Here is a 40,969-nt window from a genome sequence, read left to right on the forward strand (position 1 = left end):
CAACCTGTATTAGAGCGTGTTTGAAAAAGACTTTCTGCAAGATGTGCGTCACAATTTGTGGGAGATTTTGTTCGGATGAGGGCGTCGTAGCGGGCTACGACAACCAAATTCGGGCAAAATATACCGCAAATTGGGGCGTGCAGATTGCAGGAATGATTTTTCAAACACGCTCTAGCACCTTTTCTGCAAAAATAAAAATCAGATAAATAAACTTTTTATCTCTTCCAAGCTTACTTATCTGATCTTTATTTACTGTGTTTCTTTCAATGAATGCCTGCGGTACTGCAATGGTGTCGTCGATGTATATTTCCGGAACTCCCTGAGAAAATTTCCCAGATTATTATAACCGCATTCCAGGCAGATTTCCGTAACTGTCAGATCTGATTCCTTCAGATAATGGATTGCCTTCTTGATCCTGTATTCATTCACATATTCCATAGGTGAACGCCCTATGACCTTCTTAAAGAATCTGCAGAAATACTGTTCATTCATCCCGATCAATCCTGCCAGATCACGAATATAAATCTTCTCTTTATAGTTCTCCTGAATATAAGTCAGAGTAGTCTTGATTGTTTCAATCCAACGGTCATGATTCTTCTCTGTCACTTCAAACAGGTTATTGGCAGACAACACCGCCAGGATCCGAAGCAGTGCAGATTTGATAAACAACTGGCGTGTAATATCATCCGTAACCGCCTCACCGTCATAATAATCCCCCCGGTAAGCCGATCCTGAAAATGCATTCTGGATTTCTTCATACGCAGTTCTCACCTGTTCAAATGCCGGCTCATCCTTCCTCAGACATCTCGGAAACTGGATACTTCCGTTCTGAACCGGCTGGATCAGATTTGTCTGGATCTGATCCAGAGAATAAGAAGAATTCAGCATATCCATGTGAAAAACCACTGCATTCTCCACACATCCTCCGTTTTTCTCAACATTGATGCTGTGCAGTTCTCCAGGATTAATAAAATAGAAACATTCCTCTGAAATATGGAAACGTTCCATATTTACCTCCAGGCAGAACTCTCCACCTGAGAAATAAAGAAGTTCCACCTCTTCATGCCAGTGATGCTTTACTATATTTCCTTTTATCCTGGTTCCCGTCTGATAAAAAGCACAGGGAAAATTCTGTGTACCGTGGACGCGGATTTCCTTTAAAGTTGATGGCTGTTGATTCTGCATGAAAATATGCCTCCTGTTATTTGATATCAGTTAATGAATCTTTTTTCTCTCTGTTTATTCTTTTCCCAAAAATTCCCTGTTCTCAGCAAATTGCATCAGAACAGGGAACTTACCTGCTTTGTTTAAGACAGACTTATTATTTATCAATTTTCTGAATATCCATATTCTTCGGAAGGATGCAGCTCAATAATACAGATACTACAAAAACAACTGCAACTACATTGCTTGCAAATACAGACTGAACCAGATCCGGGAAAATGTCCCAGATACCGCTCTCACTTGCTGTAGTAAATCCGATTCCAATGGAAAGAGACAGGGAAATGATCACAATATTACGATGTGAAAATCCACAGTCTGCGATCATCTGAACACCAGATGTAAGGATCGTACCAAACATCATGATCGTACATCCACCGAGAACTGCATCCGGCAGGGATGCAAAAAAGTTACCAACCGGCGGAAGCAGACCTGCAAGGATCATACATGCCGCACCGGTCATGATCGTAAATCTGTTTACAACTTTCGTCATAGCCACCAGACCAACATTCTGTGAGAATGATGTTACAGGCGGGCATCCGAACAATGCAGAAAATGTAGATGCATATCCGTCACAGGCAAGGGAACCTGAAATCTCTTCGCCCGTAATCTTTCTGTCCAGACCGCCGGAAACAAGTGCGGAAGTATCTCCGATCGTTTCTGCTGCTGATACAAGGAAAATAATGCAGGTTGAAAGAATTGCTCCAGGATGGAATTCCGGTTTAAAAGGCATAAAATACGGCAGAGAAACCAGACCACCTGACATAATCGCACTTAAATCTACTTTTCCCATAAAGATCGCTACTATGTATCCCACGATCAGACCTGCCAGAACAGAAAGCTGTTTCAGATATCCTTTCACTGCAATGTTCCAGATCAGGCATACTGCCAAAGTGATCGTACCAAGGAGCAGGTTCTGTGCAGAACCGAAATCCTCATTGTATCCACCGCCAAATGATCTCGCACCTACTGTAAATAAGGAAAAACCAATCGCTGTTACTACAGATGCAGCAACTACAGGTGTAATGATCTTACGCCAGTACTTTGCAAGAAGTCCCAGCGTACCTTCCATCAGACCACCAATAATGACTGATCCGACTACTGCCGGATATCCGTAATTGGCAGATACCGTGCATAATACTGTAACGAATGTAAAGCTGACACCCATAACTACCGGAAGTTTCGATCCTATCTTCCAGACCGGGTACAGCTGTACCAGAGTCGCAATACCGGCTACAAACATGGCATTCTGCAAAAGAATGGCAATCTGTGCCTGACTCAGCGATGGCTGAGCTGCTGCCGCGATCAACGTGATCGGCGCCAGGTTTGACACGAACATCGCCAGAATGTGCTGCAGTCCAAACGGAATTGCCTTAGCGATCGGTACTCTTCCCTCCAATTGATAAATGTTGTTAATACTGCAATCTTTGTTCCCCAAAAGAACCTCCTTTCCGAACAGTTTACTACCCCAATACTTCAACTGCTCTAAGCCGCCTTTGTCTCTCTAAATATTTTTCAGAATTGAGAGAATATAAAGACAACTTTTTGTGTTGTCCTTCCATTATAAAGCTTCGGCTATAATTCCGCAAGCAATTTATCAGACATTCTATTTTATGGTTCTTTTTTTGAGGAACTGAATTTTTTTGCAATTTTCTGAGTATTTTTTTACCGCGGCCATCTGTCCTCTTTTGCCATTAATGGCGCAAATGGTGCATGCGGAAGTGTCTGATACCAGTATGCAACACTCGCCACATCATCCTGTCTTTCAAACATTCCTCTGTACCCTACTCCAATCTGCTGAATGGTTACTCTCAGATCTTCTTCAAAGCAGATCGGATCCTGAATATGCCAGCGGTAAAATCCACGCATCGGAGGACAGTCATCATTATGATATGGATTATGGATCAGTTCATCATGTGCAGAATAGTATGGATATCCAAGATATGGCGTATTGTAAGTCTGCTCCACAGTTTTTCCATTTACCTGTTTCGCAAAACTCCAGGAACCGCCGAAATAATCTTCTGAACCTGTTCCACAGATTGTCGGATATTCATCGTCTCCATCAATATAGAATTTCACTTCACCCTCACCCCACCAGTAACGCTCCAGTGTTGTCAGCGCAATATAAGTTCCTACATAATGGCCTTTGCCTTTTACACCGTCAAGTATCGTGTAATCTTTCTGTTTCTCTGTGAGACGCTCCCGTCTCCACTGTGCATGGAAATATGTGATATCTTCCGGAAGTTCATCATACAGACAATAATCTACCTGATAGAAAAATGCCGGGATCTTATTTGCATGCTGGTTCTCCAGCGTGATCTTTGCTTTCTTCTTAAACGGCATTGGAAAATAGCAGTTAAATCCTCTGCTTGGCACCACTGCCATCGGTACAGAATTTACAATGCATTCTCTGCCGAATCCGCAACAGAAGAAATCTCCAAGCGGACTTTCTACCGATGGTGTCTCCTCATCATCCCAGTACATGCGTATGACCAGATCTCTTAATACGAAACAGTCTGCATCTGTTGTTTTATTATCCACTGTGATCCAAATATGATTGATCTCTCCCGAACCTTCCATCTCTGCCAGAGTTATGACTGCCCCCGGCTCTATATCTCTCAGACACGGACTGCCTTTTCTTGACGGACCAAGTTCGCTTGCGGCCATTCCGCCTTTCCCCTTCTCCCCGTGGGGATTCTCTGCATTGATCGCACGGCTTCTTCCATGCTTCGCAAGTGCAATTCCTCCAAGTCCGCCTGTAAATGACTGATACATATTTTCTGCCTCCTTTTCTCCTATGAACCTCTGCCGTTCAACTGTAATCAACATATTTATTATACCATGCAATTTTCCTGTTTTTAACCCCTTTTCATACTTGAGTTTCCACATTTTCCTCTGTATAATAGAACAGATGGTTACCGGTCACACTATGCCCGGCAACTGCAGATATCTTATATGAGTGCGCAGTCAATTATTCTGTTATTATCCACTGCTGTTCTTGCGGAATAACAGTACCTGGAGAAATAACTGCATTATGCTTAATATAAGGAGATCTAATATGGGGGCATCTGAAAAAACAGCAATTCTTGTTGTCAGCTTTGGTACAAGTTACGAAGAAACGCGAAAGAAAACAATCGAACAGATAGAAAAAGATCTGAACAACGCTTATCCTGAATATCCACTGTACCGCGCGTGGACCAGCCCGCGCATCCGCGCCAAACTGCTGAAGCGCGACGGTATTCACATTATGGATATTGATGAAGCTATGCTTCAGATCAGAGAAGACGGCTTCCGAAATGTGGTCGTACAGCCGACTTACGTGATCACAGGCTTTGAAAGCGACGCCATGAAACAGAAAGTTATGGCATTTGAAAAGGACTTTGAATCCATCATCATCTGTGATTCCCTGATGGTCACCAGCCAGGATAAAAAAGAAGTCTGTCAGGCTATGGCCCGGGAATATCATCCCGGATCTGACGAAGTTCTCTTATTTATGGGACATGGAACAGAGCATGTTGCCAATGAACTCTATCCTGAAATGGATCAGCTGTTCAAACATTTCGGCTATTCCAATATACATATGGGTACTGTCGAGGGAGATTTTTCTATCGAAAGTTTTCTCGATGAATTAGAGGAACTTCACCCAGACCATGTTCATCTGGCACCTTTCATGATCGTTGCGGGCGATCATGCCACCAATGATATGTCCGGAGAAGATGATGATTCCTGGAAAAGTATTCTGGAAAAAGAAGGCTATTCTGTCACTTGTACTTTGAAGGGGCTCGGAGAAATCCAGGCAGTCAGAGATATCTTTATCCGCCATACCAAAGCAGGACTGAACAAACTGTCAGAAATTCAGGCTTAAGGCTAACAAAAAACTGTGGGCATTCTGTTTCTTACACAGAACACCTACAGTTTTTTATTTACGTTTTTTCTTCTTTTTGTTTGGATTATTCAACGCTGACCAGCAGAATGCCTGAACCAGCAGGATACCGATAAATGCACCGCTGCTGTCAATGCACACATCCTTTACTGCCGGAGTACGACCGCCTACAAATGACTGGTGATATTCATCCAGTCCGGCAAATCCCACACAGACGATCCCCGCAAGGATCATCAGCCAGATTCCTCTCACACCATACACATATAATGGAAAGGAAATCGCAATAGCTAGCAGAAAGTATTCCGTCATATGCGCTGCTTTTCGCACATAATAATGAATCCCGTCCGCTTTATAAGCTAATTCATCACTGCTTAAATTCTCAGATAAAAGTTCACTTTTTAATTCTACAATATCATAGCTTACCTGATAACTCAGATTTCCTGAAACCTCACCCGGCTGTGCTGAAAAAGAATAGATAACGTACATCATCAACAACGCCGGCAAAAAGGAAAGAGGCTTCAGCAATGTGATCAATATTTTCATTCTTCCTCGCTTTCCTCTTCATTTTCTAATCTCTTTGCCAGATTTGCTCTCTCTGAAATACTCATGGATTTCTTTGTACCTGATCCATCACCTTTATCCAGCTCACCGCCTGCCGCAGCAGCCATTGCAGCATCCTTTGCAGCTTTTGCTTTCTTCAGCTTATCCTCTGAGATCATAGTCTTTATGCTGGCAACTAACAGGCCCACGCCAATGACCGCAAACGCAATTCCGGCAAACATAAATCCAATGCCAGTACCTTCTGCTCCTGTTATAAATCCTTTACACAGACTATAGCCGGTATACAATAAGTAGATTCCTGCCAAAGTCCAGAGCATGAATCGTGCATTGGAGGACGGCTTCTGTTCCTCCTGGCTTTCTGTATGAACCTGTTCCTGCAGTTCTTCATTTTTATTTTCTTCCATGGAGTTCCTCCTTTGTAATCCATTTCATATTAAGCAGATAGAATCCTCTGCTTATAACCTTGTGACTGCTTCGCAGTTTATTTGGTTAAATTTTGAATATTATCTTATCATTTTTTCACCTAAACGTAAAGCCTTACATTAAGAAAGACTGCCGGATTTCTCCAACAGCCTCTCATTTCTCACTAGCTCTCCCTGTTCTGATTCTGACTTTTTTGCAGCGCATCCTGTACATTCCACGCATCCGGTTACTGCCAGTATCAACAGTAATATTCTTAATTTTTTCAATATCCGATTTCTCCCCTTCACGTATTTCTGGTAACGCATATTATTCTAACCGGATACTTCTATCTTATACTGCAAATGATCAGAAACCTTTTTTCCTCATATAAACTGCGATATCATGATATACCTGCTCTTTACCAATTTCGTTCAGGATCTCATGACGCATGCCCGGATATAATTTTCCCTTTACATCAAGATATCCTGCATGACGCATTGCCTTTACTGTTTTTGCAAAATGACGCACATTGATCAGACATGGATCCTCTGCTCCACTCACAAACAACACCGGCATCTTCGGATTCGTACACGAAAATTTCTCTGTGTCATAAGCACGTTTCATCAGCTCAAATAATGCCAGATATGCATCATCTGTAAACGTGAAACCACACAATTCAGATTCCTTATACTCCTGTGCTACCTTCGGATCTGAGCAGATCCAGGCAGTACAGGTTTTATCTTTTCTGAATTTGGCAGCTCCTGCGCCAAAGGACATCGCTTCGATCAGCTTACTCCTGTGTCTTGGTCCAAAGACAGCCTTTTCCATCTTTGCAATGCCTACGCCCAGCGGCATTGCCGTGTTGTAGCTCGGAGAACCACACACGATCAGCATATCCACACAACTGTCATGCTCTGCAACAAACGCTCTCACTGCCAGAGAACCCATACTGTGTCCCATAAGGATCACCGGAAGGTCCGGATATTGAGTATGTATTTTTCGATTTACGGTACGGATATCCTGGAGCATTGCTTTTGCTCCGCCACCATATGTAAAGCCCAGATCTTCCTGATATTTCACGCTCTTTCCATGTCCTCTGTGATCATGAATCACTGTCACATATCCAAGATTCGCCAGATACTGCATAAATGGAAGATATCTCTCTTTATGTTCGCTCATGCCATGCACCAGCTGTACAACTGCGCGGTATGGTTTCTTATCCGGGATCACTGCCATAATCGAAATCTCAAGCCCGTCCGCTTCTGATTTAAAAGAACTCTCGTATTTCATAAATTCACGCCTTCTTTCCTGTATTATATTTGCACGTTACTGTTCTCAATAACGTTACCACCCCTGTTATCCTGATTATAATTGAAGGAATTTGCCATTGTCAACGCATTCTGGTATAATGTTATTATTCACGAAACTATCGTGTTACTGTTCACTCCGTGCCCGGTAACACAAGTATTTAACACGTTTCAGAGCAATTATGCTCCAAGACAGGAGGAAACATGGCAAAAAAGAATAAAAAAGGGCATGCAGGACTGATCATTTTTATCCTGATCCTGGTTCTCGCTATCGGTGGAGGCGCAGGATTTTATTTCTATCAGCGTCAGCAGCCACGCAAAGCAGTCGAGCAGTTTCTTGACAGTATGCAGAACATGGACTTCACTACAATGGAATCCATGATTCAGAGCAGTGATCTCTCTGCGCTGGACAACGCAGATATCCGTAACACTGCATACACTGATTTCTTCTCAGAGATCAACAAAAAAATGACTTACAAGATCACAAAAAACAGATTCGACATTCAGAACGGCACTGCTTCCGTCACTGCACATATCACCTACATTGATGGAACTAATATTTATAAGGCAACTATCACGGAATTTCTTCGTCAGATTGTTTCCAATGCTTATGCCGGAAATCAGCTTTCCGAAGATGAAACTCAGGAAACACTTGCATCTATTCTGAATGAGCAGGCTAAGAAAGTAGAAAAAGATGAGTTCTCTGAAGCGGATATCACCTATCCGCTGATCAAAATCAATTCCGGATGGAAGATTGTTTCTCTGGATGATGAGACAGTCAAAATTATGTCTGCAAATTTCAAGAGTGTTGAGGATGAGATCAATAACTCTCTCAACAATACAGACAGCGAAGATTCCTCAGCTTCCAGTGCACCGGAAGCATCTGCTGATGATACTCTTAACCTTACAACAGACAAATTTACAATCAAATATACCAAACATGTGATCACGAAAGATTTCGCCGGAAATCCTTGTATTATGGTTTATTATGATTATACGAACAACGAATCTACTGCTTCCAGCGCAATGGTAGATGTAAGCTTAAAGGCTTATCAGCATGGAGAAGCCTGCGAAGCTGCTATTCCAGAGAATAATGATGATGCAATTGATCATTTTACAGCTGAGATCCAGCCGGGACAGACAGTTAATGTATGTCAGGCATTTACACTGACAGATGAGAGCGATGTAACTGTTCAGGCACAGGAGGCATTTTCCTTTGATGAAGATGCAGTTGCAAAACAGATTCTTAAAGTAAAATAAGCCTATTTTTAAATATATTTTTTCTAAATACAGTTGCTTTAAGAAATTACAAAATAAATTTTTGATTTGTACACCTTAAATCATTAATGAAAAGCAAAATATGCACAGCATTCAAAATTTAATTTGGATCTGCTGTGCATATTTTTTATTTTCTGTGGAACAATAAGGAATGTAATAGCTTTATGATTCCTGTGTAAGCTGCATACAGCAACAGGTTTATGAAAGGATGGTGACTTATGGGAAGCAAATGTTTAAGATATACGGCGCTTACTATCGCCATTATCGGAGCTGTTAACTGGGGACTGATTGGTTTCTTCAATCTGAACCTGGTCGCTCTCCTTTTCGGAAGCATGAGCTGGATCTCCAGGATCGTATATGGTCTGGTAGGAATCTGCGGACTCTATCTCCTGACCTTTTACGGTGATTCCGACACTGTCTCAGAACAATCCTGAGCTGACATCTGATATCAGATATCATAATTCTATAATCCTTCCTAAGAGACTGCTGTATATTTTTTATTGAATATGCGGCAGTTTTTTATTTCCACTTTCCAAAAACTTTTTTGAATAATGATGCCAAAACAAATTCTTTCTGGTGACCACTATTCTATGTATACAAACCAAAAATTTTTGCAATAAACTATATCCGGAAACAGAAAAAAGACTTCGGAAAATCCGAAGTCTCAAGAGCGATAGACGGGGCTCGAACCCGCGGTCTCGACCTTGGCAAGGTCGCGCGTTACCAACTACGCCACTATCGCACAAGCGGGTGATGGGAATCGAACCCACGTATCCAGCTTGGAAGGCTGGTGTTCTACCATTGAACTACACCCGCACAGTCTATTGTCTGTACGTCTCTGTCTCACCGACGAAGACTAGTATATATGATGAATCTTCATTTGTCAACACTAAATTTGAATTTTTTATATTTTTTTAACAATATATACAATTTCACTGTTAACAGGCAATTCTTTTTTTCGTTTTATAGCAATATGCAAGCAAAAACAACGTTGAAAAAGAACTCGCTTCTTGCAACTAAAGCAAGCTCTCTTCCACTGCTAGAGCATGTTTGAAAAAGGCTTTCTGCAAAATATACCGCAAAGTGGGGCGTGCAGATTGCCGGAATGATTTTTCAAACACGCTCTAGTTATAATGACGACTATTTCTATATAATCTGTATTTGACAATATGCCCAGTCATCTGACTATCTTTGCAAAACCTGACAACTTATCTTTATTCTGCCAGAGCTTCACATTTTATGTTCATACTCTCTCTTCTGTTGTCCAGCTCCTCTGTCATAGTTGTTCTGAGAGAATCCAGTTTATAGAAATACGTAAGAACCGCAATAATCACACAAAGCACGATCGGAATCCAGATAAAACAGATCTCAATATAAAAAAGTGCTTTTTCTGTCTGAACTGCATTGGCTACATAGCCACCATTCTTCAGAAACACACCAATAATAAAACTGGTCAGTCCCATGCCGCCTTTTACAAAGAATCCCTGGAATGCAGCGATCAGGCCTGCAACACTGAAGAACATCAGGTTTTTCTTGCTGAATTTTTTTCCAGTGCAGGAAGGGCGAGAAGCATTGGAAGTCCGGAGAGAATACCTACCAGTGACAGCCATTCTGTTCTGCCAAGGTTATATTGCATCTACCTGTTCCTTGTCTGTGCAGTCAGTCTTAATAGCAATTATCTTTCTGCCTGTTTTCTCTGCAAGTTCCTTTGCAGTTTTCTGCGCTTCTTCGAAGTCAAGGTCAACAATCGCTACATCTGCGCCGGCCTCTGCAAAAGCAGTTGCTGTGCATTTTCCGATTCCTTTCGCTGCACCTGTTACAAAAACCTTTTTTTGCCATCCAGTCTCATTTTCTCGATGATTCCCATAATGATTCTCCTTTTCTTTTTTTATTTTTACTGTTTGCTGTTTCTCTGATTTCTGCAGATATTATTTTGTTGTATATCTGCCTGGCTATTTTTGTTATTGTTTTTGATTAATTTATTTCGTAAAATCATTTATCAAATTACAGTTACGTAATAATCAATAAATGCCATTTCGTCAATCTGTAATTATTTCTAATCTTTCCCTGGCAAAACTATGCATTTTCAACAATGGACGTTTTTTTTCTCCTTGTTATAATAACATTGTAGTTTCATTTTGCAAAATATTTTTACAAAACAGGTGACATCATATGAAAAAAAGCATTACACCAAACCAAATCAGGGAAAATAACAGAAACCTGATCTATCAGTATATTTATAGAAAAGAAAAGGTCTCACAGCAGGATATCGCTTATGATCTTCATTTAAGCCGTCCAACTGTGACAACCAATCTTTCTTCTCTTGAGGAAGACGGACTGATCAACAAGAATGGCCAGATCGATACCGAATATGTCGGCAGAAAAGCAAGTGCATATACGATCGTGCCTGATTTCCGGGTAGGAATCGGCGTAGAAATCCTAAAAAAAGAAGTAAAGATGATCATTGTTGATCTATATGGAAAAAAAATAGAACGTTCCGTATTTGAGATTTCTTATAAAGACGAGGATTCCTATTTCGAACAGGTAACCTCACAGATTCTGTCTTTTAAAGATTCTGTCGGTATCCGGGATGAGCAGATCCTGGGGATTGGTTTTGCCATGCAGGGATTGGTTTCCCCAGACTCACAGACAATGTTATATGGTAAGATTCTGGAATGCACTGGGCTTTCCATTAATGTCTTTACCAGATATCTTCCTTATCCCTGCTCTTTTATCCACGATGCGGACAGCGCTGCAATTTCTGAACTCTGGATTTCCCCGGAGCTGAAAGATGCCTGCTACCTTTCTCTCAGCAAGCATCTAGGAGCCTCTCTGATCATAAATCGTGAGATCATCACTGGTAAACATGGACATAATTCTACCATTGAGCATGTACCAATGGAGCCAAAGGGCCGGCTTTGCTACTGTGGTAAACACGGATGTATGGAAACTCTCTGTTCTCTGGATGCACTTCTGAATGATGTTGAAACACTGGACAGCTTCTTTGCAAAAGTCCGAAACAGGGAAGAAAGTGAGAGCAAACGCTGGCAGGAGTATCTGTCACACCTTGCCAGATCCATCAACCTTCTGCATTTGATCTATGATCAGGATTTTATCCTTGGCGGATATCTCGCACCCTATCTTCAGGAGAAGGATCTCTCCTATATCCATGAAGAGATCCGCAGAATGACTCCGTTTTCGGAGAATCAGGACTTCCTGCACATCAGTAAAATGCCGAAACACAATATTACGATCGGTGCAGCATTGCCCTATATTCAGAAATTTCTGAATATGTAGATTATTGATACCTGTGAAAGTACTGAACAGTTACGAACATTTATATAAAATTTCAGAGGAGGACATAGATTTGAAAAAACTGAAGACTATCTGGACTGAAGCGGCAGCTCAGGGAGAAACATTAAAAGAATACCCACGTCCGGGTATGAAACGAAAACACTGGATCAATCTGAATGGCATGTGGAATTATCTGATCACAGAAAAGCGGATTCTGCCATATCAGTTTTATGAAAATGAATACTTTCCGTTCGATGGTCAGATTCTGGTTCCATTTTCACCGGAAGCACCACTTTCTCAGGTCAACAGACAGCTTTTGCCTGATGAAGTTCTGTGGTATTCCCGCGTTGTCCAGCTTCCGGAAGGCTGTCTAGATGTGAACAGTCAGCGGCTTCTTCTTCATTTCGGCGCTGTTGACCAGATCTGCAGCGTATACATAGGAGGTAAATTCGTGGCTTATCATAAAGGCGGATATCTACCGTTTACTGTAGACATCACAGACTTTGTCACAGAAGACCTCACGGTTTCTATCCTCATCAGTGTACACGATTTCAGCGATACTTCTTACCATGCCAGAGGAAAACAGCAGCTGAATCGCGGTGGGATGTTTTATACTGCACAGAGCGGGATCTGGCAGACAGTATGGATGGAAATGGTACCAAATGAATACATAAAAGATATTCGCACCACTCCAGATTACGATCATGGACAGGTCCGTATGAGAGTTCGCACTGTTTCTGTACAATCTCAGTCTGAATCCAACAATATAACCGCCATACATAGCAATCATCCTTGTGATATTATCTGTAAAATCTATCCTCCGGTTTTTCTGGATGCTGAAGGGCTTACCGATGATCTGCTGCATGCTGAAATTACTTCTGCTGTTTTACTGCCTGGAAAAGAATCTGCTATTCTTATTCCGGAAAATGCACAGAAATCCTGGACTCCGGAGGAACCATGGCTCTACCCATATTCCCTGGAATATGGTGAAGACCGTGTTCTTGGCTATTTTGCCCTTCGCAAATGCGATGTCCAGTTAGCTGATGATGGCTATCCCCGCTTATTCCTGAATAATCATCCTTATTTTCAGAGCGGCATTCTGGATCAGGGATACTGGCCGGACGGACTTTATACTGCCCCTTCTGATGAAGCACTGATCTATGATATCCGTGCCATGAAAAATCTGGGCTTCAATATGCTCCGCAAGCACGGCAAAGTTGAAACAGACCGCTGGTATTTCCACTGTGACCGTATGGGTATGCTCGTGTGGCAGGATATACCAAACGGAGGCTCAGACTACCAGCACTGGTTTGTCACCTACCTTGCAACTCTGCTGAACTGGACACGCATTCCGGTGAAAGATGTTCATCCTCGCCTTCTTTCCCGTACAGACAAAGACGGACGTCAGGAATATATCTATGAACTTCGTGATATGATAAAGGCTTTATATAATCATCCTTCGATTGTTACATGGGTGCCTTTTAATGAAGGATGGGGACAATTTTCTACAAAAGAAGTTACAGAATTTATCCACCGACTTGATCCTTCCCGCCTGGTAGATTCCGCAAGCGGCTGGTTTGACCAGGATTGCGGAGATATCAACAGTCTGCACTACTATTTCCTCGGACTTCCTGTTCCAAAGTCAGACCGTGTGCTTGCACTTTCCGAATTCGGAGGTTACTCCCTTCGCATCCCGAAGCACAGTGCATGCAAAAATATTTACGGATATAAAAAATTTACCAGCAGCAAAGCCCTCGCTGATGGCTTCTCTAAATTGATGAAAGATACCATTGTACCTTCTGTAAAAAATGGATATTCTGCGACAATTTATACGCAGCTTTCGGATATTGAAGAAGAAACTAACGGCCTGCTTACTTATGACCGCAAAAAAATAAAGATGGATCCATCGGTTATAAAGAAATGGAATAAGACATTAAAAACATCCTTATAAAACTATAATTCTTAATAAAACTCTCTGTCCGGCAGATATTAGTTTCCCGCTACAATCAGTCAGACATTCTGAAAATAAAACCGAATATGTCTGCAAAAATAAAACAATCCTGCGTAAGCTACAAGGCATAAGCCCCTTGCACTAACCAGGATTGTTTTATTTTCTTATTTATATAGTAAAGCTATGTTTACTTAGTGAATTATTACAATCTGCTCTGAAATTACTCCGGATCAGTTCTCCCAATCCCATACATTTGTAGCTTCCACTGCACTTCTCGGTTTCTTGATCACAAGTTCAGGGCTCTTTGCACTGACCTTGGTGTTTGCCGGAATGGACTCTGTAATAAAGGTATTACCACCAATAATCGTGTTCTCACCGATCACAGTCTCGCCCCCAAGTACAGAAGAATTAGAATAGATTGTCACATTATCTCTGATCGTCGGATGTCTCTTCACATTGGCAAGCAGCTGTCCCTGACGGGTAGAAAGCGCACCAAGTGTCACGCCCTGATACAGTTTTACATTCTTTCCAATCTCTGTAGTCTCACCGATTACAACGCCGGTTCCATGGTCAATAAAGAAGTACTCTCCAATCGTTGCCCCCGGGTTGATATCAATTCCTGTATAACCATGTGCATACTCTGACATAATCCTTGGAATAAACGGCACATTCTCCAGATAAAGAACATGTGCAAGTCTGTATACATAAATTGCATAGAATCCAGGATAGGAGAAAATAATCTCCTCTTTGCTCTTGGCGGCAGGGTCACCGTCAAATCCGGCCTGCAGATCAGTCAACAGCATACGCTGGATTTCCGGTACATTTGCAAAAAATCTCTCTGTAATCTGTTCTGCATGTTCTTTCGCCTTCTGTTCTTCTTCACCCTGATATAAAAATGCAATCTCTATCTGCTCCTGTAAGCAGTCATACAAATCATTCAGGCGGTATGCCACATAATGCTCAGGGAACACACTTGCACTGGAATCCACACTGAAATATCCTGGAAAGATAATGGATCTCATATCTTTAATGAAATTAATGATTTCTTTCTTATTCGGAAGACGTTCTCTGTCTCTTCCCAGAAAAAGTTCTTCTTTACGGTAAGTATCTGTCAGCTTCTCCACAGCTTCCAGAATCGTTTTCTTCTTATCTGTCATGATCGTCACCTGTCCGCTTTCCTCACAGCTGCCTACCTGCCTCTGACAAATTCACCTTTATCCGCAGGGTAAACAACCGCATTTTGTTATTATCTTATTACAGTGAGAGCAATTCGTCAATAAAAAAAGAATTGACCTTTCTGCGGATTCCTTATATAATAAAAAACAGTTCCGGTCATACTGCGGAACTGTTTTTCATCTTAATATGGAGATGTACCCAAGTGGCTGAAGGGTCCGCACTCGAAATGCGGTAGGCCGGGCAACCGGTGCGAGGGTTCAAATCCCTCCATCTCCGCTTTTATTTCCATTCTTCTACTGCAATTCCAAGGATATGATCTTCTGCATGTCATCCTTTATAGTCACGCACATAAGCCTTTAAGATTTTTAAATGTTGCATATCAAATTGACCTTTTTCACATTCCCTTATATAATAAAAAAGTCCTGTTCTACAGGTGTATTTACGGATCTGTTTCCATCTGTTTTTATAAATATGGTCATCCTGCCACCGGATACTTCATTTACAAGAATAATCTATATTATGCAGATCCTAAAGGCAGATGCTATCTACCAGAACCGGCAGCTGCTACTATTTTTCCTGTACTTTCGCTGCCATGGCAAGAGAAATCGGATATAAAAACATAAAACTGTGGATGGGGTACGATCATTGCTGGGTAACCATCGACGGACTTCATTACGATCCACAAGCTCACTGGACCCGATGGATTCTCAATGTCTATGGACTTAGCGCACATCCATTAGGATCAAGTGTAGATATCTGTGATTTTATGAAATAAAAGATAAAATTTCTCGTAATTTTTTCGCAATTATACATATAAAAGCTTGACAATCGTTGCTTTTATATGTATAATTGCAACAGTAAAAGAAATTCCGATAAGGATTTTATAGGGGATTGGTCAAATGGTATGATAGGGGTCTCCAAAACCTTTGGTGGGAGTTCGATTCTCTCATCCCCTGCTCTAAGGAACGTTCGATTTTCTCATTTGGTGAATTTCGAGCGTTTTATTTTAACAAAATGTTGTGAATAACCATTAAAATTATCAAAGAAATATTATAATGTTCAGTCAATGTGAATATTGTAGTATTTCTTTTTTATAATCCGCGTCTGTTCATATATGTTTTATTATGCCTGCTTCATACAATTATTGTTCACTCCATTATTAATAACTAGCTTCGCAATACACAGATTCCATGTCTTGGAACTAAAGTTGTGCTACATGGCTCAGGTTTTTAACCCAAACAGAAACCATCATCTCCCATTTTCCAGGCATTTCCCATTTTTTCACTTATAAAATAGATGCTTTAACATACATATAGGTAATAAGAATCATGTTAACATTTCTATTATATTGAGGTGAATGCTATGATTTCTTATGACCCATTCTGGAAAACCATTGCTGATCGTGGAATCAGTACTTACGCACTGATCAACCGACACGGGATCCTTCCAGACACAATCCAGCGGCTCAGAAGTGGCAAACCGATTACAACTACCACTCTGAATACGCTTTGTCAGGTAATTGACTGCAATATTTCTGATGTTATGGAATTCATTCCAGATCAGAACAGTCAGATTGATCAAATGAAATAGTGAACAGTAGTAATTGCTTGTATCGCATCCTTTCATGGATGCGTACATAGTAATTCCATAGTCTCTCTTCTCCTTTCTGTATTTTTTCAATTCACTATATAGACATTACAACTCCTGAAAAAGTTCTATATTTTTTTTAATTTTTATTTTATTTTTCGCTTTTCTCCTTCTTCTGCATTTTTTCCGCATTGCTGTATGCCATTGCATAAAAGATTTCCTGTGAATTCAGTCTGACATCATTCAGATTTCGATCTGCGTAATTTCCTGTTTCTGTCAGTCTTTTTCCCTTTTCATCGTCATTCATCATGGTGGCAAACATCCAGTCCAGACGTTCTTTCAACTTTTCATCCAGGACCGGAGCTGCTACTTCTACACGGCGGACTGTATTTCTGGTCATAAAATCAGCAGATGCAATGTATATTTTTTCGCGCTCTTTTGTACCAAAACGATAGATTCTGGAGTGTTCCAGATATCGTCCTACAATACTTACAACTTTAATATTTTCTGTATATCCCTTTATCTCCGGGATCAGACAGCAGATTCCTCTGACGACCATCTCTGTTTTGACGCCTGCCTGGGATGCTTCCACCAGTTTATTGATGATCACTTTATCTGTCAGGGAATTGATCTTGATTCCAATGTACCCTTCTTTTCCCTGTTTTACCTGGTCGATTTCTTCCTGTATCATATCCAGGACTCTGTTCTGCAGACATTTCGGTGCTACAAGAAGAAGGTTTGATTTTTCAACAACCTCCCCTTTTAAAAGTGCCGCGAATACTTCTGCTGCTTCTTTTCCGATTTCCTGGTTTCCGGTAAGTAATGACAGGTCTGTATAGAGTGCAGAGGTTTTTTCATTATAGTTTCCTGTACCAATCTGAGTGATATAAGAAACTCCATTCTCTGTCTTTCTGGAAATCAGACACAGTTTGGAATGTACTTTATATCCGTTCAGTCCGTAAATTACTCTGCATCCTGCTTCTTCCAGTTTTCTGGAATATTCGATATTACTTTCTTCATCAAATCTGGCTCTCAGCTCTACAAGTACCACTACTTCTTTTCCATTTTCTGCTGCCTCTACAAGTGCATCCACGATCTGACTCTTATCTGCCAGACGATATAAAGTCATCTTGATCGACACAACTGACTCGTCTTTTGCGGATTCTTCCAGAAGATTGATAAAAGATTTGATATTTTCAAATGGATAGGATAAAAGCACATCTTTCTTCAGAATCTGAGGTATCAGTGGGCTCTTGTCATCCAGTTGAGGTGTCATTCTCGGCGTACGTCTCTGGTAGAAAAGCTTCTCCTGGGCTGTATTCTTCAGATAACTCTGAATTCCAAATACAAAGGACATGTCCAACGGAACTCTGGACAAAAATACATGTTCTTTATCCACATGAAGTTCTTTGCAGAGAGAACTTATCATCTTTTTGTTTAATTCTCTGGACAGCTCCATTCTTACAGGATTCATTCGTCTTCTCTGTTTGATCAGATTTTCCATGGCATCTCTGTAATCCAGATCCTCATCATAAATAGTTTCTGTATCAATGTCTGCATTTCGGGTAATGCGGATCAGGGATTTCTCTTTGATTTCATAATTTTTGAACATTTTCGGCAGAAAATGGAGGATCAGTTCTTCAGAAAGCATAAAAGTACCCTTTCTGGTTGGAATATCGATCAATCTTTTAAATACTGTATTACTGCACGGAATAATAGCTGTTTTTGTTTTTCCTCCCTTTGTCATCAGTGATGCTACTGCATAAATACTCTTATTCTTCAGGAATGGAAATGGCTGCTGTTTACTTACAATGTTTGCAGACAGATACGGCGCGATCTCCTGGTCAAAATATGTCTCCAGAAGCTTTCCTTCCTTCTCTGACAGTCTATTGAAATTGATCAGACGTATTCCATAAGGCTCCAGTTCTCCCATAAGCTGTTCATAGATTGCAGCCTTCTTCTGATCCAGTTCTCTGGTCGCAGCAAGGATTGCTTTCACCTGTTCTTCACTGGTCATGTTTGTTTTATTCTCGCGAATCACCTCAGATGATTCCATCTGATCCATCAGTGTTCCCACTCTGACTCTGTAAAATTCATCCAGGTTTGACTGGTAAATAGATGCAAATGTCAGTCTCTCTGCCAGCGGAACTCTTGGATTTCCGGCTTCATTCAACACTCTTTCATTAAACTTCAACCAGGATAATTCTCTGTTCATCATATATACCGGTGGCTTTTGTTTCTCAGATTTTTTCTGTTGTTTTTTCATCAGATAATTCCTCACTCTTTTTTATAGTCATAGTGTTTATAACAATCCTCTTATATGCATTATTTTCAAGAATTGCTATAGAATTATAAGCTGTGAACATCAATTTTAAAGAATATCTTTGTTATATTTGTGTAAAATCGTAACGATCTCTGCCCCAAAAATGAAATATAAACTGCTGAGTACTTGAAATTGTGGGGAGGATACTGCATAATAAAATCAGCTTTAAGTATCTATTAAACATACTTTTACGCAAAGGAGAAATGAAAAATGAAAAAATCAAAAAACAAACTCATCAGATTACTAATCGCTGTATGTGCTCTCGCACTCTGCCTCACAGCAGTACCATCCACTACATACAACGTACAGGCTGCGACAAAGGCGCAGGAGAAAAAGGCTTTAAGCCTTATTAAAGGTACCTGGTATACACAGGGAGGCATGCCTTATCCCCGCAGAGTTGTATTTTCTGGAAAAAATGTAAAAATGTATCAATCCAGATCTAACACATACACAAGACGCAAAATTGATAAGATTACCAAAACCAGTTATGGATACTACTTCAGAATCCCACTGGGAGGCGGTCATTACTATGGATATAGATTGTATTCAAACAATAAAAATACATTAAATTGTATGGGAAATGGAAACCCTTACAGCAGTTCCGGCTACAGTGGAACCAGCAGCCTGACCAGACATAAATATTGATACATCCATGAAAACAAAAAGAGTCCCGGGCAATTTACCCGGGGCTCTTTTCGTTTTCATTTTCCAGATTTCCTACTTCTGTCTTTTATATTTCACCACTGTCAATGTCAGACACACAAACACTACAACAAACAGCACTTCTATTCCCATGGCCATATGTATCTGCTCTTTCGCTTTATCCGTAAGTGTGGTATATTCGCTCAGTAATTCATTAACCTGTTCGTACCAGTATACCGGCAGGAACTGAGATACTTTGAGTACTTTTTTGTCCATGACATTCATTGGTACAAATACACCACATAGGAAACACATGCCGAGCGAGATTACATTGGCAAGTCCGCTGAGCATGTTGCTGTTCTTGACAAACATTCCTACCAGATAAGAAAGAGATAATGCCACTGCCATCATGATCAGGCTATTCAGGATATAATACCCCAGTGTCTGAGACTTCCAGAAAGCTTTGCCGTACATAATCCCGGCACCTGCAATCCCGACTCCCCAGAGTACAAGTCCCATTACACCCATCGCAAGCAGCCCTTCTATACTCTGTCGTCTGACAGATACTGCAGAAGCTTCCATTCTTCTCTGAATATCTCCCTGTCGGAATGCCATCAGGATATATCCCATCACGTAGCAGAATACTCCCAGAAACAGATATGGCAGATAACGGAAATAACAGAGATATCCCGGCTTTGTAACATTCTCGGAAGTTCCTGCCAGAGTCTGTACTTCTGAATGCTTTTCTGCAGCAATTGCATCCACTGCTTCCTCCTGTGAAAGACCTGCTGCCAGATATGTTCTCGCCATGCTGAGATAACTGTTGATCTGCTGATCTACATAATAAGAAGTATAAGAACCCGGAACCTTTGTTACTTTAAGTCTTTCACTATCCAGAATACAGGACTGTACAAAATTCTCCGGAATCTGCACGATATACTCCACATTTCTGTAAAACAGATTCTCTTGCAGAACTTCCCTGTCATTCTCCAGCATTGTGATGTGATGAATCTTTCCCAGATAATCCTCAAGTCCCTGGGCCAGAGTTCCCCCATCCTCATCTACGGTTCCAATCTCAACACTCTTACTCTGATAACTGTCACTGCCCTCTTTTCCTGCTGCCGCCTGTAACGCCAGTGCCACAGAGAAAAAGATTATCAGATACATGATCACCAGGCCGATATTCTTCTTTAATATTTTCATGTATCCTTTAAATACTGTCATAACGTTCCCTCCGAATCAGTAAAAATGAAGCTGTCACCAACACCAGACTCATCACTGCCAGCGTTATCAGACTTCTGTGATACCGGGCAGTATCATCATATACATTAATGCAGTAAAACGCATCGGAAATGAGTGCCGCCGGATTGATCCTGTTGATCAAAGGTGCGTGTTTCTCCACCATATCTTTCATGGTGTTGTTCATCAGTCCTGCCAGAAAACTGCAGATCATAGAGATTCCCAGGATAATCCCGATCTTCGCTCCTTCTTTCATCTTTCCAAAACTTCCCACAAAGATTCCCATGGAAACTCCGATCAGCGATCCCAGGAAACAGATCAGCAGCATTCGTCCCATCTGTCCCTGAAAATCCAGTTTCAGTCCATATCTCAGATACAGAAGCAGAATTATTACATCCACATAGCCCAGCAGAAATGAGGAAATCTGCTCAGAAAGGATCAGCTTTAATTTGTGTGTCGGTGTTACACATCTGCGAGCAGCCAATGCTGTCAGATTTGCCTGTAGACTGATTGCTGCACCAAATCCTATAAAGCATCCATACAGACATCCCATAGCGATCAATGCATAGAAGAATTGTACATTTCCGTCAATCGTTCTGCCGCCTAAGGAGAGTTCCTGTACCCCGTCCTGCTGTTTCATCATAGCTTTCAATCCTTCGATAATTCCTTCCGGATGCGTTTTCATTATGTTTTGAACCGTACTTCTGGTATTCTCATAACTCTGAAGTACGGACTGCAGAATACTCTCTTCGATTCCACTCGCTGCTACTGTCAGTGTTGGCTCTGATCCTACATAATAGATGCCCGATACTTTTTTATCTTCCAGTTTTTCTTTCGCCTGTTCTTCTGTCATCTCCTCTGGTGCCAGAAGCTGGTCTTCGCCATTTTTAATCTGATCCAGGAATGCCAGAAATACCTGATCTGCGTGTTCTTCTTTTACTACTGCTACTGGCACAGTCTCAAAATCTGCATCATTGATATTCCCAAAAGCAAAGAAGAATAACGTTCCAAGGATCAGTGGAAATGCCAGTGGCCAGAAAGTTGTGCCAAAATTTCTCAGCTTTACTTTCACATTATAGATTACTAAATGAAGCATCTGTTCCTTCCCCCTTAATCCCTCAGCTGTTTTCCTGTAATTTCCAGAAATACATCATTCAGAGTCGGCAGTTCCGAGAATACTCTTCCAAATGCAAGGTCCTGGCTCTGCAGATAATTCAGGATACGGATCAGATTATGCTTTGCTCCTGTACATCGAACCGTAAGGATCTGGCTCTCATAATGTACATCAAACACATGATCCAGAGCCTGAATTTCTCTGAGATTCTTTTCATCCAAAAGCACCGATTCTATTGTGATCGTTTCCCCTGTTTTGATCATCTGTTTCAGTTCTTCTTTTGTTCCGGAGGCAATAGTTCTGCCATGATCCATAATCGCAATTCTGGTGCAGATCTGCTCTACCTCTTCCATATAATGTGAAGTATAAATGATCGTAGAGCCCTGCCGATTCAGTTCCTGAATTCCTTCCAGGATTTTATTTCTGCTCTGCGGATCTACCGCTACAGTCGGTTCATCCAGAATGATCAGGCGAGGCTTATGAGCAATTCCGCATGCAATATTCAGACGCCGCAAAAGACCTCCAGACAGCTTCTTTGGACACATTTTTCGATAATCTTCCAGACCTACGAACTGAATCGCCTCCTCAACAAGCTGTTTTCTCTTTTTCTTTTCACTTATGTACAGACCGCAGAAATAATCAATATTCTCCTGCACGGTCAGTTCCTCAAAAACTGCAACATTCTGAAGCACAATCCCAATCTGTTTCTTTACCTGATAATTATCCGGGCTCATCGGCTCTCCGAAGATTTCAATGGTTCCCTTATCATATTTCAATAACGATAACATGCAATTGATCGCGGTAGTCTTACCCGATCCGTTCGGACCTAGCAGACCAAAAACTTCTCCCTCTTTGATATCCAGATTCAGATGATTCAGTGCTACCAAATCTCCATATCTCTTTACCAGATTCTCTATATGAACAATATTCTGTGACATATTTTACCTCCCCGATATTCTGAGCATTTCAGCGGTATAACTCCTCTGATGCTTCCATTATAAGCATATTTCCTGTTCTCTCCAAGTGCAGATTGTCATCCTCTCACCATGACAAATGTCACATCTTTTGCCATATGTATTTATTTTCCATTGTGGTTATAGTATGATTATCATAACTATGAAGGTACTGAACATTTACTGATTATCCAAGATACATTTTATATTCATTGTGTAAAACAGGAGTAGAGATCATGCGCTATTTTCAGGATATCGGAATATTAACTTTATACAGTTTTCTGGCTCTCTTTTTCATTGAACCTGGCAGCGATTTTATCTTTGCACTGCTGTGTACAATGATCCTGATGTGCTGCTGTTATGTATTTGAAAATCGTATTCTAATCAGTATTCTGTTTCTTATTTACGGACTGATAACTTTGCAACTGACAGAACTTCTTTTATTTTATCCGATTTTCATTTACGTGATTTTGCATCAATATCTGTGGCCGTTTCTGCTATGGGCCACCGGAATTTATTCTTACATATTTGCAGCCTTTTGTTCTGATCCACAGACATTTCCAGCTTTCACTATATATGCCGGAGTTTTCGGTGCTTTACTGGCAATTCTTCTGGAACGGAATACAGCAAACTATGAGAAACTGGAGCTGGATTTTCTCCACAGCAGAGATGACAGTGAAGAACGAACGCTCCTGCTCGCAGAAAAGAATCACGCACTTCAGGAAAAACAGAACTATGAAATCTACAATGCAACCCTGAAGGAACGCAACCGTATTGCAAGAGAAATCCATGATAATGTAGGACATGTACTTTCCCGTTCGATTTTGCTTACTGGTGCTGTCAAAGCAATCAATAAAGATGCCGGAACTGCCCCTCTGCTGGACAATCTGGAAACTTCGCTAAATTCTGCAATGAACAGTATCCGTTCCAGTGTACATGATCTGCATGATGAAGCTATCAATCTGAAACATGCCATTCAAAGCCTGGTTCAGGATTTTTCCTTCTGCCCGGTAGTTCTTACTTATGATATCTCCGGTCAGGTACCAAAGAATGTGAAATACTGCTTTATCAGTATTGTGAAAGAAGCGCTGGCAAATATTATGAAGCACAGCAATGCAGACTCTGTTCAAATTCTCATCAGGGAGCATCCGGCGCTGTATCAACTTTGTATTGAAGATAACGGGACAGATATCCACTATGATCTATCCGATTCGGGGATTGGACTTCTGAACATGAAAGAACGTGTCAGTTCTTTAAACGGGACAATACAGATTCGCACAGAAAATGGTTTTCGTATCTTTATTACGATACCTAAGACAGATTCTGTCAAATAATCTTTCCTTATCTTTCATATATTCTATTTTTCTTAACGATACAGGCTCTTTTAAGCAAGCGAAAATTTACAATGAAACGTTTACTCATAAATAAAAATACAATACGAGGTTTTTATGAATATTATAATCGTAGACGACGACAGTCTTGTTGCTGGCGCCTTAAAGACAATTCTGGAAATCAATGAAGATGTAAAAGTTCTTGCCACAGGTTCCGACGGTAAGGAAGCCTGTGAGCTTTACCGCAAATATCAACCTGATATCCTGCTTATGGATATTCGCATGAAAAATATGTCAGGACTAGAGGCCTCCACTATTATCCTGCAGGAATTTCCCCATGCAAAAATCCTGCTGCTTACTACATTCTCGGATGACGAATACATTATAAAAGCACTCCGCCTGGGAGCCAAAGGCTATCTGCTTAAGCAGGATTATATAAATATTCTGCCAGCTCTGCGTGCAGTTTTTTACGGACAGACAGTGTTCGGTACTGAGATTGTGTCCCGTATTCCGAAGCTGCTGCAGGCTTCGGCTGTGTTTGATTACAGTGCTTATGATATTAATGAAAGAGAATTGGAGATCATCGAACTGATTGCCAAGGGATACAGCAATAAGGAAATTGCCTCTGAGCTCTTCCTTAGCGAAGGAACTGTGCGAAATTATCTTAGTTCTATTCTGGATAAGCTGCAGCTCAGAGACAGAACACAGGTTGCTGTTTTTTATTACCAACACAAAAACACAGACGCAAAATAACTGCGTCTGTGCCAAAAAATAAACTTTATTTTTTATAATAGTTATTCATTCACCGGATTTACATGTACCATACAATGTTTCACATCTCTGAAACTATTCTCAACTGTATGATGCACATCCTCCGCGATCTCATGTGCTTCAGTCAGGGAAATATCTCCCTCTGCTGAAATCTCAATATCCACATACATCTTGGATCCGAAAAGTCGTGTCTGTAAAAGATCGATTCCTTTCACTCCTTTTACTTCGGAGATTACATTTTTCATGCGCTCCTCTGTTTCTTCATCACAGGAGTGATCTACCATCTTATCTACTGCATCTTTGAAAATCTCTACAGATGCTTTCACAATCAGAACACAAATTGCTACGCTGGCAAGTGGATCCAGGATTGGGAAACCAAGTCTTGCGCCAAGGATACCAACAAATGCACCTACAGAAGACATTGCATCTGAACGGTGATGCCATGCGTCAGCCATTAATGCGCCGGAATTGATCTTCTTCGCTGCTCCTCTTGTATACCAAAACATCCACTCTTTTGCCACAACAGAAACAACTGCTGCAATCAGCGCCAGTGTTCCCGGAATTGCAATACTCTCGCCGGATGTACTCTTGATAATGTTCTCAATTCCACTCATACCGATTCCGATACCAGTTGCCAGAAGCAGTCCGGACAGGATAATGGAGGATACACATTCCATTCTTTCATGTCCATACTGGTGCTCTTTATCAGATTTCTTACTGGATAAATTCACACCGACGATTACTACGAAAGTACTTCCCACATCAGATGCAGAATGAATCGCATCTGAAATCATGGCACCTGAATGAGCCAGGATTCCTGCCAGTAATTTGAATAATGAAAGTAAAAGATTCACTGCAATGCTCACACCGGACACTTTCATTGCCACCTTGTGTTCCCATGCAGGCTCCTCTTTCTTAGTTGTCGTGTTGCTTTCTGTCTGTGCTGACATTGCTGTCATATTTAATTGTCTTGTCTGTTCCATAACCAGGACCTCCTTAAATTTGCTTCAAACATAAGTACTCTCAGGTCTTTTTATTACCTGCTCTTTTCTTACTTATCTTTGAGTTTACAGGTTCTTCTTATGTCACATACATTGCGTCATGATCATAAAAAATTTCTTTCTTAAGATCATGTCTTATCAAAGTGCGGTCTTCCCGGGGTCTTTTTGTACTTCGGGATCACATCTGTACCAGATAAATTTCTTCCGGACATCTGTTTCCAGATAAACAAAAAGACACACCTGCGGAACATACACTGTCCCACAGATATGTCTGAAAAGTTCATATCTGCTGCCACTTACGCGGCCCGGCCCCACGCCCTCGATATCTGATACTCTCGGGCATCGCCTGCTCAGTTTGTACTGTTGATCTCGCATTCTGTTATTGAATGTAATGCAGTGCAAAGAGAATAAAAATTGCTGTATTTCATTCACTATATAAATTATAGAAATAAATCCACAAAATCAATTGAATAAACAGCTCTGTAAGCTGTATTCCTCTGACTTTTATAGATGATACACTATAGTATATCGGTTAGTCAAGCCAAATGTTATTGAGAATTATTATCATTTCATTCACGGTGCCAATCATAAAAACACTCCTGAAAACTTTGGAGCACGATACTTATGACACAATATTCTGCAGCCATACCCCTTTCTTAACCAGCACAAATCCAATCACACATTTAATCAGATCTGCCAGCTGTACACAAGCATAAATCGCCAGCACATGAATTTCTGTAAAGCGGCTCAACACAAACGCGATCGGCACACTGACACACCAGATAAATACACTGTCAAACAGGAATGTAATAATCGTCTTTCCACCGGAACGCAGAGTAAAGTAAGTCGCATGCAGAAACGCATTCTGCGGCATAAAAAACGCAGTAATCATAATCAGATACTTCGCCAGCTCTCTCGCCTCATCATTGGTATTATAAAGCATCGGAAACAGCGGAGCCATAACAAACATCACAATTGCCACACAGGTACAGCACATCACAGAAAACGCTATCATTTTATTATCTGTATCCCGCGCTTTCTTCATATCACCAGCTCCCAGAAGCTGCCCCACAATGATCGCAACAGAATCTCCCAGTGCAATAAATACGATATTAAACACATTATTGATCGTATTGGAAATATTCAGCGAAGCAACCACATTCAGTCCACGCACAGAATAACACTGTGTCAGCATCGCCATGGCAGAAGCCCACAACGTCTCATTAAACAACAGCGGTGTCCCCTTGACCAGAATCTTCTTCGTCAGATTCGCCGGAACTTTAAGCGTACTGTACAGCCCCTTTGCAAACGCATTCTTCTCCGTGTGTCTGTGCGTCCAACTGATTACAATCGCCGCCTCCACATAACGAGAAAGCACTGTTGCCACAGCCGCACCTCTTACTCCCAGTCTCGGGAAAAAGAATACTCCATAAATCAGCAGATAGTTAAACAAAAGATTCACACAAATCGCTACAACTCCTGCTTTCATAGGAAGCACAGTTTCTCCACACTCTCTCAGCGTACTGGAATAAATCTGCACCATCATAAACGGCGGCAGGCCAAATAACATAATGGTCAGATACTGCTTTCCATAATTCAATGTATCCGCAACCTGCTGAGCAGTTCCCTCTCCCTGCAGATACATATTGATCAGATTCTCTCCTGCAGTCAGGAACAAAATAATCGTACCAATCGTCAAAATTACAGCCATCCAGAACTTATACCTGAAAGTCTGGCGTACACCTTCATGGTCCTTCTGTCCAAAATACTGCGCCGTAAAAATCCCCGCACCGGATACACCACCGAAAATGCACAGATTATAAACAAAAATCAACTGATTCACGATCGAAGCCCCGGACATCTGCTCCGTCCCGATCCGTCCGATCATAATATTATCCAGCAGACTCACGAAATTCGTGATTCCATTCTGGATCATAATCGGAACAGCCACAGCCAGAACCATCATATAAAACTTCCTGTCACCGATAAACTTCTTACGAAACGATGACCTTTCTTTCGTCCTCTCCATAAAACTTTTCCTCATCCTTCTTCACAAAAATAGACTGTTCTGAGACAGCCCTCGCCTTAAGCGTTGTATCACTTACATTACTATAAAAGCCCCAACATTTCAACCCCATATCAATAAATTCATACTACCATTTTCTATTCCGTTTTTTCTCCACTCCACATCCGATAACACACTTCCGCACTATCATTCACAGTACCAGCCAGTTCACAGCGAAAAAAATAAATGTTTTTAACCACATCTACAGGGGGGGGTGTAGCAACTCTTAGTATTTGGGAATTTGCGTTATGTCAGAAAAATTCACTGTCTGAGCGAAGCGAGTTTGAATTTTTCTGGCATGGTTTTAGAAAATTTCCAAAGGCTTAGAGTTCCTGCCCCCGCAGCCGTGGTTAAAAACATTTATTTTTCTTCGCGTCCCCTTTGAAACCATAAAAAAGCTGTCGTCCCCAATAAATGAGGAAAACGACAGCTTTTCAAAAAGTATTTGCAAGCCTATTTAATAGCACCCTCAACCATACCATTCATAATCTGCTTCTGAGCAAGCAGGAATACGATGATCATCGGAATCATTGCCAGGAGTGCTGCAGTAAGGATCAGATCCCACTGCTTAACATAAGAACCAACAAACGCCTGTACAGCAACCGGAAGAGTCTTAACCTTACCATTCTGTCCTAACATCAGAGAAGGAAGAAGGTAATCGTTCCAGATCCACATACCATTCAGAATAGTAACAGTAACAATAACCGGTTTCAGAAGCGGAAGGATAATGCGGAAGAAAGTTCCCTCAGGAGAACATCCGTCAATCGCTGCAGCTTCTTCCAGTTCATATGGAATACCTTTAATAAAACCAGTTAAGATAAATACTGTCATAGCACCACCGAATCCACAGTATGCAAATACAATACCAGGAATAGACTGAAGCATGTTGATTCCAAGGAATTTACCTACATCACGGAATGTAGAAACCAGAGGAAGCATAACTACCTGGAAAGGAATTGTCATGGATGCGATAAATGTCATGTAAATAACGGTAGACCATTTTGTCTTGTTACGGCAGATAACCCATGCAGCCATACCGCCGAATAAAGCAAGTAATACAAGGGAAACAACTGTAATGATCGCAGATGTTCCGAATGCACTCCAGAAACTGAAGTTGGAGTTGTTGACAACGTTTGAAATATTAGTCTTAAACTGTGCAAAGCTTGCACCTGCAAAGCTTACAGGATTTGCAACAATACCGTTTGCATTCTTAAATGTATTAATAAGTACCAGATAGAAAGGAGATAATATGTACGCTGCGATAACAATCGCAACAGCTGTAAGCACTACCTTTGGAGTTTTCTTCGTAACCATTACATTTCAACCTCCTTCTTATTGGAAATTCTAACCTGAATAATAGATACAGCAGCCAGAATAATGAAGAACAGAATAGCTTTCGCCTGACCAAGTGCATAATTGTTCTTGGAGATTGCTGTATTATAAATATTCAGAGCCAGCATCTGAGTACCGTTTGTCAGATAGTTTCCGAAGAAACTTGCAACAGAACCTGTACCATTTGTCAAAGCCATGTTAACATCGAACTGTTTGAATGCTGATGTTAAGGTAAGGAATGTACAGATTGTAATTGTAGCTGCGATCATCGGAATCTTGATCTTAAATAATGTTGTAACTGCATTTGCGCCATCGATCTGAGATGCTTCCAGTACATCTTTAGGTACCTGTGTCAGACCTGTTACATAGATCAGCATGATATAACCTGCATACTGCCAGATATAAACAACGATGATAGCCATCATAGCTGTGTTTGTCTTTGACAGAAGTGAAATATTATTTGTCATCTTGATCAGTACGTTATTAAATACGAACTGCCATACATAACCAAGTACGATACCGCCGATCAGGTTTGGCAGGAAATAGGAAGCTCTGAAGAATGAGAGTCCCTTAACCTTAGAGGTACAGAGTAAGGCCAGCATAAACGCTACTACATTTACCAGAACCATGTTCAGAACTACAAACAGAATTGTGATGATCAGTGACCAGAGAAAACTTGGTTCATTGAACATTGCCTTATAGTTTGTAAATCCTACAAATCCTGTCATCTTGATTCCATTCCAGTCTGTAAAGGAATAAAACACACCAAGGCATAATGGAATAATAACTGTTACTACAAATGTAAATAACAATGGAAATACAAATATAAAGTTAACGATGCTTCTGTGATGTTTTAATGTCGGGAATAAATACATTCCCAGTAAAATGCCGATTGCACCAATGATCAGCGCCGGACCTCTCCAGCCAGCTCCGCTTCCGGAAATATCCTGGATCAATGCTACTGCCAGTAAAATAATACCGGCGATCAGGCATACCATGGAAATTGCTTTTTTACTAGCACTGTTTGTATTCATTTTGCCTTCATCCTTCCTATTTCTTATTTCAAAGCAAAAATCAATGCGTCTTAGACTTTTTTGCGTACCTGGGTAAAGGTCTGCCGGACCTTTACTCAGGTATGCAGCGCAAATAAAAGTGGGCGGCAACATAAGCGCCGCCCGTTAAGTTTCAATTATTAGTTTGCGTATGCACTCTGGATAACCTGTTCCAGTGTCTTAACGAATCCGGCTTCATCAAGGCTTCCTGCTGCATAATCAGCAAATACCTGACCTGTATAGTTCTGTGCAAGACCTTCTTTCATACCAAGCCAATGCCAAGCAGATGTCTTTCCGGAAGATACATAATCAGTGATTGTCTGAGCAAATGGGTCATCACCAACGATTGTGCAGGACTTGAACGGGCTTACGAAACCAGCTTCTTTAACAAGAACTTCCTGAGCCTCGTCTGTTGTCAGCCACTGAAGGAATGCTTCTGATGCTTCTACATTACCATCTTTATATACTGACCACCAGGATGGAGAGTTTGTAAGGATTGTATCAATTCCATCTTCAAATGCGTATGGAATCATACCAACTTCAAAGTTACCTGCTTCTTTATAAGCATCAGCATCATCACCTGTCATAGTTGCACCGATCCAGGAGCCCTGAGTAACGAATGCATATTTACCGGATGAGAAGTTAAGAATCTGCTGATCATATGTACCGGATACAAGGAGTGCAGGATCTGAATACTGATTCAGAAGGCCTACAAAGTTAGCAAAGTCTGTTAAACGATCTTCATCAACCTTACCGCCGTCATTGAGCATGTCAATGTATGTTGTATCATCTCTGTCAAGACCTGCATCAATATAGTTTGCAAATAAGTGGTTACCTGTTGACCAGTAAAGGTTAACTGGTTCTGCCGCATAACCTACAACTGCTGTAAGTCCAAGTTCATCTTTCTTGGAATCGATTGTCTCAAATGCTTCTTTGATTGCATCAGGACCTGTTAATGTGGAAGGATCGATTCCTGCTTTGTCAAGAATATCTTTGTTATAAGCAAGACCAACTGCTTCTGTTGTATATGGGAAACCGATTGTACCCTGACTCTCATCAACATAAGCTGCATCTGTGTCAGAAGCCCATTCCTGATCGCTCATATCTACTAAAAGGTCTGTCCAGTTAGCAAAGTCTGTAGCGCCGCCGTTTACGAAGATGTCAGGCATGTTATCTGACTGATAGTATCCTTTCAGAGTACCCTGGATATCGATTCCACCGCCCATGGATTCGATTTCTACTTTAGTTCCTGTTTCTTTCTCATACATTTCAGCTAATTTCTTCAGCTGAGCGTCAACTTCGATCTTACCGTTTACAAGACGAATACTGTCACCGTCTGCTGCCTGTACGGATACTGCTGCCGGAACCATTGATGCGATCATAGATACTGCTAAAAGTGTTGCAAATACTTTTTTCTTCATTTTCGTCACCTCGTCATTTTTTTAACTGTTTCTTTTTACCTTTTGCGCATAAGGTTTTTCGATAGTTGTATCATAACACTTTGTTCATGAAATAGCAAGTCCTTTTTCGCATAAGTTTGAATTTTTTTATCTTTCTTTTTCATCATTTGTTAAATATGCACAATTTCTTTTTTCTATCTTATTACACTATGTCCAAAAAAGTGCTACTTTGAGGTCAAAAAAGTACATACTCTTTGGGTTGCGTCCTATAACTTGCAATTCTTTCCTTTCACCAGACAGATAAAAGGCTCCTGTTCAGAACATTACGGAGTAATATCTTATAACATAATAAAACCGGCAAAAGCCGGAAGTCTTGCTTCCTCTTTTGCCGGTTTTTTTTAATTTTCTACTTTTAAAAATGTAGCGGATGCTGCCGGTACTTTCCATTTACCATCTGCATAAGCAGCTTCTCCATTATTGGAATAGACTGACTGCGCATGCTGCGGAATCTGTGCGTCGCATTCTACGTCCTGTCCGGATGGGTTGAGTACGATATAGATTGTCTCGTCTTTTCCGGTTCTCTTGTATACCAGCGGGTATGCAGATTCTTTTACATATACAAATTCCATCGGTGCTGTATTCTGTAATGCCTGATGTTCTTTTCTCACTGCGATCAGTTTCTTCACTTCATCATACAGGCTATTCTTTCCTGCAAGTGCGTCCTCTGCGGTCGGACGGTCTTCATCAGGATCGATCTGAATGTAAAGTTCTTCCGGTTTACAGCTTGAGAATCCTGCGTTAGCACTGTGATCCCACTGCATCGGGCTTCTTGAACCTGTACGGTGGAAACCGCCTTCTACGGATTTGATGCCTGAGAGATATTTCATACCGATTTCATCGCCATAGTAAATGAATGGAGCTCCAGGTACGGATAACAGGAATGCAAATGCAATCTTAATCTCTTCATCATCCAGAGTTTCCTTGATACGGATCATATCGTGGTTTCCGGATGGGATACAGATCAGACCCTCTCTGTTTGTTGCCGCATAGTTTTCTTCATAAGTTTTAACAAATTCAGAGATATCTCCTTTTCCCCTTCTGGAGAAATATGGCTCTTCTACACGGAACAGGTCAAGATAATGAGATGGTCCGAAGTGAAGAAGGAAATCCATATGGAATCCGCCTCTTAATGAGCGGCCCGGCTCGCCCCACTCAGAAAGAAGTGCACATTCCGGGAATTCTTCATCCATAAATTTACGGAAGTCCTGCCATAATGCGATAGTTCCTTCCTGGTCATCATCGTTCTTTACCAGAGATCCTGCCATATCTACACGGAAACCATCACATCCCATAGACATCCAGAAACGCATAACATCTTTCATTGCTTCTCTGGTTGCCATTGGTCCAGGTGCATCCATCGGCTGCTGCCAGTCCTTGTCACATCTTGCAAAACCGAAGTTCAGAGCCGGCTGTACAGAAAAGAAGTTTACTGCACAGCAGCCGTTTCTTTCGGAAAAGCCACGGATGCTTCCACGAATGCTTCCTACATCCTGGAAATCATCCCATACATCATTTGTCCATACATAACGGTCTGTGTATTCATTTTTCTCAGCTTTGCAGGACTCTTTGAACCACTCATGATCTGTGGAAGTATGTCCCGGTACAAGGTCAAGCAGGACTTTCATTCCTTTTTCATGAGCTTTCTGGAAGAGTTCTTTTAAATCTTCGTTTGTTCCGTAACGTGGTGCTACTTTCTTATAGTCAGCAACATCATATCCTGCATCATAGAATGGTGATTCAAAACACGGATTTAACCAGATTCCGTCACATCCTAAATTCTTGATGTAATCCAGTTTACGGATGATTCCCTGGATATTTCCGATTCCGTCTCCGTCTGTATCCAGAAAAGTCTGTGGGTAAATTTCATAAAATACGATGTTTTCTAACCATGATGGCATTCCCATTGTAAAAATCCTCCCTTAAATCTTAGTTTTTCTTGTATGCCTGCGCAATTGGTCATACAGCAAAAAATTCTGATATAAGCAAAAAATATGATATTTTGTAGCAATTTTCTTTTAGCAATTTAATTATATCTCAATTATTCAGGGATCTCCACTGAAATTTTGACTAATTTTTATATTATTTTGACTTTTATCCAAAGAAAGACCATACCTCAACGCTGAAGTATGATCTTTCTCTTATCATCTGTTTTTATTTTTTATGTTGGCTAAATTACTCAACCTGACGACTCTCGTCTGCTTTGTATTCGAAGAAATCGAAGTCTGCACATTTTTTATGAAGTACACGGTCTGCACATGTGATCCCTACCATAGTTCCGGTGAATTCACCGTATTTACAGTATTCATCGGAGAATCTTGTTGTATCGAAAATTCGACCGATCTTCTCATAGTTTTCGCCGTTATAGCTCCACTCAAACCAGGATTTACGTCCTTCGATATAGAGTCTCAGGTAGATCGGTTTGTCTTCTACCGGAATTCTGGTGTTGAGAAATTCTGTTTTTTCACCGTTCTCCAGATGAATAATTGACAGAGCACTCTGTCCAAGAGTCTCACTGTAATATTTGCGGAGATTGATGTAGTTCATATTGTCGTAGTACAGAATCAGACCTGCGCTGTGCTGATGAACTTCAGGTACAAATTCCATCTTTGTGGTGATTCTTGCATAAACGCTGGTAAGCTTACGGGCAAGGATACTTACTTTATTCAGAGATGTACGGGATTCCTGCCCGCGAAGTCTTACATAACCTTTTCGGGCTTTTACATCTGCAAATCTCTGCGGCATGATTCTTGGAGCATAATAGAAGTTTCCAAGTTCGTCTCCGTTAAAATCGTCAAAATCAGGAGTTTTTTCTACCGGATATTCTGGAAGAGAACTTTCCGGCACTTCCAATTTTGCCATGTTGGTCCCGTCTGCCATGCGCAGCCAGTTATCTTCTGTCCACATCATCTTCTGGATAGCAGTTTCACGTCCCAGTGTACAGCGAAGTTCCGGTACAAACGGCCTGGAGCAGAGGTGAACCAGATATACCTCACCTGTAGGCAGTTCTACATAACTTCCATGTCCGGATTTCTGTAAAATGGATTCCGGATTATAATATTTCGGTTTCAGATGATCCGGGTCCTGTCTTTCATAGGATTCACCAGGTACACTGGTAACAATCGGATTCTTAGGATCTTTTTCATATGGTCCCCAGACGTTTTTGGAACGGCCCATTGTAACACAGTGGTTGTATCCTGTACCGCCCTCAGCACACATAATGTAATAGTACTCGCCACGTTTAGTCAGATGCGGTGCTTCGATGCATCCTCTGTCTGTGCCGCCTCTCCAGATTCGTTTCGGGTAACCTACGATTTCTTTCTTTGCAGGATCATATTCTACCATGCAGATTGCACCTGGTTTCTCATATCCTTCTCTTGTCTCCCATTCCAGAGATACAATGTATTTCTTTCCGTTTGTATCATGGAACATAGATGCATCAAAGCCGGAAGAATGCAGATATACAGGTTCGCTCCATGGTCCTTTAATATCTTTCGCGCAGATCATAAAGTTGTCTACGTCGAAGTATCTGGCGTTCATGGAATTCATGACTCCGTAAACAACATAGAACATATCTTCCTGCTCGCAGTAAGTCAGGCATGGTGCCCAGATTCCTTTTGCACTTGGAAGTTTCTTGAGATCTACTTTCTCATCGTCTGTAAGTACATGTATATATAATTCCCAGTTCTTTAAGTCTCTGGAATGATAAACCGGGATTCCCGGGAACCATTCAAAAGTGGAAACTGCAAGGTAATAGTCATCCCCTTTTCTGCAGATGCATGGATCAGGGTTGAAGCCTGGAAGTATCGGGTTCTGGATCATATTCTTTTCCTCCTGTTATTTCTTCTATTCTTATCTGTTTCATTTTGCTGTATTTTCTTTGATGAATTCATATTACCATAAACTCCAAACAGATGTCAGGCATGATAAGAACAAATATATAGGTCGATATTCTCTTTTATTGCTTACATTCCTGATTGCTCATGTCAAGTTAAACAGATAAAATCATCCGCATTCGACAAAAATATGATATGATAATTACCAGATAATTTTCATCGGAGATTTTTGAGAAAGTGAATTGAAATTATGGAAAAAAAAGAAAATTCTTATGAGATTATAGATGTGTCAGATATTACAAATGTACGTTTTTATACCTCCATTGACCAGGGCAGTTATATTCCGCCCCACTGGCACCGGGCTGTGGAGATTATTTACATACAGGAAGGTTCTCTGGATATCACTGTGGAATCCCAAAATTTCACGATCTATCCCGGTGGCTGTACTCTGATCAATGCCAACATTCTGCATTCTACCAAATGTACAAGTCCAAATAAAGCGATTGTTCTGCAGATTCCTGTTGATTTTATGGAAAAATATATTCCAAATATTCAGCAGCTTCTTTTTATGCTGGATCATACAGTTACAGATCCGGTGCGAAAAACTAAAACAGCCATGCTCTGTACTGTCCTGGAGCAGATGCAGATCATCGACGATATCCGTCCGGATGGATTTATCATGCGGTTTAACAGCCTGCTTTTTGAGCTGCTTTTTCAGCTTTACCATAATTTCAGTGTAAAAATGTTCCAAAGCGATCTGAGTCAGAAGAAAAAAGATCTGGACAGATTGAATCTTGTCCTGAAATACATTGCAGATAATTATAAACGGTCAATTTCCCTGGCGGAAATTTCGGAGGTTGCTTATCTGCAGACCGGATATTTCTGCCGCTTTTTTAAGAAACGCATGGGCGTTACATTTCTGGAATATCAGAACGAATATCGGCTTTCTTTTATTTACAGGGATCTGATTTCTACGACAGATCCGGTTCATGTGATCCTGGAACGCCATGGATTTACCAATTATAAGCTCTTTCGGAGAATGTTTCAGGAGCATTTCGGAGACACTCCTACGCAGATACGTAACAGCTATCAATAAACTATAAAAAACAGCATTTCAGGTTCTATGCCCGAAATGCTGTTCTATGTTGTCTGATTTATTTTCTATTCAATTAATCTTATGCTGCCTGGCTGTTTTTCTTATTTGTGACTGTAAACAGATGACTCTTGATCAGTACCGGACGTACTGCATTGTAGATCACTGCTACACGAAACAGAGGACCTTATAATATTTATGATCTTACTCTCAGGCTTCCCTTCATCCTGATCCTGTTATTTATCTGATCAGATTCTTGCTACGCCAGATTTTCTTGCAGCTTCTGCTACAGCTTTCGCTACAGCGTCTTTTACACGTGGGTCAAATGCTGCCGGAAGAATGTATTCTGCGCTTAATTCTTCATCACTTACCAAACCTGCGATGGCATATGCTGCTGCAACTTTCATTTCATCGTTAACATCTGATGCTCTTGCATCCAGTACACCACGGAAGAGTCCCGGGAAGCAAAGTACGTTATTTACCTGGTTCGGATAGTCGGAACGACCTGTAGAAACAACTGCTGCGCCTGCTGCTTTTGCTTCGTCTGGGAAAATCTCAGGTGTCGGGTTAGCACATGCAAAGATGATCGGGTCTTTTGCCATTGTGCGGACCATATCCTGTGTCAGTGTTCCAGGTGCGGATACACCGATGAAGATGTCTGCGCCTTTGATCACTTCTGCAAGAGTACCTTTCTCTTTGTTGAAGTTTGTGATCTTGGCCATTTCTTCTTTGATCGGGTTTAATCCTTCTCTGCCTTCGTAGATCGCACCTTTTCTGTCTGTCATGATTACGTTCTTAAGTCCCATGGACATTAACAGTTTGATGATAGCGATACCTGCTGCACCTGCTCCAGAAGTAACGATCTTAACTTCATCAAGTTTCTTGCCAACCAGTTTCAAAGCGTTGATCACACCTGCAAGTGTGATAACTGCTGTTCCGTGCTGGTCATCATGGAAGATCGGAATATCGCAGCACTCTTTCAGTTTCTTTTCGATCTCAAAGCATCTTGGTGCGGAAATATCCTCAAGGTTAATTCCACCGAATGATCCTGCCAGAAGGCTTACTGTCTTAACGATCTCATCAACGTCTTTGCTTCGAACGCAAAGCGGAATGGCATCTACGCCACCAAATTCTTTAAAGAGCACACATTTTCCTTCCATAAAAGGCATACCTGCTTCCGGTCCGATATCTCCAAGTCCAAGTACTGCTGTTCCGTCTGTAACAACAGCAACAGTGTTCCAGCGTCTTGTTAATTCATAACTCTTATTTACATCCTTCTGGATTTCCAGACAAGGCTGTGCAACACCTGGTGTGTAAGCAAGGCTTAAAGCATCTTTGGAATCAACTTTTGCTCTTGATACAACCTCAATTTTACCTTTTAAGTCATAATGCATTTTTAAAGATTCTTTTGCGTAATCCATTTTCAATTTGGCTCCCTTCTGCACTCTTTTTTTGAGACGCTTACATTGTAACATTTACTGATTGAGGATGCTACTGTTTTTTATGTAAAATATTGACGTTTTTTTATCAAAGTCAGAAAAACAGCATTTTCACATGATTATCTGCGAAAATGCTGTTTCAGTTATTGGACTTTCGTATCTTCATTTCTGCAAATGCTTATCCGGCATTTGATATTTTATCATTTGTTTTGGCCGAAATGTACTTCCGCACTGGCAATGGCACACTCATCCAAAAGCTGTTTGAATGTTTTGGTCTTTGCTTTTTCTTCGTAGTCTTCGGACCAGTAATAGCCCTTCAGTTCATCCATGTATTCATAGTAATCTCAAATGGTGTCTTGGTCAGAGATGTAACTCCATTACCGTCGCTGTCTACAGCCTGAATTTCTATTGTTTCTGTCTGTGCATTATTTTTCTCAACAGGAATTGTGAAATCCCAGTCTCCGTCTACCCACCAGTTTTCGTATTTATTCGGATGTTTATTTACATCAGGATAAAGTTTTGTATATTTATTATACATTTCCTGATCGATCAGCCTTAATGTTTCCTGCTGTTCTTCCGTGAAATTCTCATAGTCATCCTCGTTTAGCCCCGCATCTGCAACTGCCTGATCACGTTCATCTCTCAGCTCCTGTGGAATATCAGGTACTGTTTGCTCTTCTTCAGGTAACTGGCCTGTAATCTGAGAAAATTTCAATTTCAAAGTAAACTGATCTGGAATTTTTATTTCTTTCAGATAGTCTTTTTCATCCGGTGCTCCTGCCGCGATTTCATCCTCCAGAGTCATATTCTCTGCATCATCTATTCCAATTGCTGCAGCCATCTCTTCATTCGTAGCATCATACGGATCATTAATTCCTTTTTCTTTCCAGAATGCTTCCCATGCCGCATCAAATTTCTTCTGTCCCGCAATATCATAAGTGAATTCTGTGTTATCTATACGGAGCACTCCTGCAAATGTATGATCATCGATCAACTGGCCATCCAGAGGCGCATCTATCAGCATATCACCCTCATTAAAATCGCAGTTCATCCACACACTGCCATTATCCAGACGGATATATGGGGTTCCGTCTTCTGTCAGCAGAGTATTCGGGATTTTATCTTCCATGCTGATGACGAGGGATATATACAATGCAGTATCGTTGCAGTATACTTCTGAGACTGTAAATGTTGTACCGTTGTATATCTGGCTCCATTTACTGTCAGTGGTCTCTCCATCCTCAACTGCTGTGGTCTGAGTATTATCACTATTTGAAAATGTTTTCTGCACTGCTCCATTTTGAGTCTCATTATCTGCTGTGTTATCATCCTCTAAAGGTGTCGCATACTTACTGAAATCTCTGGAGAATCCGAGGGAATTGCCGATTTGCTCGAATACATTTCCGACCAAAGGAATGTTCTCTGCAAATGCCGGATTTGTGATATATGCTGCTGAAAATACTGCAGCTGCTGCGGTCATACCGAGGGCAGCTTTGTATACTGTTTTGAATTTTTTGTGCGACTTTGCTGTTCCTCCTGATTTCTTTCTGTAACTTTCTGTTGATTTTTCTGGTAAGCTTCGTGTTGTATCTTTTATATTTTCCGTATGATTTCCAGCATCTGCCGCCATTTCCCTGATTTGGGCAAATGCTGCATTCTTTGCGTCTTCTGCCTGTTTTGGTAATGGGAAATCTGCCTGCATGATTTCCTCGATGGCCTTGTTATCTCTGTTATTGTTATCTCTATTATTCTTTTCTCTGTCAAAATCAAATTTCTTCGCCATGCTCACTTCATCCCTTTCTTGCACTTATTGCTATACTTCCCGTTGTGCCTGCCTGTGTTTTCAGGATTCCATTTCTGTCACCTGCAGATTTTTCTTCTATCTTCAGCAGTTTTCTTTTTTTCGTCTGCTGTGTTTTTTCCTGCAGGTCTGCATTTTCTGCTGGTGCATATTCCTGTTTCAGCTGTACACGGTCTCTTACGAGCCTGGTTTTTACTGTGTTTTCATTCATATTTAATATAGAAGCAATGTCTGCGATCCGAAATCCCTCTACATAATACAGAACCAGTATGATCCTGTAAGATTCGTCCAGCATTCCAAGCATTTCCTTGAACTCAAATTCCGCAATGGACATGTCCTGTCCCGGGACTTCTGGGAGTTCTTCGGCTCTACTGAAGTTCTTGTAGTGCCTGTGGATCTTGTTGCACTCGTTGATCAGAATGCGGATCATCCAGGTTTTGAAATACTCGGGATTTTTCAGAGTATGTATTTTTTCAAAGCAGGTAAGTATGGTATCCTGCATGGCATCTGCGGCATCCTCATCATTATCCAGGATTCCCCTCGCCACCTTGTACATTGCCAGAGAATTCTCTTCCATCAGTTCCAGAAATGCGTCCGCATCTCCGGCGATGGAGCGTTTTACCAACTGTATCAAATGCTGATCCTCCTTGCTTAGAGTTATGTTTCTGTAAATGGGTTTCATTCGAATGAAGTTATATTGTTTTTGTTTTACACTTATTAGATGGGGAATTATAGTGAAAAGTTTCATATTGTTAGGGTCGGGCGGAATCGACCACCCAGAGTCGCTTAGAATTAACCATTTTTAGTCGGATAGAAAAAGCCATTGTATTTTCCTTTTCGTGTTCTAAAATGATGTATGC

At 41.0% G+C, this 40,969-nt stretch carries 38 protein-coding genes, 4 tRNA genes, 2 pseudogenes and 1 riboswitch; of the genes and pseudogenes, 15 read left to right on the top strand and 29 right to left on the bottom strand.

The features are described from left to right. On the bottom strand, positions 1-107 hold a 107-nt coding region (locus ACTNES_RS06045), incomplete at its 3' end, for a DUF6783 domain-containing protein (protein ID WP_334303421.1). Here ACTNES_RS06045 and ACTNES_RS06050 point away from each other — a divergent pair. Then, positions 81-206: pseudogene (locus tag ACTNES_RS06050) on the top strand (DUF6783 domain-containing protein); the annotation flags it as partial. The gene ACTNES_RS06045 and the pseudogene ACTNES_RS06050 overlap by 27 nt on opposite strands. Positions 207-249: 43 nt before the next feature. On the opposite strand, the gene ACTNES_RS06055 reads toward ACTNES_RS06050, so the two are convergent. From ACTNES_RS06055 to ACTNES_RS06065, 3 genes are all read right to left on the bottom strand, one after another. Then, positions 250-1,185 carry an AraC family transcriptional regulator gene (locus ACTNES_RS06055; RefSeq protein WP_300333908.1) on the bottom strand — a complete coding sequence of 312 codons (936 nt, stop codon included), beginning with the start codon at positions 1,183-1,185 and terminating at the stop codon, positions 250-252. A gap of 136 nt (positions 1,186-1,321) precedes the next feature. Then, on the bottom strand, positions 1,322-2,659 hold the full coding sequence (locus ACTNES_RS06060) for a uracil-xanthine permease family protein (RefSeq protein WP_300333905.1): 1,338 nt from the start codon (positions 2,657-2,659) through the stop codon (positions 1,322-1,324). A 227-nt stretch (positions 2,660-2,886) separates the two neighbouring features. After that, the gene (locus ACTNES_RS06065; protein WP_441038876.1) at positions 2,887-3,996 is read right to left on the bottom strand and encodes a glycoside hydrolase family 172 protein; all 1,110 of its coding nucleotides are present in this window, start codon (positions 3,994-3,996) and stop codon (positions 2,887-2,889) included. A 283-nt stretch (positions 3,997-4,279) separates the two neighbouring features. Here ACTNES_RS06065 and ACTNES_RS06070 point away from each other — a divergent pair, with 283 nt between their 5' ends. Further along, the gene (locus tag ACTNES_RS06070) at positions 4,280-5,086 is read left to right on the top strand and encodes a sirohydrochlorin cobaltochelatase (protein WP_441038878.1); all 807 of its coding nucleotides are present in this window, start codon (positions 4,280-4,282) and stop codon (positions 5,084-5,086) included. 54 nt (positions 5,087-5,140) lie between these two features. Here ACTNES_RS06070 and ACTNES_RS06075 read toward each other — a convergent pair whose 3' ends face one another. The 4 genes from ACTNES_RS06075 to ACTNES_RS06090 form a co-directional block, all read right to left on the bottom strand. Continuing rightward, a complete protein-coding gene (locus ACTNES_RS06075) occupies positions 5,141-5,647 on the bottom strand; it encodes a VanZ family protein (protein ID WP_291809544.1) in 507 nt (168 codons plus the stop codon). Beyond that, complete coding sequence (locus ACTNES_RS06080) at positions 5,644-6,069, bottom strand: hypothetical protein (RefSeq protein WP_441038880.1); 426 nt, start codon at positions 6,067-6,069, stop codon at positions 5,644-5,646. The genes ACTNES_RS06075 and ACTNES_RS06080 overlap by 4 nt, the downstream gene beginning before the upstream one ends. A 138-nt stretch (positions 6,070-6,207) precedes the next feature. Beyond that, positions 6,208-6,354, bottom strand: coding sequence for a hypothetical protein (locus ACTNES_RS06085; RefSeq protein WP_291816556.1), 147 nt, complete (start codon positions 6,352-6,354; stop codon positions 6,208-6,210). 79 nt (positions 6,355-6,433) lie between these two features. Continuing rightward, complete coding sequence (locus ACTNES_RS06090; protein ID WP_291809551.1) at positions 6,434-7,357, bottom strand: alpha/beta fold hydrolase; 924 nt, start codon at positions 7,355-7,357, stop codon at positions 6,434-6,436. Positions 7,358-7,578: 221 nt separating this feature from the next. Between ACTNES_RS06090 and ACTNES_RS06095 the strand changes: the two genes are divergently transcribed. Further along, positions 7,579-8,634, top strand: a complete 1,056-nt coding sequence (locus tag ACTNES_RS06095) for a DUF5067 domain-containing protein (protein ID WP_441038883.1) — start codon at positions 7,579-7,581, stop codon at positions 8,632-8,634. A gap of 236 nt (positions 8,635-8,870) precedes the next feature. Then, positions 8,871-9,086: a DUF378 domain-containing protein gene (locus ACTNES_RS06100; RefSeq protein ID WP_216460479.1), complete on the top strand. Its 216-nt coding sequence runs from the start codon at positions 8,871-8,873 to the stop codon at positions 9,084-9,086. Between the two features lie 235 nt (positions 9,087-9,321). Here ACTNES_RS06100 and ACTNES_RS06105 read toward each other — a convergent pair. Further along, positions 9,322-9,394: transfer RNA gene (locus ACTNES_RS06105), tRNA-Gly, on the bottom strand. Positions 9,395-9,397: 3 nt separating this feature from the next. Then, positions 9,398-9,468, bottom strand: a tRNA-Gly gene (locus tag ACTNES_RS06110). A gap of 250 nt (positions 9,469-9,718) precedes the next feature. Here ACTNES_RS06110 and ACTNES_RS06115 point away from each other — a divergent pair. Beyond that, positions 9,719-9,817, top strand: a pseudogene (locus ACTNES_RS06115) (DUF6783 domain-containing protein); the annotation flags it as partial. Positions 9,818-9,866: 49 nt separating this feature from the next. Here ACTNES_RS06115 and ACTNES_RS06120 read toward each other — a convergent pair. After that, positions 9,867-10,175, bottom strand: coding sequence for an MFS transporter (locus ACTNES_RS06120; protein ID WP_441038884.1), 309 nt, complete (start codon positions 10,173-10,175; stop codon positions 9,867-9,869). A 102-nt stretch (positions 10,176-10,277) separates the two neighbouring features. Next, positions 10,278-10,577, bottom strand: coding sequence for an SDR family NAD(P)-dependent oxidoreductase (locus tag ACTNES_RS06125; protein ID WP_441038903.1), 300 nt, complete (start codon positions 10,575-10,577; stop codon positions 10,278-10,280). 247 nt (positions 10,578-10,824) lie between these two features. Between ACTNES_RS06125 and ACTNES_RS06130 the strand changes: the two genes are divergently transcribed. Both ACTNES_RS06130 and ACTNES_RS06135 read left to right on the top strand, forming a co-directional pair. After that, the gene (locus tag ACTNES_RS06130; RefSeq protein ID WP_441038886.1) at positions 10,825-11,949 is read left to right on the top strand and encodes an ROK family protein; all 1,125 of its coding nucleotides are present in this window, start codon (positions 10,825-10,827) and stop codon (positions 11,947-11,949) included. Positions 11,950-12,019: 70 nt separating this feature from the next. Then, the gene (locus ACTNES_RS06135; RefSeq protein ID WP_441038888.1) at positions 12,020-13,897 is read left to right on the top strand and encodes a glycoside hydrolase family 2 protein; all 1,878 of its coding nucleotides are present in this window, start codon (positions 12,020-12,022) and stop codon (positions 13,895-13,897) included. Between the two features lie 230 nt (positions 13,898-14,127). Here the strand turns inward: ACTNES_RS06135 and epsC are convergent, their stop codons facing one another. Then, the gene (gene epsC, locus ACTNES_RS06140) at positions 14,128-15,054 is read right to left on the bottom strand and encodes a serine O-acetyltransferase EpsC (RefSeq protein ID WP_216460477.1); all 927 of its coding nucleotides are present in this window, start codon (positions 15,052-15,054) and stop codon (positions 14,128-14,130) included. A 207-nt stretch (positions 15,055-15,261) separates the two neighbouring features. Between epsC and ACTNES_RS06145 the strand changes: the two genes are divergently transcribed. From ACTNES_RS06145 to ACTNES_RS06160, 4 genes are all read left to right on the top strand, one after another. After that, a tRNA-Ser gene (locus ACTNES_RS06145) sits at positions 15,262-15,349 on the top strand. Positions 15,350-15,611: 262 nt separating this feature from the next. Then, positions 15,612-15,848 carry a hypothetical protein gene (locus ACTNES_RS06150; RefSeq protein WP_291809564.1) on the top strand — a complete coding sequence of 79 codons (237 nt, stop codon included), beginning with the start codon at positions 15,612-15,614 and terminating at the stop codon, positions 15,846-15,848. A 110-nt stretch (positions 15,849-15,958) separates the two neighbouring features. Further along, positions 15,959-16,029: transfer RNA gene (locus tag ACTNES_RS06155), tRNA-Trp, on the top strand. A 406-nt stretch (positions 16,030-16,435) separates the two neighbouring features. After that, entirely contained in the window at positions 16,436-16,663 is a 228-nt protein-coding gene (locus ACTNES_RS06160; RefSeq protein ID WP_288548692.1) for a helix-turn-helix domain-containing protein, read from the top strand. Between the two features lie 148 nt (positions 16,664-16,811). Here ACTNES_RS06160 and ppk1 read toward each other — a convergent pair whose 3' ends face one another. Continuing rightward, positions 16,812-18,926, bottom strand: a complete 2,115-nt coding sequence (ppk1, locus tag ACTNES_RS06165; RefSeq protein ID WP_300333877.1) for a polyphosphate kinase 1 — start codon at positions 18,924-18,926, stop codon at positions 16,812-16,814. Positions 18,927-19,193: 267 nt separating this feature from the next. Here ppk1 and ACTNES_RS06170 point away from each other — a divergent pair, with 267 nt between their 5' ends. Continuing rightward, complete coding sequence (locus ACTNES_RS06170) at positions 19,194-19,628, top strand: hypothetical protein (RefSeq protein WP_216460471.1); 435 nt, start codon at positions 19,194-19,196, stop codon at positions 19,626-19,628. A 72-nt stretch (positions 19,629-19,700) separates the two neighbouring features. Here ACTNES_RS06170 and ACTNES_RS06175 read toward each other — a convergent pair whose 3' ends face one another. From ACTNES_RS06175 to ACTNES_RS06185, 3 genes are read right to left on the bottom strand one after another with little or no spacing between them, the layout of a single operon-like run. Further along, the gene (locus ACTNES_RS06175) at positions 19,701-20,849 is read right to left on the bottom strand and encodes an ABC transporter permease (protein WP_441038891.1); all 1,149 of its coding nucleotides are present in this window, start codon (positions 20,847-20,849) and stop codon (positions 19,701-19,703) included. Further along, positions 20,836-21,960, bottom strand: a complete 1,125-nt coding sequence (locus tag ACTNES_RS06180; RefSeq protein ID WP_216460469.1) for an ABC transporter permease — start codon at positions 21,958-21,960, stop codon at positions 20,836-20,838. The genes ACTNES_RS06175 and ACTNES_RS06180 overlap by 14 nt, the downstream gene beginning before the upstream one ends. A gap of 14 nt (positions 21,961-21,974) precedes the next feature. After that, positions 21,975-22,904, bottom strand: coding sequence for an ABC transporter ATP-binding protein (locus ACTNES_RS06185; RefSeq protein WP_334303486.1), 930 nt, complete (start codon positions 22,902-22,904; stop codon positions 21,975-21,977). Positions 22,905-23,167: 263 nt separating this feature from the next. On the opposite strand from ACTNES_RS06185, the gene ACTNES_RS06190 reads away from it, so the two are divergent. Then, positions 23,168-24,265 (top strand): sensor histidine kinase, encoded by a 1,098-nt coding sequence (locus ACTNES_RS06190; protein ID WP_291816570.1) that lies wholly within the window; start codon positions 23,168-23,170, stop codon positions 24,263-24,265. A 114-nt stretch (positions 24,266-24,379) separates the two neighbouring features. After that, positions 24,380-25,015: a response regulator gene (locus ACTNES_RS06195; RefSeq protein ID WP_441038893.1), complete on the top strand. Its 636-nt coding sequence runs from the start codon at positions 24,380-24,382 to the stop codon at positions 25,013-25,015. 41 nt (positions 25,016-25,056) lie between these two features. On the opposite strand, the gene ACTNES_RS06200 is transcribed toward ACTNES_RS06195, so the two are convergent. From ACTNES_RS06200 to ACTNES_RS06235, 8 genes are all read right to left on the bottom strand, one after another. Continuing rightward, the gene (locus ACTNES_RS06200) at positions 25,057-25,983 is read right to left on the bottom strand and encodes a cation diffusion facilitator family transporter (protein WP_291809597.1); all 927 of its coding nucleotides are present in this window, start codon (positions 25,981-25,983) and stop codon (positions 25,057-25,059) included. A 179-nt stretch (positions 25,984-26,162) separates the two neighbouring features. Then, on the bottom strand, positions 26,163-26,318 hold the full coding sequence (locus ACTNES_RS06205) for a hypothetical protein (RefSeq protein ID WP_216460493.1): 156 nt from the start codon (positions 26,316-26,318) through the stop codon (positions 26,163-26,165). Next, positions 26,287-26,398, bottom strand: a riboswitch (NiCo riboswitch). Its footprint overlaps the gene before it by 32 nt. A 258-nt stretch (positions 26,399-26,656) precedes the next feature. Then, on the bottom strand, positions 26,657-28,063 hold the full coding sequence (locus ACTNES_RS06210; protein ID WP_291809588.1) for an MATE family efflux transporter: 1,407 nt from the start codon (positions 28,061-28,063) through the stop codon (positions 26,657-26,659). Positions 28,064-28,552: 489 nt separating this feature from the next. Next, entirely contained in the window at positions 28,553-29,413 is an 861-nt protein-coding gene (locus ACTNES_RS06215) for a carbohydrate ABC transporter permease (RefSeq protein ID WP_026649942.1), read from the bottom strand. Beyond that, positions 29,413-30,465, bottom strand: a complete 1,053-nt coding sequence (locus tag ACTNES_RS06220; RefSeq protein WP_291809593.1) for a carbohydrate ABC transporter permease — start codon at positions 30,463-30,465, stop codon at positions 29,413-29,415. The genes ACTNES_RS06215 and ACTNES_RS06220 overlap by 1 nt, the downstream gene beginning before the upstream one ends. 158 nt (positions 30,466-30,623) lie before the next feature. Then, the gene (locus tag ACTNES_RS06225; protein WP_441038905.1) at positions 30,624-31,865 is read right to left on the bottom strand and encodes an ABC transporter substrate-binding protein; all 1,242 of its coding nucleotides are present in this window, start codon (positions 31,863-31,865) and stop codon (positions 30,624-30,626) included. Positions 31,866-32,281: 416 nt separating this feature from the next. After that, positions 32,282-33,847, bottom strand: coding sequence for an alpha-amylase family glycosyl hydrolase (locus tag ACTNES_RS06230; protein ID WP_320813834.1), 1,566 nt, complete (start codon positions 33,845-33,847; stop codon positions 32,282-32,284). Positions 33,848-34,115: 268 nt separating this feature from the next. After that, positions 34,116-35,762 (bottom strand): glycoside hydrolase family 43 protein, encoded by a 1,647-nt coding sequence (locus tag ACTNES_RS06235; protein WP_441038896.1) that lies wholly within the window; start codon positions 35,760-35,762, stop codon positions 34,116-34,118. A 264-nt stretch (positions 35,763-36,026) separates the two neighbouring features. Between ACTNES_RS06235 and ACTNES_RS06240 the strand changes: the two genes are divergently transcribed. Continuing rightward, the gene (locus ACTNES_RS06240) at positions 36,027-36,872 is read left to right on the top strand and encodes an AraC family transcriptional regulator (protein ID WP_300334932.1); all 846 of its coding nucleotides are present in this window, start codon (positions 36,027-36,029) and stop codon (positions 36,870-36,872) included. A gap of 245 nt (positions 36,873-37,117) precedes the next feature. Here ACTNES_RS06240 and ACTNES_RS06245 read toward each other — a convergent pair whose 3' ends face one another. From ACTNES_RS06245 to ACTNES_RS06260, 4 genes are all read right to left on the bottom strand, one after another. Beyond that, the gene (locus tag ACTNES_RS06245) at positions 37,118-38,290 is read right to left on the bottom strand and encodes an NAD(P)-dependent malic enzyme (RefSeq protein WP_441038898.1); all 1,173 of its coding nucleotides are present in this window, start codon (positions 38,288-38,290) and stop codon (positions 37,118-37,120) included. Between the two features lie 218 nt (positions 38,291-38,508). Further along, on the bottom strand, positions 38,509-38,637 hold the full coding sequence (locus ACTNES_RS06250; RefSeq protein WP_291809264.1) for a hypothetical protein: 129 nt from the start codon (positions 38,635-38,637) through the stop codon (positions 38,509-38,511). After that, positions 38,625-40,091 (bottom strand): DUF4179 domain-containing protein, encoded by a 1,467-nt coding sequence (locus ACTNES_RS06255; protein ID WP_441038900.1) that lies wholly within the window; start codon positions 40,089-40,091, stop codon positions 38,625-38,627. Before ACTNES_RS06255 ends, ACTNES_RS06250 begins: the two co-directional genes overlap by 13 nt. Before the next feature lie 7 nt (positions 40,092-40,098). Beyond that, the gene (locus ACTNES_RS06260) at positions 40,099-40,743 is read right to left on the bottom strand and encodes an RNA polymerase sigma factor (RefSeq protein ID WP_291809253.1); all 645 of its coding nucleotides are present in this window, start codon (positions 40,741-40,743) and stop codon (positions 40,099-40,101) included. Between the last annotated feature and the right edge of the window lie 226 nt (positions 40,744-40,969).

It is taken from the genome of Blautia sp. HCP3S3_D9 (assembly GCF_052063845.1).
Taxonomy (GTDB): Bacteria; Bacillota; Clostridia; order Lachnospirales; family Lachnospiraceae; genus Blautia_A.

What these genes read in the sequence shown, in the direction of transcription:
- ACTNES_RS06055 (WP_300333908.1), bottom strand. Translation starts at nt 1,185, where the DNA reads ATGCAGAATCAACAGCCATCAACTTTAAAGGAAATCCGCGTCCACGGT.
- ACTNES_RS06065 (WP_441038876.1), bottom strand. Translation starts at nt 3,996, where the DNA reads ATGTATCAGTCATTTACAGGCGGACTTGGAGGAATTGCACTTGCGAAG.
- ACTNES_RS06070 (WP_441038878.1), top strand. Translation starts at nt 4,280, where the DNA reads ATGGGGGCATCTGAAAAAACAGCAATTCTTGTTGTCAGCTTTGGTACA.
- ACTNES_RS06075 (WP_291809544.1), bottom strand. Translation starts at nt 5,647, where the DNA reads ATGAAAATATTGATCACATTGCTGAAGCCTCTTTCCTTTTTGCCGGCG.
- ACTNES_RS06080 (WP_441038880.1), bottom strand. Translation starts at nt 6,069, where the DNA reads ATGGAAGAAAATAAAAATGAAGAACTGCAGGAACAGGTTCATACAGAA.
- ACTNES_RS06090 (WP_291809551.1), bottom strand. Translation starts at nt 7,357, where the DNA reads ATGAAATACGAGAGTTCTTTTAAATCAGAAGCGGACGGGCTTGAGATT.
- ACTNES_RS06095 (WP_441038883.1), top strand. Translation starts at nt 7,579, where the DNA reads ATGGCAAAAAAGAATAAAAAAGGGCATGCAGGACTGATCATTTTTATC.
- ACTNES_RS06100 (WP_216460479.1), top strand. Translation starts at nt 8,871, where the DNA reads ATGGGAAGCAAATGTTTAAGATATACGGCGCTTACTATCGCCATTATC.
- ACTNES_RS06120 (WP_441038884.1), bottom strand. Translation starts at nt 10,175, where the DNA reads ATGTTCTTCAGTGTTGCAGGCCTGATCGCTGCATTCCAGGGATTCTTT.
- ACTNES_RS06130 (WP_441038886.1), top strand. Translation starts at nt 10,825, where the DNA reads ATGAAAAAAAGCATTACACCAAACCAAATCAGGGAAAATAACAGAAAC.
- epsC (WP_216460477.1), bottom strand. Translation starts at nt 15,054, where the DNA reads ATGACAGATAAGAAGAAAACGATTCTGGAAGCTGTGGAGAAGCTGACA.
- ACTNES_RS06150 (WP_291809564.1), top strand. Translation starts at nt 15,612, where the DNA reads ATGCTATCTACCAGAACCGGCAGCTGCTACTATTTTTCCTGTACTTTC.
- ACTNES_RS06160 (WP_288548692.1), top strand. Translation starts at nt 16,436, where the DNA reads ATGATTTCTTATGACCCATTCTGGAAAACCATTGCTGATCGTGGAATC.
- ppk1 (WP_300333877.1), bottom strand. Translation starts at nt 18,926, where the DNA reads ATGAAAAAACAACAGAAAAAATCTGAGAAACAAAAGCCACCGGTATAT.
- ACTNES_RS06170 (WP_216460471.1), top strand. Translation starts at nt 19,194, where the DNA reads ATGAAAAAATCAAAAAACAAACTCATCAGATTACTAATCGCTGTATGT.
- ACTNES_RS06175 (WP_441038891.1), bottom strand. Translation starts at nt 20,849, where the DNA reads ATGACAGTATTTAAAGGATACATGAAAATATTAAAGAAGAATATCGGC.
- ACTNES_RS06180 (WP_216460469.1), bottom strand. Translation starts at nt 21,960, where the DNA reads ATGCTTCATTTAGTAATCTATAATGTGAAAGTAAAGCTGAGAAATTTT.
- ACTNES_RS06190 (WP_291816570.1), top strand. Translation starts at nt 23,168, where the DNA reads ATGCGCTATTTTCAGGATATCGGAATATTAACTTTATACAGTTTTCTG.
- ACTNES_RS06195 (WP_441038893.1), top strand. Translation starts at nt 24,380, where the DNA reads ATGAATATTATAATCGTAGACGACGACAGTCTTGTTGCTGGCGCCTTA.
- ACTNES_RS06200 (WP_291809597.1), bottom strand. Translation starts at nt 25,983, where the DNA reads ATGTCAGCACAGACAGAAAGCAACACGACAACTAAGAAAGAGGAGCCT.
- ACTNES_RS06205 (WP_216460493.1), bottom strand. Translation starts at nt 26,318, where the DNA reads ATGAACTTTTCAGACATATCTGTGGGACAGTGTATGTTCCGCAGGTGT.
- ACTNES_RS06210 (WP_291809588.1), bottom strand. Translation starts at nt 28,063, where the DNA reads ATGGAGAGGACGAAAGAAAGGTCATCGTTTCGTAAGAAGTTTATCGGT.
- ACTNES_RS06215 (WP_026649942.1), bottom strand. Translation starts at nt 29,413, where the DNA reads ATGGTTACGAAGAAAACTCCAAAGGTAGTGCTTACAGCTGTTGCGATT.
- ACTNES_RS06220 (WP_291809593.1), bottom strand. Translation starts at nt 30,465, where the DNA reads ATGAATACAAACAGTGCTAGTAAAAAAGCAATTTCCATGGTATGCCTG.
- ACTNES_RS06225 (WP_441038905.1), bottom strand. Translation starts at nt 31,865, where the DNA reads ATGATCGCATCAATGGTTCCGGCAGCAGTATCCGTACAGGCAGCAGAC.
- ACTNES_RS06230 (WP_320813834.1), bottom strand. Translation starts at nt 33,847, where the DNA reads ATGGGAATGCCATCATGGTTAGAAAACATCGTATTTTATGAAATTTAC.
- ACTNES_RS06235 (WP_441038896.1), bottom strand. Translation starts at nt 35,762, where the DNA reads ATGATCCAGAACCCGATACTTCCAGGCTTCAACCCTGATCCATGCATC.
- ACTNES_RS06240 (WP_300334932.1), top strand. Translation starts at nt 36,027, where the DNA reads ATGGAAAAAAAAGAAAATTCTTATGAGATTATAGATGTGTCAGATATT.
- ACTNES_RS06245 (WP_441038898.1), bottom strand. Translation starts at nt 38,290, where the DNA reads ATGGATTACGCAAAAGAATCTTTAAAAATGCATTATGACTTAAAAGGT.
- ACTNES_RS06250 (WP_291809264.1), bottom strand. Translation starts at nt 38,637, where the DNA reads ATGGATGAACTGAAGGGCTATTACTGGTCCGAAGACTACGAAGAAAAA.
- ACTNES_RS06255 (WP_441038900.1), bottom strand. Translation starts at nt 40,091, where the DNA reads ATGGCGAAGAAATTTGATTTTGACAGAGAAAAGAATAATAGAGATAAC.